The sequence below is a fragment of the Mesobacillus sp. genome, assembly GCF_057785455.1.
Window position 1 is genome coordinate 1 of record NZ_JBYNSB010000019.1, and the last position, 57,671, is coordinate 57,671.

General features: G+C 46.1%; 48 protein-coding genes and 3 pseudogenes (1 of these 51 running past the window's edge). 40 read left to right on the top strand and 11 right to left on the bottom strand.

Translation table 11 applies throughout. The annotated features are described in order from the left end of the window. The 4 genes and pseudogenes from AC3EBE_RS06445 to gnd all read left to right on the top strand — a co-directional run. Positions 1-230: pseudogene (locus tag AC3EBE_RS06445) on the top strand (hypothetical protein); the annotation flags it as partial. A gap of 133 nt (positions 231-363) precedes the next feature. After that, positions 364-1,116, top strand: coding sequence for a type I methionyl aminopeptidase (map, locus tag AC3EBE_RS06450; protein WP_488594197.1), 753 nt, complete (start codon positions 364-366; stop codon positions 1,114-1,116). Between the two features lie 432 nt (positions 1,117-1,548). Further along, positions 1,549-2,409, top strand: coding sequence for a MurR/RpiR family transcriptional regulator (locus AC3EBE_RS06455; protein WP_488594198.1), 861 nt, complete (start codon positions 1,549-1,551; stop codon positions 2,407-2,409). 92 nt (positions 2,410-2,501) lie between these two features. Further along, positions 2,502-3,404 (top strand): phosphogluconate dehydrogenase (NAD(+)-dependent, decarboxylating), encoded by a 903-nt coding sequence (gene gnd, locus AC3EBE_RS06460; RefSeq protein WP_488594199.1) that lies wholly within the window; start codon positions 2,502-2,504, stop codon positions 3,402-3,404. An 86-nt stretch (positions 3,405-3,490) separates the two neighbouring features. On the opposite strand, the gene AC3EBE_RS06465 is transcribed toward gnd, so the two are convergent. Together AC3EBE_RS06465 and AC3EBE_RS06470 are read right to left on the bottom strand one after the other, a co-directional pair. After that, positions 3,491-3,916 carry a cysteine hydrolase family protein gene (locus tag AC3EBE_RS06465; protein ID WP_488594200.1) on the bottom strand — a complete coding sequence of 142 codons (426 nt, stop codon included), beginning with the start codon at positions 3,914-3,916 and terminating at the stop codon, positions 3,491-3,493. A 12-nt stretch (positions 3,917-3,928) separates the two neighbouring features. Beyond that, positions 3,929-4,060, bottom strand: coding sequence for a hypothetical protein (locus AC3EBE_RS06470; RefSeq protein ID WP_488594201.1), 132 nt, complete (start codon positions 4,058-4,060; stop codon positions 3,929-3,931). A gap of 154 nt (positions 4,061-4,214) precedes the next feature. Here AC3EBE_RS06470 and AC3EBE_RS06475 point away from each other — a divergent pair, with 154 nt between their 5' ends. From AC3EBE_RS06475 to AC3EBE_RS06515, 9 genes are all read left to right on the top strand, one after another. Continuing rightward, a complete protein-coding gene (locus AC3EBE_RS06475) occupies positions 4,215-5,222 on the top strand; it encodes an ABC transporter substrate-binding protein (protein WP_488594202.1) in 1,008 nt (335 codons plus the stop codon). Beyond that, positions 5,219-7,330 (top strand): ATP-binding protein, encoded by a 2,112-nt coding sequence (locus AC3EBE_RS06480; RefSeq protein ID WP_488594203.1) that lies wholly within the window; start codon positions 5,219-5,221, stop codon positions 7,328-7,330. Before AC3EBE_RS06475 ends, AC3EBE_RS06480 begins: the two co-directional genes overlap by 4 nt. After that, positions 7,302-8,639, top strand: coding sequence for a sigma-54-dependent transcriptional regulator (locus tag AC3EBE_RS06485; RefSeq protein WP_488594204.1), 1,338 nt, complete (start codon positions 7,302-7,304; stop codon positions 8,637-8,639). The genes AC3EBE_RS06480 and AC3EBE_RS06485 overlap by 29 nt, the downstream gene beginning before the upstream one ends. A 149-nt stretch (positions 8,640-8,788) precedes the next feature. Further along, positions 8,789-9,550 (top strand): SDR family oxidoreductase, encoded by a 762-nt coding sequence (locus AC3EBE_RS06490; protein WP_488594205.1) that lies wholly within the window; start codon positions 8,789-8,791, stop codon positions 9,548-9,550. A gap of 288 nt (positions 9,551-9,838) precedes the next feature. Then, complete coding sequence (tatA, locus tag AC3EBE_RS06495; protein WP_488594206.1) at positions 9,839-10,039, top strand: twin-arginine translocase TatA/TatE family subunit; 201 nt, start codon at positions 9,839-9,841, stop codon at positions 10,037-10,039. Positions 10,040-10,056: 17 nt separating this feature from the next. Continuing rightward, complete coding sequence (locus AC3EBE_RS06500) at positions 10,057-10,950, top strand: 4Fe-4S dicluster domain-containing protein (RefSeq protein ID WP_488594207.1); 894 nt, start codon at positions 10,057-10,059, stop codon at positions 10,948-10,950. Between the two features lie 12 nt (positions 10,951-10,962). Next, on the top strand, positions 10,963-12,255 hold the full coding sequence (nrfD, locus tag AC3EBE_RS06505) for an NrfD/PsrC family molybdoenzyme membrane anchor subunit (protein ID WP_488594208.1): 1,293 nt from the start codon (positions 10,963-10,965) through the stop codon (positions 12,253-12,255). Beyond that, positions 12,245-15,343, top strand: coding sequence for a molybdopterin-dependent oxidoreductase (locus AC3EBE_RS06510; protein WP_488594209.1), 3,099 nt, complete (start codon positions 12,245-12,247; stop codon positions 15,341-15,343). The genes nrfD and AC3EBE_RS06510 overlap by 11 nt, the downstream gene beginning before the upstream one ends. Before the next feature lie 243 nt (positions 15,344-15,586). Next, entirely contained in the window at positions 15,587-16,168 is a 582-nt protein-coding gene (locus AC3EBE_RS06515; RefSeq protein ID WP_488594210.1) for a molecular chaperone TorD family protein, read from the top strand. Between the two features lie 193 nt (positions 16,169-16,361). Here AC3EBE_RS06515 and AC3EBE_RS06520 read toward each other — a convergent pair whose 3' ends face one another. From AC3EBE_RS06520 to AC3EBE_RS06530, 3 genes are all read right to left on the bottom strand, one after another. Continuing rightward, positions 16,362-16,688, bottom strand: a complete 327-nt coding sequence (locus tag AC3EBE_RS06520) for a hypothetical protein (protein WP_488594211.1) — start codon at positions 16,686-16,688, stop codon at positions 16,362-16,364. A 454-nt stretch (positions 16,689-17,142) separates the two neighbouring features. After that, positions 17,143-17,376, bottom strand: a complete 234-nt coding sequence (locus AC3EBE_RS06525) for a DUF1128 domain-containing protein (RefSeq protein WP_488594246.1) — start codon at positions 17,374-17,376, stop codon at positions 17,143-17,145. Between the two features lie 106 nt (positions 17,377-17,482). Next, the gene (locus AC3EBE_RS06530) at positions 17,483-18,838 is read right to left on the bottom strand and encodes an alanine/glycine:cation symporter family protein (protein ID WP_488594212.1); all 1,356 of its coding nucleotides are present in this window, start codon (positions 18,836-18,838) and stop codon (positions 17,483-17,485) included. Positions 18,839-19,143: 305 nt separating this feature from the next. On the opposite strand from AC3EBE_RS06530, the gene AC3EBE_RS06535 reads away from it, so the two are divergent. After that, positions 19,144-19,506 carry a YtxH domain-containing protein gene (locus tag AC3EBE_RS06535; RefSeq protein ID WP_488594213.1) on the top strand — a complete coding sequence of 121 codons (363 nt, stop codon included), beginning with the start codon at positions 19,144-19,146 and terminating at the stop codon, positions 19,504-19,506. A 38-nt stretch (positions 19,507-19,544) separates the two neighbouring features. Continuing rightward, positions 19,545-20,360, top strand: coding sequence for a YihY/virulence factor BrkB family protein (locus tag AC3EBE_RS06540; RefSeq protein ID WP_488594214.1), 816 nt, complete (start codon positions 19,545-19,547; stop codon positions 20,358-20,360). Between the two features lie 677 nt (positions 20,361-21,037). Here AC3EBE_RS06540 and AC3EBE_RS06545 read toward each other — a convergent pair. Next, positions 21,038-22,957, bottom strand: coding sequence for a heavy metal translocating P-type ATPase (locus AC3EBE_RS06545; RefSeq protein WP_488594215.1), 1,920 nt, complete (start codon positions 22,955-22,957; stop codon positions 21,038-21,040). A gap of 690 nt (positions 22,958-23,647) precedes the next feature. Here AC3EBE_RS06545 and AC3EBE_RS06550 point away from each other — a divergent pair. Further along, positions 23,648-24,580, top strand: coding sequence for a DMT family transporter (locus AC3EBE_RS06550; RefSeq protein WP_488594216.1), 933 nt, complete (start codon positions 23,648-23,650; stop codon positions 24,578-24,580). Between the two features lie 79 nt (positions 24,581-24,659). Here the strand turns inward: AC3EBE_RS06550 and AC3EBE_RS06555 are convergent, their stop codons facing one another. Continuing rightward, the gene (locus AC3EBE_RS06555; protein ID WP_488594217.1) at positions 24,660-25,841 is read right to left on the bottom strand and encodes an MFS transporter; all 1,182 of its coding nucleotides are present in this window, start codon (positions 25,839-25,841) and stop codon (positions 24,660-24,662) included. 180 nt (positions 25,842-26,021) lie between these two features. Between AC3EBE_RS06555 and AC3EBE_RS06560 the strand changes: the two genes are divergently transcribed. The 6 genes from AC3EBE_RS06560 to ggt all read left to right on the top strand — a co-directional run bounded on the left by AC3EBE_RS06560 (position 26,022) and on the right by ggt (position 32,732). Then, on the top strand, positions 26,022-26,408 hold the full coding sequence (locus tag AC3EBE_RS06560; protein WP_488594218.1) for an OsmC family protein: 387 nt from the start codon (positions 26,022-26,024) through the stop codon (positions 26,406-26,408). A gap of 324 nt (positions 26,409-26,732) precedes the next feature. Further along, a complete protein-coding gene (gene cax, locus AC3EBE_RS06565) occupies positions 26,733-27,794 on the top strand; it encodes a calcium/proton exchanger (RefSeq protein WP_488594219.1) in 1,062 nt (353 codons plus the stop codon). 89 nt (positions 27,795-27,883) lie between these two features. Then, entirely contained in the window at positions 27,884-28,501 is a 618-nt protein-coding gene (locus AC3EBE_RS06570) for a YczE/YyaS/YitT family protein (protein WP_488594220.1), read from the top strand. Positions 28,502-28,590: 89 nt separating this feature from the next. Continuing rightward, complete coding sequence (locus AC3EBE_RS06575; protein WP_488594221.1) at positions 28,591-29,424, top strand: YfkD family protein; 834 nt, start codon at positions 28,591-28,593, stop codon at positions 29,422-29,424. 614 nt (positions 29,425-30,038) lie between these two features. After that, positions 30,039-30,854 carry a YtxH domain-containing protein gene (locus AC3EBE_RS06580; RefSeq protein WP_488594222.1) on the top strand — a complete coding sequence of 272 codons (816 nt, stop codon included), beginning with the start codon at positions 30,039-30,041 and terminating at the stop codon, positions 30,852-30,854. A 192-nt stretch (positions 30,855-31,046) separates the two neighbouring features. After that, positions 31,047-32,732 (top strand): gamma-glutamyltransferase, encoded by a 1,686-nt coding sequence (gene ggt, locus AC3EBE_RS06585; protein ID WP_488594223.1) that lies wholly within the window; start codon positions 31,047-31,049, stop codon positions 32,730-32,732. A 39-nt stretch (positions 32,733-32,771) separates the two neighbouring features. Here ggt and AC3EBE_RS06590 read toward each other — a convergent pair whose 3' ends face one another. Beyond that, on the bottom strand, positions 32,772-33,275 hold the full coding sequence (locus AC3EBE_RS06590; protein WP_488594224.1) for a DUF421 domain-containing protein: 504 nt from the start codon (positions 33,273-33,275) through the stop codon (positions 32,772-32,774). A 166-nt stretch (positions 33,276-33,441) separates the two neighbouring features. Between AC3EBE_RS06590 and AC3EBE_RS06595 the strand changes: the two genes are divergently transcribed. From AC3EBE_RS06595 to AC3EBE_RS06665, 15 genes and pseudogenes are all read left to right on the top strand, one after another. Continuing rightward, positions 33,442-33,627, top strand: coding sequence for an SE1561 family protein (locus AC3EBE_RS06595; RefSeq protein WP_488594225.1), 186 nt, complete (start codon positions 33,442-33,444; stop codon positions 33,625-33,627). 205 nt (positions 33,628-33,832) lie between these two features. Then, complete coding sequence (locus AC3EBE_RS06600) at positions 33,833-35,389, top strand: fumarate hydratase (protein ID WP_488594226.1); 1,557 nt, start codon at positions 33,833-33,835, stop codon at positions 35,387-35,389. Between the two features lie 255 nt (positions 35,390-35,644). Then, on the top strand, positions 35,645-36,448 hold the full coding sequence (gene pdaA, locus AC3EBE_RS06605; protein ID WP_488594227.1) for a delta-lactam-biosynthetic de-N-acetylase: 804 nt from the start codon (positions 35,645-35,647) through the stop codon (positions 36,446-36,448). 194 nt (positions 36,449-36,642) lie between these two features. Next, positions 36,643-37,503 carry a DNA-3-methyladenine glycosylase family protein gene (locus AC3EBE_RS06610; protein ID WP_488594228.1) on the top strand — a complete coding sequence of 287 codons (861 nt, stop codon included), beginning with the start codon at positions 36,643-36,645 and terminating at the stop codon, positions 37,501-37,503. A gap of 15 nt (positions 37,504-37,518) precedes the next feature. Then, on the top strand, positions 37,519-39,108 hold the full coding sequence (gene rlmD / locus AC3EBE_RS06615; protein WP_488594229.1) for a 23S rRNA (uracil(1939)-C(5))-methyltransferase RlmD: 1,590 nt from the start codon (positions 37,519-37,521) through the stop codon (positions 39,106-39,108). A gap of 361 nt (positions 39,109-39,469) precedes the next feature. Next, positions 39,470-39,925, top strand: a pseudogene (locus AC3EBE_RS06620) (protoglobin family protein); the annotation flags it as partial. Positions 39,926-40,072: 147 nt separating this feature from the next. Further along, a complete protein-coding gene (locus AC3EBE_RS06625) occupies positions 40,073-40,687 on the top strand; it encodes a methyl-accepting chemotaxis protein (RefSeq protein WP_488594247.1) in 615 nt (204 codons plus the stop codon). A gap of 94 nt (positions 40,688-40,781) precedes the next feature. Continuing rightward, a complete protein-coding gene (locus tag AC3EBE_RS06630) occupies positions 40,782-41,285 on the top strand; it encodes a ferritin (protein ID WP_488594230.1) in 504 nt (167 codons plus the stop codon). A 635-nt stretch (positions 41,286-41,920) separates the two neighbouring features. Further along, positions 41,921-42,298: a hypothetical protein gene (locus tag AC3EBE_RS06635; RefSeq protein WP_488594231.1), complete on the top strand. Its 378-nt coding sequence runs from the start codon at positions 41,921-41,923 to the stop codon at positions 42,296-42,298. Between the two features lie 189 nt (positions 42,299-42,487). Continuing rightward, the gene (locus AC3EBE_RS06640) at positions 42,488-44,548 is read left to right on the top strand and encodes a catalase (protein WP_488594248.1); all 2,061 of its coding nucleotides are present in this window, start codon (positions 42,488-42,490) and stop codon (positions 44,546-44,548) included. Between the two features lie 205 nt (positions 44,549-44,753). Continuing rightward, the gene (locus AC3EBE_RS06645) at positions 44,754-45,386 is read left to right on the top strand and encodes an NAD(P)H-binding protein (RefSeq protein WP_488594232.1); all 633 of its coding nucleotides are present in this window, start codon (positions 44,754-44,756) and stop codon (positions 45,384-45,386) included. Between the two features lie 21 nt (positions 45,387-45,407). Further along, entirely contained in the window at positions 45,408-47,015 is a 1,608-nt protein-coding gene (locus tag AC3EBE_RS06650; RefSeq protein WP_488594233.1) for an FMN-binding glutamate synthase family protein, read from the top strand. A 127-nt stretch (positions 47,016-47,142) separates the two neighbouring features. Beyond that, positions 47,143-47,808, top strand: a complete 666-nt coding sequence (locus tag AC3EBE_RS06655; protein WP_488594234.1) for an oxidoreductase — start codon at positions 47,143-47,145, stop codon at positions 47,806-47,808. 6 nt (positions 47,809-47,814) lie between these two features. Next, a complete protein-coding gene (locus AC3EBE_RS06660) occupies positions 47,815-48,918 on the top strand; it encodes an MBL fold metallo-hydrolase (RefSeq protein WP_488594235.1) in 1,104 nt (367 codons plus the stop codon). A 15-nt stretch (positions 48,919-48,933) separates the two neighbouring features. Then, positions 48,934-49,257, top strand: coding sequence for a YnfA family protein (locus AC3EBE_RS06665; protein ID WP_488594236.1), 324 nt, complete (start codon positions 48,934-48,936; stop codon positions 49,255-49,257). Positions 49,258-49,305: 48 nt separating this feature from the next. Here AC3EBE_RS06665 and AC3EBE_RS06670 read toward each other — a convergent pair whose 3' ends face one another. After that, positions 49,306-49,659 (bottom strand): winged helix-turn-helix transcriptional regulator, encoded by a 354-nt coding sequence (locus tag AC3EBE_RS06670; RefSeq protein ID WP_488594237.1) that lies wholly within the window; start codon positions 49,657-49,659, stop codon positions 49,306-49,308. A gap of 261 nt (positions 49,660-49,920) precedes the next feature. Between AC3EBE_RS06670 and AC3EBE_RS06675 the strand changes: the two are divergent. The 3 genes and pseudogenes from AC3EBE_RS06675 to AC3EBE_RS06685 all read left to right on the top strand — a co-directional run bounded on the left by AC3EBE_RS06675 (position 49,921) and on the right by AC3EBE_RS06685 (position 54,483). After that, positions 49,921-51,113: pseudogene (locus AC3EBE_RS06675) on the top strand (MFS transporter). A gap of 418 nt (positions 51,114-51,531) precedes the next feature. Continuing rightward, on the top strand, positions 51,532-52,233 hold the full coding sequence (locus AC3EBE_RS06680) for a hypothetical protein (protein ID WP_488594238.1): 702 nt from the start codon (positions 51,532-51,534) through the stop codon (positions 52,231-52,233). A 228-nt stretch (positions 52,234-52,461) separates the two neighbouring features. Then, the gene (locus AC3EBE_RS06685; RefSeq protein WP_488594239.1) at positions 52,462-54,483 is read left to right on the top strand and encodes a phospholipase D-like domain-containing protein; all 2,022 of its coding nucleotides are present in this window, start codon (positions 52,462-52,464) and stop codon (positions 54,481-54,483) included. A gap of 81 nt (positions 54,484-54,564) precedes the next feature. Here AC3EBE_RS06685 and AC3EBE_RS06690 read toward each other — a convergent pair whose 3' ends face one another. Then, positions 54,565-55,089 carry a hypothetical protein gene (locus tag AC3EBE_RS06690; protein WP_488594240.1) on the bottom strand — a complete coding sequence of 175 codons (525 nt, stop codon included), beginning with the start codon at positions 55,087-55,089 and terminating at the stop codon, positions 54,565-54,567. 132 nt (positions 55,090-55,221) lie between these two features. Then, a protein-coding gene (locus AC3EBE_RS06695) for an efflux RND transporter permease subunit (RefSeq protein ID WP_488594241.1) crosses the window boundary here: on the bottom strand, positions 55,222-57,671 show its 3' portion. It continues 610 nt past the right edge of the window; 2,450 of the gene's 3,060 nt are visible here — the last part of the coding sequence; the start codon falls outside the window, past its right edge — the gene reads right to left on this strand; the stop codon is at positions 55,222-55,224.

Sequence of the window (57,671 nt, forward strand, 5' to 3'; positions counted from 1 at the left end):
CGCAGGAGCAAAGCGACGAGGAGGCTCACCGCACGCCCCAAGAAAAATTCGCTCTTGAAAAAGCCGGCAATTGGGCTTTTTCAAAATTTTTCAGAGGAAAGCGAAGCGCCTGGAACGGAAATCAACAGCCTTTTATTGCAAAGCCTTCTTTAAAAAACCATTTTGAAGAGATTTTAAAAGCATATAGGAAAGACCCTTTTGCGAAGGCAGAAGGGTTTTTTTCTGGATAAAAGCATTCCTAATAAAACAAGCACAACAAAGAAAAAACCTCACCCGAGATAAAAAAAGAACATTTTGCGAAACATCCCATATAAGATAATATAGAATAAGGTATCAGTCTGTATGGAACAGGGAGTTGACGGAATGATTGTTTTAAAATCAGCACGGGAAATCGAAAATATGAAGGCGGCCGGCAAGTTGCTTGCTTCCGTTCATAAAGAGCTTCGTTCATTGATCCAGCCGGGCGTGACAACCATGGAAATTGACCAGTTTGTTGATGATTATCTGAAAAAGCATGGTGCCACTCCGGAGCAGAAGGGGTATCGTGATTATAAATACGCTACTTGCGCCAGTATCAACGATGAGGTTTGCCATGGCTTCCCACGGAAAGAAGGGCTGCAAAATGGCGATATCGTCACAATCGATATGGTCGTGAACCTTAACGGTGCGCTTGCGGATTCGGCCTGGAGCTATGCAGTCGGTGAGGTGAGCGATGAGGCTCAAAAGCTGCTTGATGTGACGAAGGAAGCGCTGTACCGGGGAATTGCTGCTTCTGTGCCAGGCAATCGCGTTGGTGATATCGGCCATGCGATCCAATCTTATGTGGAAGAAGAAGGTTTTTCTGTCGTCCGCGAATTCATCGGGCATGGAATTGGCTCTGTCATCCACGAAAAGCCGGATATTCCGCACTATGGCTTGCCAGGAAAAGGGCCCCGCCTGAAAGAAGGAATGGTGTTCACGATCGAGCCAATGGTTAATGTCGGTGAATGGAAGACGAAGATGGACAATAACGGCTGGACAGCAAGGACAGTGGACGGAAAGCTTTCTGCCCAATATGAACACACCATCGCAATTACCAAGGAAGGTCCAATCATTTTGACACAGCAAGAAGATTAAGCAGAGCCAACTCCGGTTTGGCTCTATTTTTTAGCTCATGTGAAAAAAAATTTCATCCAAGATAGATAGTCCGGAAAATTATTTGTTAAAATAAGGATGTTTTCGCAAAGATTGTTGCCTTCACCAATGTTGAATTGAGATCCTGTTTCTCTTCGTTCCAGGCGCGAAGACTCCTTCGGGATGAAGCGGGACAGGTGAGACCTAGGTAGAAATGGCCTGAGAAGAAGGGCCATTTTACCCCGCAGAAGCGAAGCGACGAGGAGGCTCACCGCCCGCCCCGAGGAAAGCGAAGCGCCTGGAACGGAAATCAACAGCCTGTTATTGCAAATCCTCCTTTAAAACCATATAGAAGGAGATTTCAAAAATATATAGAATAGCAACAAAGTTTTAGAAAAGAGCCTAAAATAAAGACGACAAAAAGGAGGCGGACGCATGGCTAATGAAATGAATACGCAGAATGTCATTGTAAAAATAAAAGCAATCTACTCATCATTGTCCTCCAGGGAAAAAGCGGTCGCAGATTACGTCCTGAAAAATCCTCAGGAAATCATTCATCTTTCGATCACCGAGTTCTCTGAAAACAGCTCCGTCGCCGAAGCGACTATCTTCCGGTTTTGCAAACGGCTGGGTTTCCGGGGCTATCAAGCTTTTAAAATTGCCCTCGCCAGTGAAGTTGTCGAGCCAATCAAGAATATCCACGAAGAAATCAAGGAAGAGGATCAAGTCCTGACACTTGCCGAAAAAGTTTTCACCGGCCATATCGAGGCGATCAAGGATACATTGAACCTGCTGGACGCAAAGGTTTTGGAGGAAATCGTCGACATCCTGAGCAAGGCCAATAGGATTGATTTTTACGGCTCGGGCGGTTCATCAGCCATCGCGCTTGACGCCTACCACAAGTTTTTGCGGACAGGCATCAACTGTCATGCCCACAGCGACGGCCATCAGCAAATCATTTCTGCAGCATTGCTTGGTCCGGGACAGGCAGCCATCGGGATTTCTCACAGCGGCAGCAACAAAGATGTCATAGAAGCACTCAGGATTGCAAAAGCTAATGGAGCAGCAACCATCGCGATTACCAATCACTATAAATCGCCTCTCACCAGGGAAGCGGACCATGTTTTATATACGACATCAAGAGAAACTTATTTCCGTTCGGAGGCGCTGGCCTCCAGGCTTGTGCAGCTGAGCCTGATTGATGTCCTGCATGTTGCTGTCTCTGTAAGGAAGCAGGAGGAGACTCTTGGCAATCTGCAAAAAATCAGGGAAGCGATTTCGTTTAAGAGATATTAGAGATGTTTCGTGAAAATAATTTTCATTTTTTAATGTACATATGAAAAATAATTTGATACCATCAGGATATAACGAAAAAGGAGTGCATCTACGTGAAACTAGGAATGGTTGGCCTTGGAAAAATGGGCTTTAATCTTGTACTGAACTTAATGGAAAACGGCCATGAGGTTGTGGCGAATGATATCAACCAGGAAGCAATGAAGAATATCGAAGCAAAAGGCGCGCAAATTGCCGCTGACTATAAAGCAATGACAGAAATGCTGCCAAAGCCACGCGTGATTTGGCTGATGATCCCTGCTGGCGAACTGATCGACCAGGTAATCGAGAACTTCATTCCTCATTTAGAAGAGGGAGACATCCTGATCGATGGCGGAAACTCAAACTACAAGGATACACTGCGCCGTGCAGAAAAGCTGTCTGCTTCAGGCATCCAGTTCATGGATGTCGGAACAAGTGGAGGGATGGAAGGTGCTCGTAACGGTGCATGTACAATGATTGGCGGCGACGCGGAAGTGTTCGCTCATGTTGAGCAAATCTTCAAGGACATCTCGATTGAAAATGGCTACCTGTACACTGGCAAGGTGGGAAGCGGCCACTTCCTGAAGATGGTCCACAACGGCATCGAGTACGGCATGATGCAGGCAATCGCTGAAGGCTTTGAAATTCTTGAGAAAAGCCCATTCGATTATGACTACAAAGAAGTATCACGCGTTTGGAACCATGGATCCGTTATCCGCAGCTGGCTGATGGAACTGATGGAAAATGCATTCTCCAAAGAGCCTAAGCTTGAAAGCATCAAAGGTGTGATGCATTCATCAGGCGAAGGAAAATGGACAGTCGAAACAGCACTTGACCTGCAAACTGCAGCACCAGTCATTGCATTGTCCCTGATGATGCGCTACCGCTCACTGGAAGACGACACATTCACAGGCAAGGTCGTTGCCGCACTAAGAAACGAATTCGGCGGACATGCTGTGGAGCGTAAAGATAACTAAGGCTCTGGCCCCCTGCTCACATTTCGGGGATCTCAGTTTTTCGATAAAAAGAGGTTCGGGAATTCCGAACCTCTTTTTTATATAATTTATTTTCGAATATTTGGTTGTTTATCACCTAATCCAATAAGGTCTTTTGATTTTATAAGATTAGCACCCAACAAAGAGAGATTTCTAATCGCTTTATCCCTTTTCTGGTCATTTGCACCCGCAACTGCGTCCTCTATCACATAAACTGTAAGGCCTCTTTTTATAGCTCCTTTTGCCGTTGCAGTTACACAGCCTTCAGCAAACAATCCTGCAATAATAATATTATTTATATGGTTTTCCTGAATATAGTCCGCTAAGGATGGATTTGAGAATGCATCGCCTTTATTTTTAGCAAAGTAAGTATTGCCCACGACCATAAGCTGTCCAGTTAATTGTGCACCAGCACTTCCTTTTAAAGCAGCATTTTTCCGAAACCAATTTGATATAAATTGGTGCCTCTCAAATTCATTTCCAATGTAGACCACATGCATATGTCCCTAATTAATATTGCTAAGAATCTTATTGATTGTTTCAATCATGGGTTTCACTTGATTTTTTGCGGCAGGGAACCTCGCTTCAAGGTCTGTAAAATCCTTCTGGACATCTAATACAAATATTGCAGATTCCATACACTTTCACCTCACCTGAGATAATATTCGATTAAAGTGCGCCTTTCTCCTTTTTGGGAATGAATACGTTCATAAAATTATCCTTTTTTGCAAGCTGTCTACATTGCTTTTTCCGTTATAGTGGAGATGAAGAGAAGATTGGGGTGCGGCTTGCATGAAAACGAAATGGTATTTCTTTTTCCTTACGACGATTGCTGTTTCGGCGGCGCTGTATGCCTGGATTGGTGTACAGGAGGAAGATCCTGCCGAAATTGGAATCCTGATGATTGGCGATAATCGATTTGAAAAGTTCGCGGGCTTACAGGCCGGTCTCGAGGAATTGGGTTTCGGCAAAAATGAACTTCATTATACAGTGCTGAATGCGAAGGATGATGAGTCGAGACTAGACAAGGAAATTGAGAAGCTGCTTGCTTCCGGCCCTGACTTAATCGTTACGCTGGGCGGAATAGAAACCGTCGCCTTAAAAGATAAAATGGAACAGCAAAAGAAAGAAATTCCGGTTGTTTTCGCAGGACTGGCTGCGCCGAAGGAACTCGGACTGATCCAGGATTACAAGTCTCCGGGCGGCCTTTTTACAGGGATCAACAATTACCATGCCAGCATTTCCGGCAAACGCCTTGAGATGCTGACCTCGCTGGTTCCAGCAATTGTAAAGGTCCATGTCATCTATGACAGCAAAATAGAGGTCAGCAAACTGAGCCTGAAGGAAACGAGGGCGGCGGCTAATACATTAGGAGTTCCGATCGTCCCCTGTGATGCAAGCTCTAAAGAATGCATGGATTCGCTGTGGAAAAATATCAGGAAGAATGAAGGCATCCTGGTGCTGCCAAGCTTCAGGATTGAATCTCTGACCAACCAGATTGTAATGCTTACGGAAGAAAAAAAGGTCCCGTCGATGGGACTGTATGATTTTGAAGCGGAAAAAGGGCTGCTGGCAAGCTATGGTGCTAGCTTCCATGAGCAGGGGTACCAGGCGTCACGCTTCGTCAGCCTCATTCTTCAGGGCAACAAGCCGGGCGATTTGCCAGTGGAGCTTCCGGATGGCATTCGATTCGTCATCAACCAGCAGACAAAGGATTCACTTGGGGTCCGTTATAATCAAGGGCTGCTTTCGATAGCTGAGCTGATTTATCCTGAAGTGCAGGGTGGGAGCAAGCGATGAAATCCCTGATGAACTTTTTGCATTCACAAACGATCAGGAATAAGGTGCTTGTGTTTGGCGTGGCGATGTCGACCATTCCGCTTCTGCTCATCAGCATTTATTATTTTTCCTTTGTAAAATCGGACCTTGAAAACAGGATACTCGAAAAACAAAATTTAATGCTCGAAAACCTGTCGCGGGAAATTGAATTCGATTTCCATCAGACATTCCAGCAGATCCAGGCTCTAGTGTCCATGAAGCAGGGTGATTCAAAAAACAGCGCGATGTATGAGCTCCTGCAGCAAAGCGAATCAATTGAAGAAGTCATCATAGCAGATGATAAGGGCTTTGTGGAGCAAAGAGTGTCCCGCTATGAACTGAATCTGCCGGGCGGGCACGAGCGGTGGTTCCCCGACAAAATGTGGTTCCGCCTCCAGACAGATGAGAAGGTTTATGGAGAGGTGGAGTTCAACCAGTACGGTCAGCCAATCATGAAGCTGGCGGTTCCTTTTTATGAAAATGATTCAAAAAAAGCGGTTGGCGTCGTGATCCAGCTGCAAAAGATGATTGGCAAAATTTCGTCGATGCGCCAGGATCATTCCTCATACATCTATTTAGTGGATGAAAGGGACCGGGTCATTGCCCATCAGGATTATAGCAAGCTGTGGCATAAACAGGGTGCTGCCGGCGAAGGCGATAATATTGGCGTCACGGCCACTCTGAAGGATTTGGATTGGGTGCTCGTGATGGAGCAGCCGAAAATGACGGCGTTTGCTCCGATTTACAAGATGCTGCAAAACGGAATCGGAGCGGTTGCCCTGCTGATTCTCACCGTAAGTTTGATCAGCGTCTGGGCGGGGCTTTATTTTACCAGGCCGATCGAAATGATTGACCGGGAAATGAACCGTCTTAAGCAGGGCCGCAATATCCGCCCGCTCCATATGAAAAGGAGTGATGAACTTGGCAAGCTGGCCGATTCGTTCAATGATATGAGCAAAGAGCTGCTGGAGAAATCACGGCAGCTTGAGCAGGAAAAAGAACGGCTGAGCGTCGTCGTGAACGGAATTGGTGCCGGACTTGCGCTTGTCACAAAGGAGTATCGCATTACCTGGATGAATCCAATCTTGAAAGGCTGGCTCAAGGATGAGCGCTTGACGCTTCCGTGCTATGCCGTAATTGGCGGCGAGAGCACTCCATGCCTGAACTGTCCCATTACCTGTCCCGATCTGGATAAAATCGCGGACGAAGTGATGAAGTTCAAGGATGGCCCAAGCGGGGAGCGGATTTTCAGGCATAGGGTCTTTCCGCTCAACCATGCAATCGAGGAAGAGGGAGAATTCCTCGTTGTCCTTGAGGATATCACCGAACAGAAGCAGCTTGAGGAGACAATGATCCAGACGGATAAGCTGAGCGCGCTTGGCATCATGGCCTCAAGCTTTGCACATGAAGTCAATAACCCGCTTGCGACCATCAATGTGTACGCCGAGGATTTGATCGACCGGATCCAGGCAGCTGACGAGGAACTGGATGAATCCGAAATGTCCTATTATTTGAAAAAGATTAAAGAAAATACAGAGCGCTGTAAACGGATTACGAGTAATCTGCTTAATTTTTCACGGAAGAACGATTGGACAGATGACCATATCAATGTAAAAGAAATCATTGAAAACAGCATCAGCCTTGTTGAACACCAGCTGAAGAAGCAGCGGGTCCAGATAGAGCTTGCCATCGAGGATTCCTTGCCAATCATTAAGGGTGACGGCCTGAAGCTGATGCAGGTGCTGGTGAACCTGATTAATAATGCCGTTGATGCGATGGAGAGCAATGGCAGGCTGCTGGTTTTGGCAAACAGAAATGAGGCTAGCCTGTCAATCAAAGTTACGGACAATGGCCACGGCATTCCGCAAGAAGCGATGGATAAGCTGTTTGATCCGTTTTTCACGACAAAGCCGATTGGCAAAGGAACGGGTCTTGGGCTGTCTGTCTGCTATGGCATTATTCAGCAGTTCGGCGGGACGATCCAGATTGACAGCAAGCCGGGGGCAGGCACAACAGTCGAAATCCAGCTGCCGGCACAGAAATTCATGGAGGTGAAGGACGATGTCAGCAACAAGGCTGCTAGTCGTTGATGATGAACAGGATTTGCTTGAGCTTTTGGTCAGGCGCCTGAAGCGGAAAGGCTTCCAGGTAGACAGTGCCGGGAACGCCGAAGATGCCCTTGAGCTTGTGGGGAAAAATGACTATGACATCGGTGTATATGATATCAGGCTGCCAGGCATGGATGGAATCCAGCTGTTAAAAGAAACAAAGAAAACCCAGCCCGACACGGAAATTCTGATTTTAACAGGGCATGGCACAATCGATACCGCAATCGAAGCGATGAAGGTCGGCGCCTTCGATTACATCACCAAGCCTTACAATCTTTCAGAGCTGGAGCTGACTATCGCGAAAGCCGCAGAGAATAAGAGTCTGAAAGAAAAGAATGACAGCATGAAGAAAATCATCGCCAAGCACAATGAGTTCAACATTATTGGAGAAAGTGGCAATTTTAAAGAAGTGCTGGAGATGACAAGGAGGATTGCCGACAGCGATGTTCCTGTACTGATACAAGGTGAGAGCGGGACAGGGAAGGAGCTGTTCGCGAAGGCTCTCCATTACTGGAGCAGCCGTTCCGAAGAACCATTCGTCCCGGTGAATTCAGGTGCACTGCCCGAGCAGCTTCTGGAAAGCGAGTTATTCGGGCACGTACGCGGTGCTTTTACAGGTGCCAGCCAGGATAAAAAGGGACTGGTGGAAGCAGCTAAAGGAGGCACACTGTTTCTGGATGAATTGGGCGAAATGCCTTTGGCTCTTCAGGTAAAATTGCTCCGCTTCCTGGAAACAGGCGAATTCCGGCGGGTCGGCGATGTTCGCGAGCGCCATGTTAAAGTCCGTGTGGTGGCCGCAACGAATCGTGATATGGAGAAAGAGGTTTCCGAAGGCCGCTTCCGTGAAGATCTGTATTACCGGCTGAATGTCGTCAAGCTGACAATCCCGCCATTGCGTGAGCGGAAGGCGGATTTGCCAGTGCTGATTGAGCATTTTATTGGGAAAACAAAGGCACCGACGAAACAGCTGTCTCCTGAAGCACTGGCTGCGTTCGAACAATACGATTTCCCCGGCAATGTAAGGGAGCTGAGCCACCTGATCGAACGCGGTGTGCTGTTATCGAAAGGAAGCTTGATCGAAGCAGAGGACCTGCTTTTGCCAAATGCCAGAGCTGGAGCAGCAGCTCAGCCCAGTGCTGCCACGCTTTGCTCGCTGGAAGAAGTCGAGAAAGTGCACATCGAAAACGCATTAAAGCAGATGAACTGGAACAAAACTAAGGCTGCTGATGTGCTTGGAATCAGTGTCCGCAATCTGTACCGGAAGATTGATCAATTTGGGCTGAGGGAATAGTCATGGGGAAGCATTTATTTGCTTCCTTTTTTATTTTGGATAATTATAGAATCGGTTCAGTATAAATTCTGTTATTATTTGGATATTGAGCCGTGAATAATCATAGTGATTTTGGAATATTTAATACAGTGCAGAAAGGAGCGATCGATGTGAATGTATTGATAACAGGATCAACGGGTCAGCTTGGAACGGCTTTGATCGATAGATTGAGAGAAACCGATTATCATGTCAAATTAACGTCAAGAAGGAAACCTGAAGCTGAGGCGCAATACGAATGGGTCTACAGCGATTTGTTGTCTGGAGAAGGTCTGGAAGATGCGGTAAAAGGTGCAGATGTAGTTATTCATGCTGCGACAAGCCCGGTGAAAAACTCAAAGCTGATTGATGTTGATGGATTGAAACGGTTTCTGGATAAGCTGGAAAATATCAAGCATTTCATCTATCCATCAATTGTCGGCATAAATGAAATACCATTTAAATATTACCGGCATAAAGTCGAGGCAGAAGAATTGCTGCAGCAAAGCAATGTTCCTTATTCGATTGTACGGGCGACTCAGTTCCACAGCTTTGTTGATGATTTATTTTTATCTAAGAGTCTATTAAAAAGATACTTTGTTCCTGGAAACATGAAATTCCAAACCGTAGATACGGCTGATTTTGCGGACCATTTAATTGGCTTGATTGATAAAGGTCCCCAGGGAAGGGGGGAGGACTTTGGCGGGCCTGAAATTATGACTCTGAGAGAAATGGCTGAACTGAAGATCAAAGATGTTCATGAAGCAAAGAAAGTGGTCAGTTTTTCGATACCGGGTAAGTTTCACAAGGCACTTGTGGATGGCAAAAATACAAATGCGGTGAGAAGAACAGGGAAAGTGACATTTGAAGAATACCTTAGAACAAAAAATAAGTAAGTGTACATAAACGGTATTCAGTTGCAACTTCAATTTAATCATGCCAAAATGTCATGTGCCAAAATTGCATGCCTAAGACAAAATGTCACAAAATAAAGCGGCTGTTAGCGAGCATCAATCTCGTTACAGCCGCTTTTTCTTGTTCACAAAAGTGTCAATAATCCCCTCATCCTTACTCCAGCAAGGTATTCCAAGCTATTACCTCGATTGAAGATTCCCATGCCAAAAAAGTTGGCACGCCACTTGCAACATAAATAAGCGAATAAAAAATAAAAAGGATGTGGCATTATGCTATCCAATATTGGCGTACCTGGACTGATTTTAATCCTCACACTTGCTCTGATCATCTTCGGACCGAAAAAGCTTCCGGAAATCGGCAGGGCATTTGGCCAAACATTGAAGGAATTCAAAAAGTCGACGAGAGAGCTGACAAGCGATATTACGGACGATATCACAGAAGACCTGAAGGAAATCAAGAAGGAATTATAACGCACAAAAAGAGGTGAATGATGATGGGTCTATTTTCAAATGAAACCAAAGTGGATTATGACAAAATCGTCGATAAGATGCTCCCAGATGCAAAAAAGGAATTGGATGAATCGCAGTATGATACCCAGCTGGGCCTGAATATGGCGCGCGACGCCAGGAAGGTCATCAGCGGAAAACTCAAAATCGAGGACTTCCATAAAGTGTATTCCTCTTCACTCACACAGGAATTCGGTAACTACTACGCTTCCGCAAATGGGCCGGATATCAGGAAAGGGGACGGGCCGAAGTGGGCGATGGTCATCGACCTGAAAAAATGTGTCGGCTGTGATACTTGTACAGTCAGCTGCAAGGCTGAAAATCGCACACCGCCTGGTATCTCTTACAATGTCGTTATGGAATCCCTCGAAGGCGAGTTCCCGAATATCAAGGCGGTCAACCTGCCGAGGCCGTGCATGCAATGTGACAAGCCGGCATGCGCCCAGGTTTGCCCGACAAGAGCAACCTACAAGATGGAGAACGGAATTGTCGCTATCGACAACGACCGCTGCATCGGCTGCCGTTACTGCATTGTTGCCTGTCCGTACGGCGCACGCTCATTTGATTTCGGTGAAAGCTATGAACAGGAAATGACCGGATATAACGATGTAACAAGCCCAGAGTACGGCGTTGAACGCGGCAACCGGGAAAAAGGCAAGACACCGATTGGCACGGTCCGTAAATGCAGCTTCTGCTTCCACCGCCTGCAGCGGGGCGAAGAGCCAGCATGCGTGGAAACCTGCATCGGCGACGCCCGCTTCTTCGGCGACATCAGCGATCCAAACAGTGTGGTATCCAAACTGGCCGCAAGCCCAAGAGCATTCCGCCTGAAGGAAGAGCTTGGCACACATCCGAACGTCATTTATTTACGATAGGGGGGACTGGAAATGTCCAATCTTGCTGTTGATTTAAAACAGAAAAGCACAGCTAAAACAAAGATAAACGTAAACGTGTCAAAAGCTTTTAAAATCTGGATTTCTGCGCTGACCATAGCATTCCTGATCGGCGGATACTTTATTATTGAACGCTTTTTCACAGGCCTGGCAGCTACGAATCTATCAAGCATCACGCCATGGGGTGCCTGGATCGCCTTCTATATTTTCTTTGTCGGCTTGAGCGCGGGATCATTCCTGCTTTCAACCTTAATCTATGTCTTTGGAATGGAAGAATACGAGAGAGTCGGGAAGGCAGCGCTGTTCACAGCCATCGTCTGTATGATCGTTGCGCTGACATTCGTGCTGATGGACCTTGGCCGGCCAGAAAGGCTGCTGAACGCAGTCATTTACTGGAACGTCACTTCGCCGCTCGCCTGGGAAGTCCACTTTTACCTAGTCTACATCGGACTGCTGACAGCTGAACTGTATATCGCGATGAGGGAGGACCTTGTCCGCGCGGCAAAGACGAATACATTAAAAGGATTCATCGCACGATTCATCACGTTCAAGAACGCAACCATCAATGCTGCTACCAAGAAGCGTGACCATATGTGGATGAAAATCCTCGGCACAATCGGGATCCCGCTGGCAATCCTCGGTGTACACGGCGGTACCGGAACGATTTTTGCAGTGGTAAAAGCACGCCCAGCATGGAATACAGCGCTGTTCCCAATCATCTTCGTCGTGTCGGCAATGGTATCGGGAACCGCCTTGCTTTTAGCGATGTACATCATTAAGAAAAAAGTGCAGAAACAGCCAATCAACCAAGAAATGGTCGTTTCGTTGGCTAAATTGATGGTCGGCTTCCTGATCATCGACCTTGGTCTACAATTCTATGAATATTTGATTGGCTGGTACGGCCTTGAGGCAGAACACCTTGATTCACTGGCAACGATGATGGCGAGCGAAAAGGCATGGTCGTTCTGGATTGTGCAAATGTTCCTTGGAGCAGTCGTGCCGATCACGATTGTTTTCTGGAAAAAAACGAGCCAAAACATCAACGCGCTTTTGGCAGCTGCTGTCCTGATCGTCATCGGAATCATCGGCGTCCGCTTCAACATTGTTGTGCCTCCGCTTGTGGTGCCAGTGTTCCACGAGCTGCCGTGGGGAAATTATGCACCGACAATCAAGGAATGGATGGTCAGTGTCGGTGTCGTCGCGATGGGACTATTAATCTATTCATTTGGCGAGCTGCTGCTGCCAATCGAAGAAACTTCTGACGAGGTGAGCCATAATGGAAAATAAACCAATGAAACGGCGCGGCTTTTTAAAAGCGCTTGGAACGCTTGGTGCAGTCGCATTTGTAGGGCCGGCATTCGTTGGCCCGATCAAGCAGGTAATGGGGAATGTCTGGGTTGATACACCACACGGAACAGGCACAGATTATCAGGATTATACAGCAGAAAACGTCATCTTCACATCATGCCAGCAATGCAACGCAACTTGTACAATCAAGACTTACATTACAGCTGGAGCTGCGGCTGGGGCATATTCATCCATCGTCCGCAAAATCGCGGGGAACCAGTACAGCCCAATCAATATGGTGCAAATCGGCCATATCAATTATGATACGCCGGTTGCCCAGGCGGTTAAAGGGACTGGAGATGTCGCTAAAATGGGACGCGGCCTCCGCGGGGGACGCACCTGCCTGAAAGGGCAGGCCGGCATCCAGACCAACTATGATGCTTTCAGGATCCAGAAGCCATTGAAGCGTGTCGGAGAGCGCGGCAGCGGTGTCTGGAAAACGGTCAGCTGGGATGAAGCGTACAAGGAAATCCTCGAAGGCAGCAAGGACCTCGGCACTCCTGGGTTAAAAGAAATGTGGAAGTACGTTCCCGAAGAAGGTGTCATGGCCGACTGGGATAAGCTGAAGGCTGGCGAAATGACGAAAGCTGCGTTCGAGAGAAAATATAAGGATGTCCTTATCGATACAAACCATCCTGATCTAGGTCCAAAAGCGAACCAGATTGCCGTCATGGCAGGACACCGGCGTGAATTCATCGAGCGTCTTGCGGTCGGCAGCCTTGGTACGGCAAACTTTTACGACCATGGAGGCTATTGCGGAATCACCAGCGTAATGGGCAATGCCCGTTCGCATGAAGCCGAAAAGCCTAAGAAGCGGATGATTCCGGATTACGACAACGCCGAAATGGTCATCGTCTGGGGAACAAACCCGATGGTGGCGAACCGCGGGCCGACCACATTCGCGCCGCAAATCACCAACGCAATCGAGCGCGGCATGAAAATGGTCGTCATTGATCCGCGCTTCAGCAAAACTGCAGAGAAGGCGCATGTCTGGGTTCCGGTAAAACCAGGCGGGGACGGAGCGCTTGCTTTGGCGATGTGCCGCTGGATCATTGAAAACAACCGTTATGATGATATTTACCTTCGCAACCCGAACCAGGAGGCCGCGAATGAAGACGGCGAAACTACCTGGAGTGATGCATCCTTCCTTATCAACATGGGAGAGAAGAAGCGTCCATTCGTCAAGGCTCAGGATCTCGGAATTGGCGGCGAGGAATTCGTTGTCATTGAAAATGGCAGACCAGTGCCGCATACGAAAGCAAGGAGCGGCGATCTTGATGTCGATACAACCATCAATGGAATAAAAGTGAAATCCGTATTCAGGATTTTCAAAGAAAAAGTAATGGAAAAATCAATCGAGGAATACGCCAGGCAGGCAGATGTTCCGGCTGAACAAATCATCCAGATTGCCCGTGAGTTCACATCACATGGCAAAAAGGTCGGCATCCATGCCTACCGTGGACCGGCTATGCATACAAATGGCTATTACAGCGTCCGCGCCATCAACATGCTGAACCATCTTGTCGGAAACCATGACTGGAAGGGCGGCGACACTGTACTCGGTGCGAAGTTCAAAGCAACTGAAGGACGCTATGACCTTGCTTCGGTTCCAAATGCCAACAAGGCATGGGGCATCCCGGTAACAAGGCATAAGGTTCCTTATGAAAAAACATCCCTGTTCGAGAAGGATGGCTATCCAGCGAAGCGTCCGTGGTACCCACTAGGAAACAAGCTCATCCAGGACGTCCTTCCAAGCTCGGCTGAGGGTTATCCATATAAAATCAGGGCGCTACTGATCAACCGGACTTCGCCTGTCATGGCTGGCCCGAGATCGGATATGCAGGCAAAGTTCATCCGGGACCCTAAGGTCGTTGAATTGGTGGTTTCATCTGACACAATGATAGGAGAGACCTCCAGGTACGCTGACTTCATTTTACCGGACCTTGCCTATCTTGAAAGCTGGAATGCGGAGGATATCTTCCCGATCCTGAAGCATAAGTTTGCGGGCGTTATCCAGCCGGTGACAAGAGTGGTGCCTGATGCGCGCCCAACGGAACAGGTGTACATCGATCTATTGAAAGGAATGGGCCTTCCAGGTGTAGGCGATAAGGCTTTTGCAGATGGTACAGCATTAAACACACCGGAAGATTACTATGTAAAACGGATTGCCAATATCGCCTATGACGGCAAGAAACCAGTCAAGGATGCGAATGCAGAAGAACTTGCGATTTTTGAAAAAGCAAGGCAGAAGGCGCTGGGCAAATATTTCGACATCCAGAAGCTGAAAAATGCCGTCAAACCGGAAGAATGGAAAAAGGTCGTATATGTATTGAACCGCGGCGGCCGCTTTGAGGCTGCAGGCGACGAATATGTCGGCAACAAGCTTAAGTATCAGTGGGCAAAACAGGTTTATTTTTACGATGATAAAGCAGCAGGCTTTAAGAGTGCATACACCGGCAAGTTCTTTGAAGGCGTTCCGGTTGCAGAAGAAATCAAGACTTACGACGGTGAAGTTTACCAGCCAAACAAGCCGCTCCAGTTCATCAACTGGAAATCACGGAACATGGCTACACACCGTACCGAAGGCAATGCATGGCTCCGTGAAATCAAGCCTGAAAACTATCTGTGGATCAACCCGGTTGATGCCAGGAAGAAGGGCATCAAAACGGATGATGAAATTGTGATTTCATCCAATAATGCCAAGGTGAAGGGCCGGGCGCTGGTAACCCCGGGCATCAAACCTGGCGTCGTCGGCGCGAACTTCAGCTTCGGTCATGAGGCCTATGGTTCGAAGGCAGTCAAAATTGACGGCAAAATCATCGAGCCTGCCGGAAAATACGGCCATACAGGCTATGAATTCAATAAACCGCTCCATGAGGAATCAGGCTACGCAAAACCGCGCGGACGCGGATTCTCTGTCAACGCCCTGTCAGACCGCGATGGCAGCTACTTTGAAGGCTATCTCGCAGACTTGCTGATTGGCGGTCCGGCACAGCAGGACGTCTATGTGGATGTGGAAAAAGCATAAAGCATCGGGGCCAGCTCCGAAGAATTTTTTAAAAATAAGGCTGTGCTATATACCAATGTTGAATTATAATCCTGTTTCTCTTCGTTCCAGGCGCGCAGACTCCTTCGGGATGAGCGGGCAGGTGAGACCCCGCAGGAGCAAAGCGACGAGGAGGCTCACCGCACGCCCCGAGGAAAGCGAAGCGCCTGGAACAAAAATCAACAGCTTTGTATAACAGAGCCAACAATAAAGGTGGAGACTAAGATGGAAGAACGATATGGAAAACTCGCAATCGCGAATATCATGACAAGCATCTGGCTGGGGGAATGGGACCGGTATGAAGAATTCATGGACGAAATCCCTGAGGGAATGCGGGAGGAGCTTCCATTTCATTCATCGTATCAGCGGGAAGAAGTGGAGCTCTGGCATGACAACCACTTTTTCATACCGGGAGACCATTTTGTCTCCCCATATTTCTCCTCATACACGAAAAATGATGAAGATGAGGAAACGCGCCGGCATGATCTGCTATGCCTTATCGGTTTATATGAGAAAACCGCTTTTTATTTTCCGCTTGAACAAGATCGGCTGCCTGACCATTTAGGCAGCATGACTGCCTTTATCAGTTCTGTTTTACAAGCGGAAATCAAAGCGGAGCTTGAAGGCGAAAATGACTATCTCCAGCAGCTTGAAGAAATTGAGGCTGAAATGCTCAGTAAATATTTCAGACCGGTCATCGAACCGATGCTCGCGAACGCCGCAGATAAAATCAAGCATCCATTCTTTAAAGAATTCCTCCTCTTCTTTGCGGAGATCATGGGTGAGGGCTGGGCTGAAGCGGCCTGATAAAAAAGAGACGGTCCCTGTCACGGGCAGCCGTCTCTTTTTCATGACTATTTACTTTGCTTGAAAAAATCGATAAACGCATGATAAAACTCCACACCCTGGTACAGCATAAAGCTAGTTGCAGTCAGGGAAAAGAACCCAATCATCAGGAATCGAAACCACATATTCATTCCTCCTCGATTTTAGATTTAACTTAAAATCTCAGAGGCTTGATCACGTAATTGGATTGATAAAACACCGCTATGAGGAAATGGCTGATTGCCTTGTAGTTCTTCGAAAGACTATAGCTGCCGGAACAAAGCTGCAAAAAGAGGGATATCGCGAGTACAGAGATAATAGTGAAGAACTTCTTATCAAGAAGATCCGGTGCCGCAGCGTCTTCTGGTGCCTGATCCAAAAGGATGACCGCTTTAGCCTTCACATCGAATGCTTTCAGGCTGTCAGCTGGCACAAATCCGTGGATAAGGAAAAAAGTAAAGAGCAGCAGCAGACTAAGGGCGGAAGCTTTTTGCTTGAACATCGTCCTTCACCCCCTTAAAGTAATAAACCTATCTTATAACAATATATGCATAGTGGAAACATAAAAGTTTTGACAAATTTCTTCTGGATGAAAAAACAAGCACCTTTTAGGTACCTATATTTAATCCAAAAAAGATTCGAAAATTGTGGTTGTATCTTGTTTGTTTATATAAGTTGAATAGAAATGGGGCTGTTATTTCCATTCCAGGCGCTTCGCTTTCCGCGGGGCTGGCGCTGAGCCTCCTCGTCCCTTTGCTCCTGCGGGGTCTCATCTGTCCAGCTGCGCCCGCAGGACTTTGAATAGGCTTCCTCGAACCTGCCCACGCACGATGGAAATGCGATAGCATTTTCGGAGGAGTCTGCGCGCCTTCCATTCCAATCAACTGGGCTTTAAAAATAGGGTTAAATTCTGTATATATAAAAACAGGCACCTATATATCAGGCGCCTGTTTTTATTATTGCTTTCTCAAATTGCCTAGTTCTTCAGCGATTGCCTGCATTTCATTTGGGCTGAAGTTGTTTTTTCTCATGATCATTTCGTAAATTTCTTTCAGTTCTTCGTACATTTCTCCGTCGAAATGTGAAGATTTAATTGCACCGATGTTCATGACGTTGAGCTTTTCTTTGATTTTTTCAATCATGAAATCAACGTTTTCGGGTGTGTTTTTCGTTAAGTCCACTCCGTTCATCCTTTCAAGGGTTGTATCATCATCTTTCCATGTTCCCTTCAAAAAGTCAATTGAAAATCCGGCGTCTGCTGGCACGCCGGATTGAATATGGGAGCAGAAAACCTAATTATGCACTCAGTGTTTTTGCTTCCTTTTTCTCTTCCTTGATCGCATTCAGGATATTCCTTGTTTCAACCACGACTACACCGGATAGGCCGAGCAGTCCGATCAAGTTAGGGAAGGCCATCAGTCCGTTCATGATATCGGCAACGCCCCATACAATCTGGAGCTGGGAAATCGCTCCGATGAAAACAGCGATGACAAAGGCAATGCGATAGTAGATGATGACTTTTTTGCTGAACAGGTACGAAAAGCATTTTTCACCGTAATACGACCAGCCGATAATGGTCGAAGAAGCGAAAAACAGCAATCCGATTGCAACGATAACCGAGCCTGAAGACCCGAGGAATTTTTCAAAGGTTGCCGAGGTCAGGTCTGCTGCCGTGACATCTCCTGTATATAATCCGCCCATGACAATCGTGATGCCTGTAATCGAGCAAATGACGAGCGTATCAATGAACACCTGAGTCATTGATACTAATGCCTGTCGTCCAGGAAGGTCTGTTTTTGCAGCTGCGGCAGCGATTGGTGCCGAACCAAGCCCTGCTTCATTGGAAAAAACGCCTCGCGCAACACCCATCCGGATGACCGTACCCAGAGCACCGCCGGCAACAGCTTCACCTGTAAAAGCATCTGTGAAAATCAATGATACGGCTGCAGGCACTAGATCAAAGTTCATTACCATTACAACAAGCCCTGCAATTAGGTAAAACAATGCCATGACCGGAACAAATAATGCCGTTACTTTACCAATGCTCTTAATACCACCGAGGATGGCGAGAGCGGTGAAAATAGTCAATACGAGTCCTGTAACCCATGGCGGGACAGAAAAAGTAGAATTAACAACACTTGCGACAGAGTTCGATTGAACCAGATTGCCAATCCCAAAGGCAGCGATCGCTCCGAATAGCGCGAAGAGAACACCCAGCCATTTTTGCCCCAGGCCTCTTTCGAGATAATACATCGGACCGCCTGACATTTCGCCGTCAGCATCTTCCACACGATATTTGACTGCCAGAACAGCCTCAGCATATTTAGTGGCCATTCCGAAAAATGCCGTCACCCACATCCAGAACACTGCACCGGGTCCGCCGGTAAACACAGCGGTAGCAACACCGGCGATATTACCGGTTCCGACAGTGGCGGCCAGAGCCGTCATTAAAGCCTGGAAATGAGAAATATCTCCTTCGGACCGCTTGTCCTGATTCTTTGAGAACGCAAGCTTCAGTGAGTAAGGAAGCAGCCTCATTTGGAGAAATCCGATCCTTAGCGTTAAATAAATTCCTGTACCAACCAGCAGTACGAGCAGCGGGGGTCCCCATACCCAGCCGCTGATTTTGCCAATCCATTCTTCAAATGTCATGTTGGTCCCCCTCAAAATAAAAATGATGTCGAAAAAGTTCTCTAACAAGAATATTCTGATAATTGGTCCGAGTCAAGCGATATCTATATCAGGTTTTTTCCAGGTCGCCAGAAAAACTCAGATTTCGCCAATATAAGGTGTGACTTTGCCAGGCTGCACTTTTTTGATTTAAGTGGAAAAAAGCATGGTTTTTTTCATCAAAGTCAGCCCAATACTTGCATGAACCACTGCTAATCGTGGAAAATGTTAGATAAGAATTGGCTAAGGGAATGCAAACCCTAAAGCTTACATAGGAGGAAAAATCAATGAGCAGAAAACGTTTTTGGATGGGCATGGTTCTTGGTGCTTTAGCAGGTGGAGCAGCAAGTCTGCTGGATAAGTCGACCCGCCAGACAGTCAAAGAGGATTTCAGCAAAGTTTCGAGTGGTGTTGCCTATGTCGTTAAAAATCCAAATGAATTTTTGGATGATATTAAGGAAACAGCGAATAAAGTCCGCTCAACAGTGGAACAAGTAACAGAGGATGTTGCTTTTATCACAGAAAAGGTCGAGGAAATCAGGGATGTCCCCCCTCAGGTGACCGAACTTGTAAAAGGGACGAAGGAAACACTTAAAAAGATTGCTGCATCTGACCATAAGCAGCATCATATAGATGAGAATGAATTATAAACAAGCCTGGCAAGGATAGCAGAAGTTGAGGTGAATCCATGGTAGATTTATCATTTTTCAGGCATATGTGGCACAGGATACAGGAGGATGATGTACCGGCACTTGCAGCCCAGCTTGCCTATTTTCTGCTGCTTTCATTATTTCCGTTATTGATTTTCCTCGTGACGCTTGTCCCGTATTTGCCAATTACGGAAATGGATATCCTTGCGTTTTTTGATGATTATGCCCCTGGGGATACGATGGACCTGATCAGGAGCAGCCTCAGGGACATTATGGAAAAGGACGGCAAGCTGCTGTCATTCGGTTTGATTGCGACCATCTGGACAGCCTCCAATGGCATTAATGCAATCGTAAGAGCTTTCAACCGTGCTTACAGAGTGAAGGAAACCCGATCCTTCATCGTCAGCAGATTGATGGCGGTCCTTCTGACGCTGGCGATGATTTTTGTATTCCTTGTTGCTTTGATCCTGCCGGTGTTTGGAAAAGAAATTGGCAGCTGGCTGTTTGCGAATTTCGGCCTGCGAGAAGAATTCATTTATGTCTGGAACACCATTCGCTGGCTGATCAGTATCCTGATTATTTTTATCGTTTTTCTGGGCCTGTACTGGATTGCTCCCAATAAAAGGCTGAGCTGCATAAGCGGCCTGCCTGGGTCCGTCTTTGCGACTGCCGGCTGGGTGCTTGTGTCACTCGGCTTTTCATACTATGTCAGCAATATCGCCTCCTACACGGCCACGTACGGCAGTATCGGTGCGATCATCGTCCTGATGCTCTGGCTGTATCTCTCCGCTTATATCATCATCATTGGCGGAGAGATTAACGCGTATTACAGCGAAAAGAAAGAAGGCTGCTGATACCAGGATGATATCCTTAAATTTCCGCGGTAAACGTTTCGCTTTTTGCGGAAGATAAAAGCGAGGCATGGACCTCATTTTTATCAGGGGGGATTTTAGGATGACAAAGAAAACGAAAAAAGATGGCGGCACAAAACAAAAAGGCAATAAGAGCAACCCTAAGCAAAAAACATCAGGGTCAGCTAACGGTTCAAACGGCTATCACTAAATAACGAAGCGCCCATTTGGAGGGCGCTTTTACTTATTTAGGGAGAAGGGGATTGATTTTGAATTTAGATCCTGTTGATTGTAGTGGAAGGCGCGCAGACTCCTTCGGGATGCAGCGGGACAGGTGAGACCCCGCAGGAGCGCAGCGACGAGGAGGCTCACCGCACGCCCCGAGGAAAGCGAAGCGCCTGGAACGAAAATCAACAGCCTTTTATTACAATCCTTTTTTTAAAAACATATGGTTACCTTTTAGATAATGGGACTTTTCTTTCTAAAGTATAAAGATAGCAACAAAATATTAGAAAAGACCCTTTATAAGAAGGCAACAATCCTTGCGAAAAAAGCCATTATAAATATTGCAAGTTGAATAAAAGCTTCTCAACGCAAATAAAGAGCTCCACAAAAAAGAAAAAACCACAAAGCAAACACCACAAAAAAATCCCGCTGAAAAATCATCAGCGGGATTAAGCTTATTTCAATAATCTCAAGCTATTCAAAATAACCAGAATCGTACTGCCTTCATGCCCAATTACGCCATATGGCAGGTCAAGAACCTGAAGGAAATTGGAGGCGATCAATACCATGATCACCAATATTGAGAAGACGACATTTTGTTTCACAATTCTGTTCATGCGCCTTGAAAGATTGATGGCTTCTGCAATCTTCGGAAGGTCATTTTTCATCAGGACGACGTCCGCTGTTTCCAGTGCGACATCGGAGCCTTCACCCATAGCAATCCCGACGTTGGCGGTTGCAAGCGCCGGGGCATCATTGATGCCATCGCCAACCATCGCGACTGTCCCAAACCGTTCCTTCAGCTTCTTCAATTCCTCAACCTTCGTTTCCGGCAGGCACTCCGCGATATGCTCATTTACATGGCTTTCTGCAGCAATCGCTTTTGCAGTATTCTTGCTGTCACCGGTTAGCATGATGGTGAAAACATCCTCAGCCTTCAATAGATCGATTGCCCGTTTTGTTTCTTCACGTACAATATCCTTCAAGGCCATCAGACCGGCAAGCTCTCCGTTTCGTTCGATGAAGATAATGGTCTTGCCCTCACCTGCAAGCTTTAAAGCTGCACCATCTGCAAATCCTTCAGCAGCGGACCTGCCGACAAAATCAGCTTTCCCGATTTTCCAGTCTTCGTTTTCAAAATGGGCTTTAACGCCCCAGCCTGACACATCTTCAATGCTTTCCGGATTTAATAGCTCCTGGCCGAGAGATTCCTTTGCATATTTTACAACGGCGTTCGCCAGTGGGTGATTGGAATGGCTCTCAATGGACGCTGCCTTCAGTAGGACTTCATTGCGATCAAGGCCCTGGGCAACGATTATATCGGTCACTTCAGGCTTGCCTTTTGTCAGCGTGCCGGTTTTATCGAAGGCGATCGCTTTTAAGTGGCTCAGGTTTTCAAGATGGACGCCGCCTTTAAAAAGAATCCCGTGTCTGGCGCCGTTGGAAATCGCCGATAAAGTAGCCGGCATGATTGAAGCCACAAGCGCACATGGTGACGCAACAACTAATAGGATCATCGCCCTGTAAAAGGTTTCTGTCCAGCTCCATCCCAGCAAAAAATGTGGAAGGAACATCATCAGCACGACAACAGCAAGCACGACTTTTACGTAAGTCCCTTCAAATTTCTCAATGAAAAGCTGGGAAGGGGACTTCTCGCTTTGTGCGTTCTGCACCAGCTGGATGATTTTCTGGAAGAGCGTCTCATTATTTGGCTTGGTAATCTTGATCGTAAGTGAACCGGTCAGATTCACCGTGCCTGCAAAGACATCGTCACCAGAATCCTTGTTCACCGGAATGGATTCACCGGTGATGGCTGCCTGGTCTATCGTGGTCTGTCCTTTTACAATCTGGCCATCAGATGGAATTCTTTCACCAGGTTTCACCAGGATCATGTCGCCAATCTCTAGCTCGGATACATGTACTCTCTTCTCGATTCCATCTGTTATTTTCAATGCCTCTTCGGGCTGGAGTTCCATCAGAGAGGAGATTTCCTTGTGGCTTTTGTTCATCGTGTAGGTTTCAAGCGCGCCGCTCATCGCAAAAATAAAGATCAGGATTGCGCCCTCCGTCCAGTAGCCAATGATCGCCGAGCCGATTGCAGCAAAAATCATCAGCATTTCCACATTCAGTTCCCGTTCTTCAATGGTTGCCTCAATGCCTTCCTTAGCCTTGGCAAATCCGCCAATCACATAGGCAAGGATAAAGGCAGTGACAGATGCAGTCTCTGAATCCCCTTTGCTGAGTATCCAGCCCAATGCAATCAAAATCCCGCTGACCACTGCAGCAATCAGCTCAGCATGCGGTTTCACTTTTTCAATTAACCCAACCTCAGGCACATGCTTCTGCTTCATCAAAGCGTTCGCTCCTTGAGCCATATGAATCTCCTCCTTTTATTAACCAATATCTATAGCACTGTGTTTCTAAACACTGTTTTTACAAAACTTTTTTTAAAAAGGCTGTGTTAAAGCTGAATGTTGATTTTTAACCCTGTTGCTCTTCGTTTCAGGCGCGAAGACTCCTTCGGGATGAAGCGGGACAGGTGAGACCCCGGAAGAAATGGTCCAAAAAGAAGGGACCATTTTTCCCCGCAGGAGCAAAGCGGCGAGGAGGCTCACCGCACGCCCCAAGAAAAATTCGCTCTTGAAAAAGCCGGCAATTGGGCTTTTTCAAAATTTTTCAGAGGAAAGCAAAGCGCCTGGAACGAAAATCAACAGCCTCGTTTAACAGAGCCTTTTAAACATTTTAAAATATCATTGTTGCAAAAGCAGGATAGGAGAGCCTATCTAAATGATACTAATAATCACAATCATTACCCCTAAAAAACACGAAAGCTGCCATCGGAATGATGACAGCGTAAAGCCAGAGCAAATGATAATATATAGTTTTCACTATTATGTTACCATACAATATATGATTTGATAAAGGCTGATGCTCTTGGAAAGTGGTTATTTTTGACTGGAAGGTTCATTCAATAAAAGCTGTACATTAGCAGAAGCATATTTTTCAAAAGCAAATTCATTAAAAGGCCATAATAAAAATAATCTATGGCTTAAGGAGAAATATCGATGACAACGAAAGATTTTTTTACCCATCCGCTGGGAATCGCGGTATCGGCTGCCGGAGCAACTCTGTTATGGGGGAGTGCGTTTCCGTTTATAAAATTGAGCTATAAGAGTCTTGATATCAGGCCCGAGGAAATCGGGGAACAAATGCTGTTTGCCGGCTACCGCTTCCTATTGGCTGGAATCCTGATTCTGATCTTATTTTTATTTCTGAAAAGGGATATGAAATTCAAGTCTGAAACAACATTGCCGTTAATGAAGATTGGATTTTTCCAGACGTTTATGCAGTATGTCCTGTTCTACATCGGTCTTAGCTACTCGACTGGGATACAGGGCTCGATCATCGCGGGGACGACTTCTTTTTTCCAAATCCTGCTTGCGCATTTCCTCTATCCGGATGACAGGATGAACCGTTTGAAGGTCGCAGGGCTGATGATAGGTTTTACCGGGGTTATTTTCGCCAACTGGCCGAGCGGGGAATATGAGGTGGACTTTGGCATCGGGGAAATCCTGCTGATGCTTGCGATGCTTGCCGGAGCGTATGGAAACATCCTTGCCAAAGAAGGCAGCTCGAAAATGGAGGTCATTTATTTGACTTCATACCAGATGATTCTCGGGTCGCTTGGGCTGGTTGCGATTGGAGCTTTCAGTGTCGGTCTTGTTCCTTTCGACTTTGACCTCAAATCCACACTGATGCTGGTTTACCTGGCATTTCTTTCAGCGGCAGGCTTCATTCTGTGGAACAATGTCATGAAATACAACCAGGTTGGAAAGGTATCGCTTTATCTATTTTTGGTGCCGGTGTTCGGAGTTATTTTATCATCCATGCTGCTTGGCGAACCGCTTCATTACTTTGTCATTGCCGGATTGATTTTTGTAGTCGCAGGTATCGTGCTTGTGAACAGGCCGGCCCGGAAAAACGCCTCTGCAAAATAGGTGCTGTATTTCCATAAACTGAGTTAAAACAAACAGCCTCCCGGCAATAGGGAGGCTGTTCTGCTATTCGTATCCAAATTTATGCTGATTTCGCTTCCTGATGCTGAGCCTTTCCAGGGCGAACAGCAGCGAGCGCGAGGAAAATGAGCAGCAGCATCGTACTGATCACATAGAAAAAGCTGATCCCCTTCATCAGCTCGATGGCCACACCGCCAATGAATGGGCCGCTGATGCTGCCGAAGCTGAAAAAGATGCCGCACATCAGATTCCCGGCAGGCAGCAGCTGTTTCGGAAGCAAATCGGCCATATAGCTGATGCCGAGGGAAAAAGTAGAGCCGACCAAAGTCCCGGCAAGAAAGAAACAAACCAGCAGGCCGGTTGTTGAATTCTCTAAAAATCCTGCTGCGGTAAAAGTAAGGAAACCAGTTGAAGTGATAAACAGAAGCACTGATCTCCTCCCAAGCTTGTCACTCAAGATTCCCAACGGCAGCTGGGAGAGGATGCCGCCTGCTGCAAAGGCCGGCAGCAAGAGCGCTACTGCTTCCACTCCTATGCCGGATCGCATCGCATATACTGGGAAGTTGCCGTTCAGGCTGGCTTCGAGGAAACCATAACCGAATGGCGGCAGGAAGGCGACCCACGCATATTTGAAAACCTTCCCGAATCGTTTCATCGTACCGAAAAATGAAGTGCTCTCGTAATCCTGCTCTGGCCGCTCATTTTTTAACAGCCAGACAGTCAGCCAGGCAGCAAGGCTGACTGCTGAGGAAATGATGAACGGCAAGGAGGTGTTGATCTCCACGAAGCCAGTCATCAAAGGACCTGCCGCAAAACCAAGCCCGAAAAACAGGCCATAGAGGGAAATGTTTCTGCCGAGCCTTTCTTTTGGAGAAAAGGATGTAATCCAGGTCTGTGTCGCAAAATGGAGCATATGATCCCCAATCCCGATCGCCAGCCTTAAAACGAACCAGAACCAAAACGATTTCCACACAGGGAAGAGTGCCAGTGATACAGCTACTGCCAGGCCTCCGGCCAAAATGATCGGCTTATAGCCGAAGCGGCGCAATGGTGCTTCCATCAACGGCGAAGCAATTAAAATACCTATATACAAACCTGTAGCGTGCAGGCCATTCATCGAGGATGAAACCCCGTCATGTTCAAAGATGATCGCAATCAATGGAAGCAGCATTCCCTGCGAAAACCCGGATATCGCTACAATGCTTACCAAAATCCAGAAACGAACTTTCATGCTGATTTTCATTGGAAAACTCCTGACATTTATTTAGTACTACTAAATGTTAAATGTATTAAATTTTATACGCAATGTTTTTTTAGTTCAATTCAGGGAAAAAATAGTGTAATCTCTTTTATGAGTCTTAACGGTAAAATTTTCTAAAATGCTTTTGCCAGGACAGCAATAAACAGATTAAGGGTGATAGAAATGGAATTCAAGATGAAACCGGATGTTGGCTTTTATACGGAGGTTGGGTTTGGCAGGCTCGATGTCGCAGGGGATGATCAGTATGGGTTCAGGCCATACCAGCTGCTCGTTTCTTCAGTTGCAGTATGCAGCGGAGGAGTTCTTCGCAAGGTGCTGGAAAAGATGAGGATGGAAATCAAGGATATACATATTCAAGCCGATGCCCAACGTGTTGAGGAAGAAGCAAACCGTGTCAGCAAAATTATCGTGCATTTCCGGATTGAAGGAAACAATCTGGATGAAAAGAAAATTGAAAAAGCAATGGTGCTGACAAGAAAGAACTGCTCCATGGTGCAGTCCGTCATCGGCAGCATTGAAGTCGAAGAGACATTTGAGATCGTGGGTTAAGGTTTTTAGAAGAAGGCTCTGTTAAAGCTGAATGTTGATTTTTAAAACCTGTTGCTCTTCGTTTCAGGCGCGAAGACTCCTTCGGGATGGAGCGGGACAGGTGAGACCCCGGAAGAAATGGTCCGAAAAGAAGGGACCATTTTTCCCCGCAGGAGCGAAGCGACGAGGAGGCTCACCGCACGCCCCAGGAAAAATTTGCTCTTAAAAAGCCGGCAATTGGGCTTTTTCATAATTTTTCAGAGGAAAGCGAAGCGCCTGGAACGAAAATCAACAGCCTTATTTAACAAAGCCTAGAAGAAAAAGAAGAATAGTGAGGATGGCAGAATGACAAATAAAATTTTCATGATTTTAACTTTTGTCGGTGTTCCTGTGTCTGTAATTGGGACACTGATGCATTGGCCAAGTATGATTTTGTTCGTGATCTATTGCTTGACCATTATCGCTTTGGCGAGCTTTATGGGAAGATCGACCGAAAGTCTCGCTATTGTTACAGGCCCGAGGATCGGCGGCTTGCTGAATGCGACGTTTGGTAATGCAGTAGAACTGATTATCTCCATTTTTGCCTTGAAAGCTGGCCTTGTTGGCGTGGTGCTTGCTTCCCTGACAGGTTCCGTGCTTGGAAACCTGCTTCTTGTCGCAGGTTTATCATTCTTTGTCGGCGGACTGAAGTTTAAACGTCAGCATTTCAATGTGTATGATGCAAGACACAATTCAGCGCTGCTGATGTTCGCTGTAATCGTCGCTTTCGTGATTCCGGAAGTTTTCGCGATGGATATGAATGAGAGCAAAACACTAAGCCTAAGTGTCGGAATCTCAATTATTTTGATCGCATTGTATCTGGCAGCTCTGTTCTTCAAGCTTGTCACGCACCGCGGTGTATACCAGCATAAGGTTGAAGGCGCCGCAGAGCAGCATCATGAAGAACCGGAATGGGGCAAGGGGAAAGCAATCCTGATCCTTCTGGCTGCAACAGTCGCTGTTGCCTATGTTGCTGAAAATCTTGTCCACACCTTTGAAGCCGTTGGTGAATCTCTAGGCTGGTCAGAATTATTCATCGGGGTAATCATCGTTGCGATTGTCGGTAACGCAGCCGAACATGCTTCGGCAATTATCATGGCATACAAGAATAAGATGGATATCGCTGTCGAAATTGCCGTTGGCTCTACCTTGCAGGTTGCCATGTTCGTGGCTCCGCTGCTTGTGCTCGTTTCCCTAATGTTTGAAACGAAGATGCCGCTAGTGTTCTCAATGCCGGAAATGATTTCAATGGCAGTCGCTGTACTGTTGTCTATCAGCATCGCCAATGACGGTGAAACAAACTGGTTTGAAGGGCTTACACTTTTAGGTGCCTATGTTATAATGGGAATTGGATTTTATCTGCTTTAATATAATAGAAATAATGAACTCTGTTCCGGGAGGACAGGGTTCTTTTTTCGGTTTCAAACTGAATTGTTGTTTAAGAAGGAGATTATCTAATGGCAATATTCTATCGTATTTTATTTTTCCTCATTGGGCTGGCGATCCTTTCTTTTGGCGTATCCATGACCATAAAGGCAGGTTTGGGGACTGGAGCTTGGGATGCGCTGAATGTAGGGCTGTCAGGTACGGTCGGTTTTACACCTGGTACATGGGTAGTGATCGTCGGCATCATATTGATTTTTGTCAATGCTGCTCTATTGAAAAGACGCCCGGATTTCGCAGCGGTCATCACGCTTCTCATCACAGGAATTCTCATTGATTTTTGGATTCTGCGCGCCTTTGGGGACCTGGTGGTTTCTGGATACGTGAAGCAATTTATGGTGTTCGTCCTTGGAATGGTGACGCTGAGCCTAGGACTGGCCATCTATCTGCAGCCGAAATTCCCGCTGATTCCGATCGATAACTTCATGATGGCATTAAGGGAAAGGTTCGGGCTCAATCTGATGGCAGCGAAAACACTGGGGGAAGTAATCGCCTTGTCTGCCGCGTTCATTTTTAAAGGGCCGATTGGCATCGGAACTTTGATCGTCACCTTCGCGATTGGGCCGCTGATCCAATTCTTCTACCCATTTTTTGAAAAATTGCTGAACAAACTCGTCATCTCGAGTAAATAGCAATTTTTTTATAACTTTGGATAAAGTAATGCCACTCCGAAAACACTATAAGCAAACTTAAGTTTCTTGTAGTGAAAGGAGTTCACACCATGAAAAAAACAGCAGCTATCCTTGCTTTAACGATGGTTTTCATGATGTCTGTTTTAGTGCCCGGGTTTGCTGAGGAAGGCAAAGGCCAGAAAGCTCCCCAGCCGAAGCAGGCAGAAAAGGCGAAGTATACGATTCCTGGTTCCGTCCAGAACATCACAAAGGATAACACTTATCCAAATCCGACGGAAGACTTGCCGTTCCTGCAGCCAAGCGAGCTGACGAAGAGCCTGATCCAATCCTCCAAGGTGAAGATTGAAAATCCAGACCTGATCCGGATGCTGAATGAAACGACGATCAACAGCACGCCGTTTGCCATAGGCTATCGGGCGATTGTCTATCTTGGCGACTGGCCATTGAACTATGAGTCGACGGAAACGTCCCCAAACTGGGAGTTCCAGAAGATCAACACAAATTATTTTGACAATCGCGGCGGCAATGCCATTTATCAAATCCATTATGTCCAGGAGCAGCAAAAGGTCGTAAAAGGCGGATTGACTGCAAAAATCAAGAATGCTGAGGATGTCCAGAAAATGATGCTGTTGAAAGCAGCGCAGAAAACCGGCCTTCCGCTGGCATTCGAAACAATTGTCGGCGCTGGCACAAAAAAGGATCACATATACAACATCCAGCCAAAGAGGCTGGGATATCTGTACGCTTACGCACCGGCGATCAATGAAAAGGGAAAAGTCACTTACGGCGAAGTTTATTTGATGCTTAAGGGCAATAAGAGATTCATCGTCGTCAAAAACGTCGTCACCCAGGGCATCGGAGCGTGGATTCCGGTCCAGGACCATGTTAGCTTCGGATTTGTTTCAAGCGAAAGACCACGATAAAATGAAAGCCAGACTCCACTGATGATGGAGTCTGGCTTTTTTTTTAGACAAAATGTTCGAGTTGGCCTCAGACTCTTTTTTATTTAGGATTTGATATTTCATCAGTAAAAAATATAGACGGGCAAATTCCGTTTATTTTCGAAAACACCATCACTTCAAGCGAAATAAAGGAAGCTTTTCCGCTTAAAAGAATAAATTTTTTCATTTTATGGATTTATAGGGGTGTTAACAGTAATTTCTCCGCTTATTTCAGCCTGTTGATTTCTATTTATAAGCGATAGGAGGAATTTCTCCGCTTATTTGGGTTTCAAGAGCACCACGGAATATCTGTGCTTATCGTCCCCTTATGACAACCATATTTTCTACAATAGACAAAAGGCAGTGAGAGCAAGCTCATTGCCTTTGTCGACTAGCTGAGCCAGACTTCTACAATAGGCAGTCTGGCTTTTTACATATATAAAAAGAAGCTGGAACATGAGAACCGTCCCCATGTACCATCTGGTAATTTTTTCTTCTTGACAAAAGGTAGATATATCCTGTTTAGCTCTTGTCCATCCCGGGAATTAGATAGGCATAACAAATAAAAAAACATTTATACCAAGGAGGAAGAGACTATGGCACAGAACATTCTACCAAATAATGATGACAACACAATGGACAACAATTCAACTTTTACTTCAACTAAAGAAAATGCAACATATGATACGACCACAGGAACGACAACATATGCTAGCACAGCAGGAAATGATTCCTACACTGGAACTTCCAATGACTCATACTCTGGCAGTACTTCCATGGGCGGCTACTCTAGCAGCTTCTCATCCGACACTTCAAGTGGTTCAAACAGCAAGCTGATGAAGGGCGTGCTGATCGGCGCTGCAATTGGCGGCGTGGTGGCAATGCTCGATTCCAACACACGCTCTAAATTGAAGGATACAGCCATGAATGTGAAGGATACATCCATGAACGTTGTCAGTGAGGTGAAAAATAATCCCACTGATGTCAAGGAATCGATGATGAGCAGCTTTAAGGAAGCATCCAGCATCCTTAAGGAAGCAATCAGCGATGCCCAGAATCTTTACCAGCGTCTGAACGAGGATGTGTTCAGCAAAATGGGTGATGTGAAGTCATTATCCAATGAAGCGATGAACACTTTTTCAAAGGCTACAGGTGATTTGAAGGAAGTCGGCGCAAAAGTAAAAGAGGCCGGCACGACTGCGATGGATAACTCTGTAGTCAACTCGGCAACGGGTGCGACGGAAACTTCTTCATCCAGCAGTTCTTCATCAACTGGTTCCAGCTCGAGCAATCCAGCAGGAGCGTACGCAACCGGCATGGACAGCCAGCCTGCTGACACACCAGGATTAGGCAGCACGTCCAATACGTTTGCTGTATCTCCTGATCAGCAGAACAACGATAACAACCGCTAATTCCTTTTAGAAAAAGCCAGTCCTGCATGTGCAGGACTGGCTTTTTTAGTGGCACACCAAGCTGCATTCAAGGTGGATTAAAATCGTTCGACAATGTGCTAATCCCAGTATTTTGTCTGTTTTTTGGGGAAGTTAAGGGGTAGTTAATATATACAAGCTGAAAATAATAGAGGATTATGGGAGGAATTGACGATGGGGAAGGAATTTAAAACGCGCAATAAAAGATGCGATTTTGAAAGAGAGACGGCAAAGAGTAAAATAGCCATGGCTGCATCGGCACACCCGGTCGCAACCGACGCTGGTGAAAAAATCTTAAAGGCTGGAGGTAATGCCATTGATGCGGCGATTGCTATCCAGTTTGGCCTGAATGTCGGAGAACCGATGATGACCGGAATTGGAGGCAGTGGCTTTTTCATGGTATACCATGCAGAAAGCAAAACGATCAAAATCTTTGATGGGCATACAAGGGCGCCAAAAGCAGCCCATCCTGAGCTTTTTTTAGATGAAAAGGGAGAAGTCATTCCTTTTAGGGAAAGATCCACTCACGCAATTGGTGTAGGTGTTCCGGGGATCCTTAAGGCAATGGAAGCTGCGAGGAAGGAATATGGAACAAAGCCGCTAGCTGAGTTAATAGAACCTGCTGCCCAGGCAGCAGAAAAAGGCGTCGAGGTAAATTGGGTGATGCAGGAAATCCTCAAAACATTTGATTACCGTCTCGGCGATCATGCGAAGGAACTGTTCATGCCAGGGGGCAAATCCCTTAAAGAAGGGGATGTTTACCAGAAGGAACACTTGGCTAAAACCTTCCGTATCCTTCAAAAAGAGGGGATTAAGGCTTTTTATGAAGGTGAAATAGGAGAAGCACTGATTTCTACTTTGAGAAAGCTTGGCGGAATCATGGAAATGTCCGATTTAAAGGACTATGAAATTACCATTGATGAACCGGTATGGGGTACCTACAGAGGGCATAAGATTGCGTCATCCAATATGCCAAGTGCAGGCGGGACGACGATGCTCCAAATCCTGAAGCTTCTCGAAGGTTTTGACCTGAGTCAGTATGATGCGAAATCTTGGGAGAAATACTATCTCTTTACAGAAGCAATGAGGATTGCTTTTTCAGATAAGATCGCATTCTCTGGTGATCCCGAATTTGGAGATATCCCCCTTGATGGAATGCTGAATGAAGAGTACCTTGCTAAACGAAGGGAACTGATCAATTTTGAGCGCAGGAATGATGCTGTCGATTTTGGTAATCCGTGGGTATTTACTGGCGGCAAGGAAATAAATGTAGTGAGACAGCTGTTCGAGCCTGAAAGGGAGCGAAGCGAAACCACTCATTTTACCGTCGTCGATCAATGGGGCAATATCGTAGCATGTACATCAACGGTTGAACACCCATTTGGCTCAGGTATCATGGTCGAAGGATACGGCTTTGTCCTGAACAACGAATTGACGGATTTTGATGCGATGCCAGGCGGACTGAATGAAATACAGCCAGGAAAGCGTCCAGTCAGCTGTAAAACACCGACAATCGTGTTCAAGGATGACAAACCTGTCCTGACACTTGGTTCCCCAGGAGGTCCTACGATCGTTGGCTCGGTATTCCAAACGATTGTGAATGTCCTCGATTTCGGTATGGACCTTAAGGAAGCAATAGAAGAACCGCGGATTTTCAACAGTACAGGTCCGCTGATTGGCTGGGAATCAGGCATCAGCATGGAGAGCAAGGGAAGGATGGAAGCAATGGGCTTCGAGTTCGCTGATGGACCATTCCCAATAGGCAATGTGCAGGCAATTCAAATTGATCATGAAAAAGGTCTGCTATACGGAGCAGCAGATTCCAGCCGGGAAGGAAAGGCGACCGGACTGGAAGAATAGTATGAAAAAAGCAGGAGGTTGAATCATGATCCTCCTGCTTTATTTATTAACATTTGAAAGTGTATCTTTATTCTCTTTTCCTTTTTTGATCACAGAAATGCTGCCATCAGTTTCGAGCACAACTGCTTCTACCTTTTCCATCGAAGGGATCCCGCTTGAACGGGCAGCCTGGAGGATTTCAGCCTCAAGAATTCTTTCTTTCTTTATTTTTTCATGCAAATATTTCCCTTGATAAAATAACAGCTGGGGTTCCGATTTTACCAGAGTTTTTACTGTATCAGACCTTGATGAAAGCCAGGCGGCCACATATTGCAAGCTGATCAAGGTAACGAACGCTGCAGCACCTTCGGCAAGGGAAACTTTTTTATTGAGTAAAATTGTAGCGAGGACGGAACCAAGAGCTACGGTCACTACTAAATCGAAAGCGTTCATCTTTGATAACGTCCTTTTGCCAGATACCCTGAGCAATATAATCAGGGCGGCATAAGCTAACACCCCCACGATAAAAATACGGCTGATTTCCTGCCATGAATCAAAAAACATCCGATCACCTCTATAGGTTTTTTTCCTAAAAATGAAGGTCCAAACATGTTGAATGGATGATGTTCCGGGGAATACTAAAATAAATACCAGGAACCTCATTTGTTTAATATTGCAGATTACCGAATTTTTCGATAGGATGTTAACGATGGTGAAAGGAGAGAGCAGTTTGGGAAATCCAATTAATGATAAAAATACACAGGTTGTGTTTTTAAAGCAGCGTTTAGATATGTTTTCTGAGTTATTGGATGCGATCGATCCGGAAGAAACAGATCTTGAGGATATCGACCGCATGATCCAGATCGTTGAAGAAATGGATGCAAAATGCCGCGAATTCAAAAATCGCGATTTGTAAAGGGACCTTTGATGAGGTCTCTTTTTTTCGTTTAAAAGAATTTTTTTAAAAGCAATAGTAATGAGAGGATTTTTTTCCTTGTAACCGATTCCACTTTCCATCTTTAATTCAAAAGATGATAGGAGTATAATGAAATGGGAATTTGTTATAAAGTTTTAACATATAGAAGATTGACGAACATGGGAGCAGAGAGAGGGGTAGACAAATGAATATCGAAAAGTTTCAGGAAAGCATGTACCAGCTGATCGTTGAAACATCCACTAACCTTCCGAAGGATGTACGCAGGGCTATAAAGGCTGCGGCTGAGCGTGAAAGCGCCGGTACGCGTTCGGCGATGAGCCTTGCCACCATTACGAACAATATTAAAATGGCAGACGATAATGTGTCGCCAATTTGCCAGGATACTGGCCTGCCAACCTTTAAAATCAAAACGCCTGTTGGCGCAAACCAGCTTGAAATGAAAAAGGCCATTTATAATGCGATTGCACTCGCAACGAAGAATGGCAAGCTTCGCCCGAATTCAGTGGATTCCTTGACTGGAGATAACAGCGGCGATAACCTTGGCGGCGGGACTCCTGTCATCAAGTTTGATCAATGGGAAAAAGATTATATCGATGCCCGCCTGATCCTTAAGGGCGGCGGCTGTGAAAATAAAAATATTCAGTACAGCCTTCCGGCAGAGCTAGAAGGACTTGGACGTGCAGGACGCGACCTTGACGGCATCCGCAAGTGCATCATGCATTCTGTCTACCAGGCACAGGGACAAGGCTGCAGCGCAGGCTTCATCGGCGTTGGAATCGGCGGCGACCGCTCTTCAGGTTACGACCTTGCAAAAGAGCAGCTGTTCCGCTCTGTTGAAGATGTGAACCCTCATCCTGAATTGCGCGACCTTGAAGAATATGTCCTCGAAAATGCCAATAAGCTTGGAATCGGAACCATGGGCTTTGGCGGCGAAACGACTCTTTTAGGCTGCAAAATCGGTGTCATGAACCGCATCCCTGCGAGCTTCTATGTGTCGGTTGCCTACAACTGCTGGGCATACCGCCGCATGGGTGTTGCCGTCCATCCTGAAACTGGTGAAATCCAGGAATGGATGTACCAGGAAGGCGAAAAGATCGATTTCGCACAGCCTGCAGCTGCACAGGAAATCGCTGCTGCTGCGGAAGCTCCGGCTGAACAGGAAGTCATCACATTGACAGCACCTATTACAGAAGAGCAAATCCGCCAGCTGAAGGTCGGTGATGTCGTCAGAATCGATGGCATGATGTATACAGGACGCGATGCGATCCATAAATACCTTTCCGATCATGATTCACCTGTCGACCTCAATGGCCAGATCATTTACCATTGCGGTCCTGTTATGCTTAAGGATGAAGAAGGCAATTGGCATGTAAAGGCTGCAGGCCCGACAACAAGTATTCGTGAGGAGCCTTACCAGGGCGATATCATGAAGAAGTTTGGAATTCGCGCTGTAATCGGAAAAGGCGGCATGGGTGCGAAGACCCTGGCTGCCCTCCAGGAGCACGGTGGAGTGTACCTGAATGCAATCGGCGGGGCTGCACAGTATTACGCTGACTGCATCAAGTCAGTAGAAGGTGTTGACCTGATGAATTTCGGTATTCCAGAAGCAATGTGGCACCTGAACGTAGAAGGCTTCACAGCCGTTGTCACAATGGATTCACACGGCAACAGCCTGCATCAGGATGTAGAAAAATCGTCACTGGAAAAATTAGCCCAGTTTGCTGACCGGGTCTATAAATAAACATGGAGGAGGCTTGCTTAAACGGCAAGCCTCTTTTTCCTTTTTCTAATGACTTGAAAATGTGGGGGCCATTAAATTTGCCGGGTTCCAGTGAATCAAGAAATTCATTTTCGCTCCATTTCCCCTGACATTCTCCTAGTGATTCATATCTGTCCATACTATTTGCATTCAATCCCTAAATATACCTGAACGGAAATCGAGAATTTTTTTGACCTCCTGACAAACAATATAAAAAAACATCATGGGAGGAACATCATGAAACAGTTATCAAAAATTGTACTAGCTGCCAGCCTTTTGATTCTAACGGCTCTCCCGGCGGCAGTGCATGCTGAACACTCGAACAGCCCAATCCATTGGGGTTTTAAGAAAGGGCGCAATGGCAGGCAGGCAGATGCCGGAAGGATGCTTGAAGTCATCATTGAAGAACAAGGCGCGGTATACAAAGGAGATAAGAATAAAAAGGATATCTATCTGACCTTCGATAACGGCTATGAGAATGGCTACACCGAAAAAATCCTTGATGTATTGAAAAAAGAAAAGGTCCCGGCGGCATTCTTTGTAACAGGACACTACCTCGAAAGTGCCCCTGAACTCGTGGAACGCATGGCATTTGAAGGCCATATTGTCGGCAATCATTCATGGCATCATCCAGATATGACCCAAATCAGCGATGAAAAAATCAGAAAAGAACTGGAAATGGTCCGTGCAGAAACTGAAAATATCACTGGCAAAAAAGGAATGGCCTATCTGCGCCCGCCAAGAGGAATTTTCAGCGAAAGGACGATGGCGGTCGCAAAGGAAGCAGGCTACACCCATGTATTTTGGTCGCTCGCATTTGTCGACTGGAACACCGACCAGCAGAAGGGCTGGCAGTATTCCTATGATAAGATCATGAGCCAGATCCATCCAGGCGCCATCCTGCTGCTGCACACCGTTTCGAAGGACAATGCAGACGCCCTCGAGAAAGTCATCCAGGATTTGAAGAAACAAGGCTATACCTTTAAAAGCCTTGACGACTTAATGGTCAGCCAGCATTTGAAAGACCCGATGCTGTATTGAATATAACCCGGCTAATTTTGCCGGGTTTTTTTACTGGAATAAAACGAGCGTGTTTTGTAGTTCGCTATGAAATAGATTTTTTTTCGCTTTATGCCAGTCTGGACTTCATAAACAAAGATCAAAAACCTCCATTTTTCGTAAAATCGTCGTGAAAATGCTATAATACGGGGAAAATAGTTAAGGACGGTTTCAATATGTGGGAAGAAACGGTATCGATCACAGGTCCGTACAATTTTGATCTTGCTTTAAGCAGGCTGTCGCTTGATCCGCTTCACAATGTGGACATTGCGAACCGGATGGTAAGGATTCCGCTGCTTGTTGATAATAAGAAAGCTGTCGCAGAAGTCATCGGCACCGGCACGCTGGAACAGCCGGGATTTTTGATTCGCGCCACCGCTGACAAAGATAAAACGCTTCAGCGCCTGACTGAAATTTTTCAATGGAATACGAAGCTGATTCATATTCATGAGCACTTCCAGAAGACGGAACTGAAAGAGCTGTTCAATCAGCACTATGGCACTCCGATCGTGCTTGAATTTGATCCGTTTTCAAGCCTGATTAAAAGCATTATCCATCAGCAGCTGAATCTTAAGTTTGCTTTTACCCTGACCGAACGGTTTGTTAAGACATTTGGAGAAGAGCTGGATGGAGTCTGGTTTTATCCTTCTCCAGAAAAAGCAGCCAGCTTGACAGTGGAGCAGCTGCGCGAATTGCAGTTCAGCGGCAGGAAAGCTGAATATGTCATTGGAATCGCTGAATTAGCTGCGTCAGGCAAGCTTGATTTTGAAAAATTAAAAGCACAATCCGATGCGGAAATCGCAAAGGAATTAATAAAGATACGCGGAGTCGGGCCGTGGACAATCGAGAATTTCCTCATGTTCGCGCTCGGACGGCCAAACATGTTCCCGATGGGTGATATCGGTATCCAAAATGCTCTCAAGAAATATTTCAACCTCGAGCAAAAGCCAACCCTTCCTGAAATGGAAAAATATAAAGAGCCATGGAATCCTTATTTAAGCTATGCTTCGCTCTATTTATGGAGAAGCATTGAATAATTGGAGTGAAGTTTTATGAAAAAAGAGTATCAGAAGAAAGATAGCAGTAAAAAGGAATTTGCCAAAAAAGACGGCAGCAAGCGAGATTTTACAAGAAAAGATGGTGTTAAAAAGGATTTTGCAAAAAAAGATAGTGAAAGACAAGGATTTGCAAGCAAAGATGGAGAAAAAAGGGATTTTGCAAAAAAAGATTTTACAAAAAAGCATGCAGCAAAACGAGATTTAGCCAATAAAGAGGATGTAGTCAAAATCGAGCTGAAGCAGACGTTCCCGCTGACGATCAAGCGTATTGGCATCAACGGGGAGGGTGTAGGCTATTTCAAGCGTCAGGTCGTGTTTGTACCCGGTGCGCTGCCAGGCGAGGAAGTGGTCGTAGAGGCTACCAAGGTCCATCCAAAGTTCGCTGAAGCAAAAATCAAGAAAATCCGCAAGCAATCGGAGCATAGAGTACGGCCGCTTTGCCCGGTTTATGATCAGTGCGGCGGCTGCCAGCTGCAGCATCTTCACTATGGCCAGCAGCTCAATGAGAAGCGCGATATCGTCATTCAGGCGCTGGAGCGCCATACCAGACTAAAGATTGATGAGCTGGAGATCAGGCCGACAATTGGAATGGAAAATCCCTGGGGCTACCGGAACAAAAGCCAGTTCCAGGTTGGTGAGAAGGAAGGCAAGGTTCTTGCTGGCTTGTATGGGCTGAACTCCCACAATCTTATCAACATCGAGCAGTGTGCCGTCCAGCATCCAGCGACCACCAAGGCGACCGAGGTGGTAAAAGGAATCCTCCAGGATTTGAGGATCCCAATCTATAATGAGAAAAAGCATCAGGGGCTGGTTCGGACGATTGTCGCCAGGACTGGTGTCCAGACTGGTGAGCTGCAGATCGTCCTTATCACGACAAAGAAGGAGCTCCCGAAAAAGGAACTCATTATCCAGGAAATCAAGAAGGCTCTGCCAGAGGTCAATTCGATTGTCCAGAACGTCAATGGCGAGAAGACTTCTGTCATTTTCGGCAATGAAACAGCCACCCTGGAAGGAAGCGACTTTATCCAGGAAACACTGGGAGACCTGCAGTTCGAGCTATCGGCACGGACCTTTTTCCAGCTCAACCCTGAGCAGACAGTGAAGTTATATAATGAAGCAAAAGCAGCAGCCAGGCTGACTGGAGAAGAAAAGCTTGTCGATGCTTATTGCGGAGTCGGTACCATCGGTTTGTGGATGGCAGACCAGGCCGGAGAAGTCCGGGGAATGGACGTTATTCCCGAATCGATTGAAGATGCGAAGAAAAACGCAGCAAAACATAGTGTCCAGCACGCCAGGTTCTTTGTCGGCAAGGCCGAGGAGCTTCTGCCTAAATGGCTGAAGGAAGGCTGGCGCCCCGATGTCATCGTTGTCGATCCGCCGCGGACAGGCTGTGACCAGGAATTTTTAAAAACGGTGCTTAAGATCAAGCCGAAAACATTCGTCTATGTATCCTGCAACCCATCCACACTCGCGAAAGATATCCAGGCGCTGAGCCATCAATACAAAGTCGAGCACATCCAGCCAGTAGACATGTTCCCGCATACTTCACAAATTGAGAGTGTTACGAGGCTGGTGCTTAAATAGGGTTTTTCCACAGCTTTTCAACAATGTGGGAATATTGTATATTTTTTCAGAGTTGTACACATGTGAATAAGTTTGTCAAAAAGGAGAAAGTAAATTTTTCTCCTTTTTTGCTTGCCCAGATTTTTCTGTCACAAAATGTTCAATTGTTAAACGTTTACAAATTACCCATCCTTGTATAATTTATTTAAATATTGAAAAGATATTTTATTGCTCAATTCCAGAATGTTAAGGAATTTTTTTTTGCAGCAATATACACATAGCCATAATGGAAATAGGGGGATAATGGGTGATTTTTAAAAAGCCAAAGCAACTAAGAGAAAACTTCAACTTGGAAAATGCCCAAGGCACAATCGCGGTGGAAATGGGCAGTGAGATTGAAAAACAAATTAAGATGATCGATCTTTCGGAAACTGATCTTAAAAGGATCAATTCTATCCAGCCATTCGTGCTCGAGAACATCGATCAGATTGTCGACCAGTTTTATAAAAACCTTGAAATTGAGCCTTCACTGCTGGGCATAATTAATGGCCACAGTTCGATCGATCGTTTAAAAACCACGCTCCGGCGGCATATTACCGAAATGTTTGATGGAGTGGTGGATGCCTCATACATAGAAAAGAGAATTAAAATTGCCCATATCCATGTAAAAATCGGATTGCAGACAAAATGGTATATGAGTGCCTTTCAGGATTTGCTTTTATCCCTGATGGATATTATCCAGGATAAAATCGCACAAAAAGAAGAGTGTATTTTAACAATCAGAGCTGTCACGAAAATATTGAATCTCGAGCAGCAATTAGTTCTGGAAGCTTATGACGCAGAGACCGAAAGGCTGAGGAACGAGGTGGAACGCCAAAAGCAATCAGTCCGCGAAAATATTGCGAGTGCATCCCAAAACCTGGCTGCTGTCTCAGAGGAAACAAATGCTTCCTACCATGAGCTGATTTCACAGTCACGTAAAATCGTGTCGCTGGCAAATAGCGGAAAGGAGCTTTCGCTGCTTGCCCAGGAGCGCGCAGAGAAAGGGAAGGAACAGCTCCAAAAGCAATCGCTCAATATGACGAATATCCACGGTTCCGTTGAGGATATCTCGACGGATGTCAATATATTGCTGAACATTACAAAGCAAATGCAGGATATCGTTGGCATTGTGACTGGGATTGCCGACCAAACGAATCTTCTCTCGCTGAATGCTGCAATCGAAGCTGCAAGGGCAGGAGAAGCTGGACGCGGGTTCGCGATTGTTGCGGACGAGGTGAGAAAATTGTCCGAACAGACAAAGGTGTCAGTCACAAATGTTTCTTCCCTGATCCAGAACACCAATACCCAAGTCGAAGGGCTGACAAAATCGCTAGATAAAATCAAGATTGAAGCGAAAGATGGACATGATAATATGCAGGAAACCGAAATCCACTTCGAACAGATTTTAAAAACGATGGAAGAGACGCTGGAACAAAACGAGCTGATTGGCCAGGAATTGGTCTGCCTAGATGATGTTGTCGGAGAATTGGGAAAAGCGTTTGAAGAAGTCGCTTTCTCAGCTGATCAGCTCACATTGATCACCGAGGATATGAACTAGCAAATTGCTGGTTATTTGAAGAGGAAATAGGTAAAATGCAGGAATGAAGAGTAAAAGTTCCAGACAAGAAATTCAGGTTATGTGGAGGTAATGTATGTTAAGCGAAAAGCTGATTAAAAGCCTAAATGAACAAATGAATTATGAGTTTTATTCGGCGCATGCCTATCTGGCAATGGCAGCTTATTGTTCGGCTGAAAACCTTGATGGCTTCGCAAACTTCTTTTTGGTACAAGCTGAAGAGGAGCGGTTCCATGCAATGAAGTTCTACAATTTCATCAATGATATGGGTGAGCGCGCAACGGTTGAAGGCTTCCATGCCCCTTCAAATGAATTCTCATCAGTCCTTGATGTGTTTGAAAAAGGGCTTGAGCACGAGAAGGAGGTCACTCGCCGCATTTATCAGCTGGCTGATATTGCCCTTGATGAGCGCGAGCATGCAACGATGACCTTCCTGAAGTGGTTCATTGAAGAGCAGGTCGAAGAAGAAGCGATGTTTGACGGCCTGATTCAGAAACTCAGAAGAATCGACCAGGACAGCAACGCCTTCTTCATGCTTGAGAGCGAGCTGGCACAGCGTACGTTCACTGCCCCGGAATAATTTGGAAAGCAGGTCCCCGTCATCTGGGATCTGCTTTTTTATTGTGCTGATAAGGGTCTGCCAAAAGGAAAACTGAGGTATATTGATATTTTCAATTGAAATGAAATGAGAGCACCCTCAAGACAATTCAAACCGATAATTATCTTCCGAATTGTTCTGAGAGCCCGCCACAAGACAATTCGAATCGATTTTTTCCTTCCGAATTGTTCTGAGAGCGCCGCTCAAGACAATTCAAACCGATCTGGGCCTTCCGAATTGTTCTGAGAGGCCGCCTCAAGACAATTCAATCCGATTTTTACCTTCTGTATGGTTCTGAGAGCCCCTCTCAAGACAATTCGAATCGTTTTTTGCCTTTCGAATGGTTCTGAAACACCTGCTCAAGACAAATCAAACCAATTTTTGCCTTCCCAATTGTTCTAACATACCCCCTTAAGACAAATCAAACAGACATAAGCCCTCCGAATTGTTCTGAACCCCAACAGAAGACAAAAACCTTCTAATTTGTAAAAGCAGCCAGATACCTCAGCCACACTGGTGGCTGGGAATTACAACCAAATACGTGGTATTCCTTTAGCAGCCATCCTGAAAGGGTAGTAAAAGATTAACAGAGTTTTTCTAAAGGAGGAATTTTACCTATGAAAAAATTTCTGATTTCGATTGCCGCTGTTGGGATGCTGGCTGGATGCAGCGGTCAGGGTGAGGAGTCAGGACCGCCTGACACAGAAGAAGTGAAAAATGAGCAAGACCCAGTGACTACGGACTATCTGCAGCAGCGTTTTACCAAGGGATTGGATGTTGAAGCCTATGCTGTTGAAATCCAGACTTGGGTTGATAAGGGCCAGGCTGAAATTGTCGGTACGGTAAGGCCAGCTGACCAGAAGCATGTACAGGCAGATATCATCCAGGTATCGAATGGCTTTCTGGCAGTGGCAAATGACGGGAAGGAAATTACTTTTGTAAAACCGTTCGCTTCACCAGAGGATGCAGAGAAGTATATACACGAAAATATGTAAGCAAACCAGGCCCGCTTAACACCGTTTAGCGGGCTTGTCCTTGTGGTATATCTCCATAGAGGGGCATGGGTTAGGTGTGTTTATTGTGGAATCTGCATGAGAAATCTTCTATGGAGCAATTACATACATATGATTGAAGAACATGCTCCCACATCATAAGCGGGAGGAATACGAGTGAAGAAAGACGATATGAATCAGCCTGTGAACGAGAATTCAAAAGACGATCAGCTGGAGCAATTCAGATCCGGACACGATGGCGAAGCGATGACGACTAACCAGGGATTGCGTGTGTCTGAAGACGAGCATTCCTTAAAAGCGGGAGTCCGCGGTCCGACTTTAATGGAGGATTTTCATTTTCGTGAAAAAATGACGCATTTTGACCACGAGCGCATCCCAGAACGCATTGTCCATGCGCGAGGATTTGCTGCTCACGGATACTTCCAGGTTTACGAGCCGATGGCAGAGTTTACGAAAGCAGGTTTTTTACAGGATCCGGGTAAAAAGACGCCGGTTTTTGTGCGCTTTTCAACTGTTGCCGGGTCACGCGGATCTGGAGACACAGTCCGTGATGTCCGCGGTTTCTCGACGAAATTTTATACAGAGGAAGGCAATTATGATCTGGTCGGCAATAATATTCCGGTCTTTTTCATCCAGGATGCGATCAAGTTCCCAGACTTGATCCATGCGGTCAAGCCGGAGCCTCATAATGAAATACCGCAGGCGCAATCGGCGCATGACACGTTCTGGGATTTTATTGCAAATAATACTGAATCTGCGCATATGATCATGTGGCATATTTCTGACAGGGCGATTCCAAGGAGCTTCCGGATGATGGAAGGATTTGGCGTCCATACCTTCAGGTTTGTCAATGAGCAGGGCAAGGCGCGTTTTGTGAAATTCCATTGGAAACCGGTACTTGGTGTCCATTCCCTTGTTTGGGATGAAGCGCAAAAGCTGGCTGGGAAGGATCCGGATTTCCACCGCCGCGACCTTTTTGAAGCAATCGAGATGGGCAATTTCCCAGAGTACGAACTCGGAGTTCAGATGATTGATGAAACAGATGAGTTCAAGTTTGACTTCGATGTTCTTGACCCTACAAAAATATGGCCCGAAGAGATCGTACCGGTGAAGATTATTGGAAAAATGACCTTGAACCAGAATGTGACGAATTATTTTGCCGAAACAGAACAGGTGGCATTCCATCCTGGCCATGTTGTGCCTGGGATTGATTTTTCAAATGATCCGCTGCTGCAGGGACGTTTGTTCTCCTATACAGATACGCAGCTTTCACGTTTAGGCGGGCCTAATTTCCACGAGATTCCGATCAACAGGCCGGTGTGCCCGTTCCATAATAATCAGCGAGATGGCATGCATCGCATGACGATTGATCGCGGGCAGGTCGCTTACCATAAAAACTCGCTTCAGGGCAATGATCCAAAGCCTGCGCCTGCAAGCGAAGGCGGTTATGAGCACTACCAGGAAAAAGTGGAAGGCAGGAAGGTTCGTGAACGCAGCGACAGCTTCAAGGACCACTATTCACAGGCGATTCTTTTCTGGAACAGCATGTCTGATGTAGAGAAACAGCATATGATTGAAGCGTTCAGCTTCGAGCTTGGAAAAGTGAAGAGCAAGGATGTCCAGCAGCAAGTGGTTGAAATGCTTGGCAATATTGATACGCTCCTCGCAGGGCAGGTTGCCGATAATCTTGGTGTTAATAAACCATCTACGAAACCAATGGATGTTACTCTATCTTCACCAGCATTGAGCCAATTGAATACGTCAAAACTGCCGAATACCCGCAAGGTTGGCGTTCTTGCTGATAACGGCTTCAATGGCGCTGAGCTGTCCAGTTTGCTGGAAATGCTGAAGAAAAGCGGCATCACAGCAGAAATCATCAGCAAAAAGCTGGGCATGATCAAGGGTGATGATGGTACGGAGCTCGAAGTCATGCAGACCTTCCTGACAAGCAGTTCAGTTTTGTATGACGCTTTATATATCGCAGGCGGCCAGCAAAGTGTCGATGGTCTGAAGGAGAAAAAGGAAGCTGTATACTTTGTTGATGAAGCGTTCAGCCACTTTAAAGCAGTGGGAGCAGGGAAAGAGGCTGCAGAAATCCTGGCAGCTGCCGGAATCGGTGTTGAAGGTGCACCTGGCGTAGTCGTATTTGAAAGCGACAAGGAAGTCACTAGCGACAGCCAGAAATTCATAAAAGCCATCGCTGAACACCGCCATTGGAACCGAATGGTATAAGCAGCGGAACAGAACTGCAAGCAAAAGCAAATATCATTCTGAATACCAAAAAAAGCCAAAGAGAGAGAAACAGAGCCATCTGTTTCTCTCTTTTCAAAATTTAACACTTTAAAGCGCCGGGGGTCAGACCCCCAGCACTGCAACGCGTCAGCGCACCGGGGGTGTGACCCCCGGCGCGGTGATGTGCTAAAGGGAGGTTTTGTTTATGAAGGTGATTGTGTTTGGGGCGCATAGTGCTGTTGGTGAGTTTGTTGTGAGCAAGCTTCGGGAGAATCGGCATGTCTCCTGTGCGGTGGTGGGGAATGCCAACCAGATGGAGCTGCTGGAGAAGCGGGGGGCAGATCAGGTGGCTGTATACGAAGAGCATTCCCTCCGGAGCCTGTTCCAGGGCTATGATGTGGCGATTTTCCTGACGGGCATCAGCCCGAAAGCGCAGACAGGCCGAACGGTGATGGTCGACCATCAATCTGTCATAGAGACCGTGAAGGAAGCTGAGAGGCAGGGAGTGAGGCGGTTTGTGATGATGAGCCCGATCAGCGCCAACGAGGCGGTTGGGGATGAAAGCCGCGAAATCGCGGCGAAGGAAATGCCGGATGAGTTTCTAAGGCAGTCGGGGCTGACATATACTGTTGTGCAGCCAGGTAAGCTGAACGATAAGCCGGGTGATGGCAAAATCTCTGCGGCAATTACTCTTGCATCTGGCAATCTTGAAATCTCAAAGGAAGACTTGGCAGAGGTGCTGGTCAAATCACTGGAATCCGAGAATACCTTCAATAAAACATTTGAAGTCAGTGAAGGAGGCACAATGATTGAAAAAGCACTGACTTCGCTGCAATAACCTATCGAAAGGAGGATTTCGATGAGTTTAACAGATTATCTTGTGATCGCATTGTTTGTCTTCATTGCGTTCATCATCATTGTTCCGATCCTGCTATTTATCTACTCATATATCAAAGACGACAGGCAGAAGCAGCACTCGATCCTGAGGAATTTCCCGGTGATCGGGAAGGTCCGCTATTTTACCGAACATATCGGTCCGGAAATGAGGCAGTATTTATTCAATGCCGACAACGAAGGCAAGCCATTTTCGCGCAAGGAATATCAGGATGTCGTCAAAGCCGGGAAGTACAAGGAGAGGCTGATCGGCTTCGGTTCGCTTCGGGATTTCGACGCGGAAGGCTTTTATATCCGGAACACGCTCTTTCCAAAGCTGACCGATGAAATGAAGGTCGACAACGCGGATAAAATAAAAACAAGAGTGTACAAGATTGATAATGAATCTCTTTTTTCCCGCAAAGAGCATAGCGAGGAAAAATTGGTAGATCCCTATTATTTGCGAGATGAAGATGCGGTCGTGCTCGGAGAAAAGACCTGCCGCCACCCATTCAGGGTAAAAGGACAGGTGGGCCAATCGGCAATGAGCTATGGCGCCCTTGGCGAGAGAGCGATCCAGGCGTTGTCAAAAGGTCTCGGCCATGCAGGCGGAACATGGATGAATACAGGCGAGGGCGGCCTTTCAGACCACCATTTATCCGGAAATCCGGACATCATCATGCAGATTGGTCCCGACCTATTCGGTGTCCGTAAGCCAAGCGGCGAATTTTCCTGGGAAGAATTCAAGCGCAAAAGCGAGCTGCCCCAGATAAAAGCATTTGAACTCAAGCTTGCGCAGGGAGCCAAGACACGCGGCGGGCATGTCGAAGGAGAAAAGGTCACCGAGGAAATCGCCAAAATCCGTCTCGTAGAGGTCGGGAAGACAATCAACAGCCCTAACCGTTTCTATGAATTCAGCGATGTCCCTTCCCTTTTTGATTTTATCGAACAGCTCCGCGATGTTGGCGGCAAGCCAGTCGGTATGAAAATTGTCGTCGGGGACCTCGATGCAATTGAAAACATGATTTCCTATATGAAGGAAAGCGGCAAGGGCCCTGATTTTATCACGGTTGACGGCGGAGAAGGCGGGACTGGCGCAACCTATCAGGAGCTGGCTGATACAGTGGGGCTGCCGATCCATTCAGCGCTGCCGATTGTCGATGAAATGCTCAAGCATTACGGAATCAGGGACATGGTTAAGCTGATCGCCTCAGGCAAGCTTATCACTCCTGATAAAATTGCGATTGCACTCGCCATGGGTGCAGACCTCGTCAATATCGCCCGCGGGCTGATGATCAGTGTCGGCTGCATCATGGCTCAGGTCTGCCACACGAATAAATGCCCCGCAGGTGTTGCGACAACCGATAAAAAGCTTCAGGACGGGTTGATTGTCGATGAAAAATTTTACAGGGTCTGCAATTACATCATTTCACTCAGAGAAGGGCTTTATAATCTCGCAGCCGCGGCAGGCATCGATAACCCGACTCAATTTGAGCGCAAGCATATCGTCCATAAAGACCGATTGGGCAGAATATCGCCGGTCGAAGATATCGTGCATGCTGCGCGCAGAGCCCAGCTGCAGAAGGAAGGTTAAAAAACGTGCCTGGTTCCTATTAGGAATCAGGCATTTATTTTGTCTCTGCAAAGTATCGGTGAAATTTTACCTGATTCACACTATTGTGGAATAATAGAATCAAGTTAGCTTACAGGGGGTTATCGATTTGGCGGGAAAAACAGCCTTGATTGCCGGTGCCACAGGCCTGGTTGGGAATGAATTGCTTCAGTTCCTTTTAACTGGAGACGAATATGAGAAGGTTATTGCGATCGTAAGAAGGCCGCTTGATAAAAAGCATCCAAAGCTGGAAGAAAAGATTGTTAACTTTGACAGGCTTGGTGAAGAAAATCCAGCGATTTTTGCGGTTGATGATGTTTTTTGCTGTCTGGGGACGACGATAAAAAAAGCGAAAACAAAAGAAGCGATGTGGAAAATCGATGTTGAGTATCCATTGGAGATTGCCAGGCTGGCAAGTTCAATGGGAGCAAAGAAATACTTGCTGATCAGCTCGATGAATGCCGATCATAATTCACCAATTTTTTATTCGAAAATGAAGGGGAAATTAGAGGAGGAAATCAAACGCGTTCCTTTTGAAACACTGGCCATCTTCAGGCCATCGCTGCTTCTTGGCGATCGCCAGGAATTCAGGCTCGGCGAGAGAATCGCAGCAGCGGTATACACTAAGGTGCCGTTCCTTTTCTCTGGGCCGCTAAAAAAATATAAAGCGATCGAGGGCAAAACCGTTGCTTCCGCAATGTATAGGACGGCACAGCTGAACAAACCAGGGGCTTCAACTTATGAATCAGAAACAATCCAGGAATTGGGGAGTTAAAATAAAATGATTAAGCTTTTTTTCACGATTGCAATCCTGTTCGTGCTTATCTATGCTGTTCTCAATTACTATCCTCCCTTTGGCGGCCGGTCCACAAAGGAGAAACGGGCGGAATACAGCAAATCACCACAGTACCGGAATGGGAAATTCCATAATCAAATCCATACCGCATGGGATACAAGCTTAAGCTCAATGATGTCGATGATGAAAGATTTTGCAAAAGGAAACCCCGAAAGAAGGCCGAAATCGCCAATTACAATGGCGGAGTTTAAGGCCGGCCAGATCAAGGGCAGCAGCAATGCTAAAATCACCTGGTTTGGGCACTCGGCATTTCTTTTGGAAATCGAAGGGAAGTCCATTTTATTCGATCCGATGTTCGGGAAAGCGCCGACACCTTTCCCTTTCCGGAACCAGCGCTACAGCGGCAAGCTTCCCTTCACAATCGAGGATCTGCCCGTGATCGATGCGGTATTCCTTACGCATGATCATTATGATCATCTGGATTACGGCACAATCATGAAGCTCAAGGGGAAAGTGAATCAGTTCTTTGTGCCCCGTGGTGTCGGCAGCCATCTGGAGCGCTGGGGCATATCACCAGACAGCATCAGCGAGCATGATTGGTGGCAGGAATTTGAGTTTGAAGGGCTGCAATTTGCCTGCACGCCTGCGCGGCATTTTTCAGGCAGAGGGCTGACAGACAGAAACTCAACCCTATGGTGTTCCTGGGTCATCATTGGCCAGGAAACGAGAATCTTCTTTAGCGGCGATGGCGGCTATGGTCCTCATTTTAAGGAAATTGGCAAGAAGTTCGGGCCTTTTGACCTGACCTTGATGGAGTGCGGTCAGTACGATGCGCGCTGGGCCGCCATCCATATGCTGCCGGAAGAAACCGTCCAGGCCCATGTTGATGTAAAAGGAAAAGTCCTGATTCCTGTGCATTGGGGTGCCTTTACCCTGTCGCTGCATGCCTGGCATGATCCTGTTGAAAGGGCAGTAAGGGCAGCACAAAAGGCGGGAGTCAGCATCGCAACACCGCGCATTGGTGAAACAGTATCATTAGGCGAAGGGGAATATCCCGCCACGCCTTGGTGGAAACATGCTGAGCAGTGATCGGAGGAAGCATCGATGTATGCAATTCTTTTATTTATCATAGCTGGACTCGCAGAAATCGGCGGAGGCTACCTTGTCTGGCTGTGGCTTCGGGAAGGTAAGCCATATTGGTACGGTTTGCTTGGCAGTGGAATCCTGGTTCTTTATGGCATCATTCCTACCCTGCAAAACTTCCCTTCTTTTGGAAGAGTTTATGCTGCCTATGGGGGCGTATTCATCATCCTGTCTGTCCTCTGGGGCTGGGGAGTGGATAAAAAAGCACCCGACATGTATGACTGGGCTGGTGCGGCGATTTGTATCATCGGAGTTTCGATTATGCTTTGGGCACCAAGGAATTAGCCTGGGAAAAATCAAAAAAAGCCATGTGAGCAATTACATGGCTTTTCGCTATTCTATCGCCTTTGGCTGGATCAATACATTTTCTTTATCATAATTCTTTTCAATATGCTGCTCACCCCAGGCACAAAGGGAATCCAGGATTCCTTTCAGCGACCAGCCATATTCCGTCAAGGAGTACTCCACTTTTGGCGGAACCTGGTTGTATACCTCACGCAAAATCACATTATCCTCTTCAAGCTCACGCAATTGCTGTGTGAGCATTTTTTGAGTGATTCCAGGCATCAGCTTTTTCAGCTCATTCGTGCGTTTTTTCCCCTCGATCAAATGGCAAAGGATGACGACCTTCCATTTGCCCCCGATTACTTCGAGTGCAGCTTCTACGGGGATATTGTATTTTTTCATGGCGGCGCATGCCTCCTTATTTCTTATGATGAAAAATTAAAAATAACCTTTTGTTAGGCCTATTATACAGCTGGGTGACCCAAAGGTGTATAGGGTACTTTTTAGTGCCTATATACCCTGCAGGTGCCTGCGGTACTTTAAAGTGCGTACTTCTCAATGGTCTGAGTATGCTTCATAATGACATTCATGCTGGCATGGTGAAAGGCGCCTTCACCGCCATCAGGAAAAAATTACAATTCATCATTGGGAGGATTGCTTCAAATGAATTCATATATACAACAAAGAAAAAGTAAAGGCGGAAATTTATCACTTTTAGCCCTGGCAATCAGCGCATTTGGGATTGGGACGACAGAATTTGTGCCGGTTGGATTGCTTTCCACGATTGCGGATGATTTAAATATTTCAATCACGCTCGCCGGATTACTGATTTCCGGCTATGCGATGGGCGTGGCCTTTGGCGCGCCGATACTAACAGCATTAACCAATAAAATGAGCCGTAAAACACTTTTGATGGCATTAATGGTTGTTTTTATCGCGGGCAATTCAATTGCCGCAGTATCGACAAGCTTCAGTTTGCTTTTAATAGCCAGAGTCATCACCGCTTTTTCACATGGTGTATTCTTTTCCATCGGTTCAACAATCGCGGCTGACCTTGTACCTGAGGATAAAAGGGCGAGTGCGATCGCCTTCATGTTCACAGGATTGACAGTCGCGACAGTAACGGGTGTGCCGCTTGGAACATTCATCGGCCAGATGTTCGGCTGGAGAGCGACTTTTGCCGGAGTGGCCCTGTTAGGTATAGTCGGAATTATCGCAAGTGCTCTTCTTATTCCGAAAAATATCAAGGATGCTCCGCCATCAAAGCTGAGCGACCAATTAAAGATTCTGGGCAACGGTCCATTATTGTTAGCCTTCGCGATTACAGCATTGGGTTATGGAGGAACATTCGTTGCCTTCACGTATTTAACGCCGATTCTTCAGGATATAACAGGCTTCACGCCGAAAGTCGTCAGCATCATTCTATTGGTCTACGGAATTGCTGTAGCGATCGGAAACTCAATCGGGGGGAAAGCGGCTAATAAAAATCCATTGAAGGCTTTGCTGTGGATGTTCATTGTCCAGGCAATCATACTAATGGTTCTTACTTTTACCGCTCCATTTAAAATTGTCGGAGTGCTGACGATCTTCCTGCTCGGAATGTTCGCATTCATGAATGTACCAGGTTTGCAGGTGCTTGTCGTAAAACTGGCCGAACGCTACGTCCCGGCAGCTGTCAATGTAGCATCAGCGCTGAATATTGCGGCCTTTAACCTTGGTATCGCAATCGGAGCATTTGTCGGCGCATCATCGTCGATACAATCGGGCTCATCCACACGCCATGGATTGGCGGCGTGATGGTAATCGGCGCTGTTCTATTAACCATGTGGAGCATGAGGATTGAAAACAGGAGATAATACTATTGACGATGGCTGCCCTAATGCTGGGCAGTCATCTTTTTTGTGGTGCTCGGCGAAAGTGGAATGTTATCTGCGAATATATCAGCGAAAAAGGGAAATAGTCGGTGAAATATTCCTGGATTTCAGCGTAAAAAAAGGATATAGCCGGCGAAAAATTAGGTAGTACCAACGAAAAAAGGATAATAGCCAGCGAAATATTCATAGATTTCCCCGAGTAAAAATATATATCGACGAAAACGTGCGGGATATCGACGAAAAAAAGAATAATATCGACGAAAATGGACCGGATATCGACGAAAAAATAAATATATCGACGAACTGGAAAAAATCAAAGTTTTTTCCCAACTTTGCTGCTATATCCGGGAGGAGTATCTTCCATTAAACTGGAATATAGTAGCGAGGGAGATGATCATGGATGCCGAAACTAAGTCAACTAGCAATCTTGCTGATTGTTATTTTAACAACCACAGCATGTACTCCATTTTCTGACGGCTGTCCAGATGCGGAAATCAAATGGTTGGATGTGGTCAAGTTAAATGATCTAGAATACCAGCATGATTTTGTAGAAGAACCTGAAGGATTTACAGCTGAAAAAGGGAAGAAAATAGGGGAAGTCTCCTATAAAATGGCTGACAATGCCTGCAGCAACTACAAAATGGAAAATGGGGACGCTGCTTTTTTAAGCAAAGGAACGGATCTATTTGAAGTGAAGGGTTACCCGTCTTCCCTCATGATCACTGATGGCAACAGAGTTTATATCGTTGACGAAAATAATGCGGCAAAAAAAGTTGAAGAGCTTTATCCTGTTGAAGGAAAGGTCAAAAATGTACTGTTCAGGAGTACAAATGATGACTCAATCATCCATACCTTTTCTGAAGAGTCAAAGAGTGAATTTTTAAAAGAATGGCTGTCTTTGGATGTTTATGGGCCAGAGAAGTTTGCAAAAGTTGATACAACAGAGGAAGAAATGGTTTTTATAGGAATCGAGCTAGAGAACGGAGTGATATTCCGGGTTACTTATTGGTCAGATCAAAACTTCTTTTCGGACGGTACAAAGGGCTCCGACGCGCTTCAGAAATTAGTCAAAGAAGAGCTTTCAAAAGTAAAAGATATGTAAACAAAAAACGATTCTCAGAAAATGAGAGTCGTTTTTTTACGTATTCAGCGAATCAAATTGGTATCCCGTTGCCAGCTTGCTGGGTAATTTGTTTCTGTTGGGAAAATTCCATCAGCTTTAAACCGAGACAATGTATTCATTTTTCGCAAAATTTACATTTTCATCATATTTCGACAACTTTTTTACATTATGATTATTTTGGATTTATATTTGAGGAGGTAGTCAAAGTTGAAGAAATTGATTTCTGTTTTACCAGCATTCATTCTTATGTTTTCAACTCTTTACCCGTCATTCATGACCAGTGCCCCGACAGTCGATGCGGCTGAGAATCCCAATGTGGTGATCAGTGAAGTTGCCTGGATGGGGACGAACAAAAGCTACAGCGATGAGTGGATTGAGCTTTACAACAATTCCGGCACTGATGTCGCCCTCAACGGCTGGCAGCTTAATGCGGCAGACGGTGCCCCTGCAATTACACTCACAGGTACCATCCCGGCTAACGGATATTTTTTACTCGAAAAGACTGATGATCAATCTGTATCCAATATTCCCGCGGACCAGATTTACAGCGGCTCGCTTGGTAACACGGCGGAGCATTTAAAGCTGACTGACGCCAGCGGCGCGGTAATTGATGAAGTCGATACATGGTATGCCGGTGACAATACCACAAAAGCAACGATGGAACGGATTGATCCGAATGTTTCCGGAATGGACTCAACGAACTGGGCGACCGCGAATGCAAGCTATGCGGACGGGCTTGGGACGCCGAAGGCATTCAACTCAACTGGAACAGATGGCAGCGGTTCGGTTGAAGATCCTGGCGGCGGGACCGAAACACCTCCCCCAGCAAATAATGTCTGTGATGACCGGACACAGCGAATCAATAACGTGTCTGAAGCCGAAGGCGCGATGAATGTTTATTTTAACAAATGTGCCTTTCCTCAATATGCTTCAGCCGGAAATGAAGCGAACTACAATGTGAATTTTGAAGATATATTAATCAAGCGGCTGAACTCAGCGACAAAGAGCATTGATTTTGCGACATATGAAATCAATCTGCCGCGTGTGGTGGATACGCTGATCCAAAAAGCGGCTCAGGGTGTAGACGTCCGGGTCATTGCCGATTCCAAGGATGCCGCAGACCCGCATTATGCAGAACGCTTTGAAACGATGCGCCTTCATCTGGAAAAAATGAAACGCGGCCAGGATATGAAATTAGGAACAGCAGATGACATAGTCATATTCTCAGACTCTCCAATGTTTGCGGTTGAAGACAGCACGAAAAGGACAAGTCTAGGCCTGCCGGCAAGTGCTTCAGATATCCAGCAGGTGACTGTTACGGTCGGAACAACTGCTGAAACCGGAAGGCTATTTGTCGATGCAGAAGCAAAAGCAGCAGGAAGCTATTACGGACCTGGAAACCAGATGCACAATAAATTCGCGATCATTGATGACCGCTGGGTATTCACTGGTACATGGAATTTTACCGTGACTGGCTTGTATGGATCTGACGAAAATATGCAGCAGGGCATCCTTGATGGCAACCAGAATCAAATCGTCGAGATTAACTGGCCGCAGCTTGCGGGGATTTACGAAACAGAATTCAATGAGATGTGGGGAAGCAGCGCGCTGAACCCTGACCCAGTGGTATCAAACTTCAGCAGCCGAAAAACTGACAACACTACACATATGATTGATATTAATGGCAAGAAGGTTGAGATTTATTTTTCAGCGGGAGATAACGCAGTTGGCAAAATGGCAGATCTGATCCGCAACGATGCTCAATTTAATACATACTTCTCGATTTTTGCCTGGAGCGATCAGGCAATTGCCGATGAGCTGAAAAATAAATGGGAGGGGTCCTACAATGACATGGAAGGAACGCTTACTGGCTTTGATGTAAAAGGCTTGTTCGACTCCGATTTCTGGAATCAGTGGTGGTCGGCGAGTGTCGATATGACAGGCAGGACCGCTTCACAGACAAGCGTGAACAATCCAAATACGCGCTGGAACAATCCTGCTCCTGTGTACGCTGATGCGGAGGTGCGCAAGCTGCACAGCAAGACGATGCTGATCGACGCTGATACTAACAGCGACCCGACAGTCATCGTCGGTTCAACCAACTGGAGCAACAACGGCAACAGCGTCAACGACGAAAATATGCTGATCATCCATGATTCAGCCATCACCAATCAGTTTGTGCAGGAGTTCAATGCTCGATATGTACAGGCTGGAGGAACCATTCAATAATGATAAAAAGTGCCTGGAAATCCAGGCACTTTTTTCATCCAATCTAGCAGTGGGAATATTGCCGCGCACTGGACCAAATTATTAATTCAGCGGAATCTTCGTCTCTGTTTTGCTCTCAACTATCACCATATTTTCAATAGCACTGGACATCTCTTTATCAATTTCGACTGCAAATGTCCTCGGTGTTGCATCAGCGGTACAGGCACCATCTGGAATCGATAACTGAACTGCAATCGTTTTGTTATCTGTGCTTACTTTAATTTCGTCTACCTCAAAAGGGCAGGTCCCGGACTCCTGAACGCCAATGAAAATGATATCCTTCTTGTTAAAATCCACATCAGGCTTCTTGCTTTTAAATTCAAATAGGTCCCATGTTTCTGCAAATTCAGAGGAGTTTACTACTTTTCTTACTAAATATTGATAAGAAGGCGATGTGTCCCTTTTGTAGGCCAAGTCGTTAAAATCGGCAGGCAAAGTTTTTTCGCTGGCGATCAGGTTGAATTTTATGTGAGTTTCATCAACAGTTTCCTCTTTGTTGCAGCTGAATAAAAATAATAGCGATAACAATAAAACAAAAGGCATTATGAATTTAAAGTTTTTCATCACCTTTTCGCCCCCCCTTCTAAATGAATTAGACGGCAAAGGAAGATTAAAGTTTCTGATTTTCGAAGGAAACCATTTTCATTTAGCAAAAAAAAAAGCAAAGCGACATTAGCCGCTTTGCCTTTCGTACACTTCTTAGGTCAATGCCTCTGGTACAGGAGTTGCTGCGCCATTGTTTTTCTTCGCTCTTTTCCTTAACCAGCTGCGTTTCACGCTGCTTCTTGTGAAGATGCGGTAGACGGCTGGGATGAGCAGAAGGGTGATGAGGGTGGCAAAGCTTAATCCGGCGATGATCGCTGTGGCCATTGGTGCCTGGTAATTCCCAGAACCGCCTGTAGCCAATGCCAGCGGCAGCATGCCGCCAACTGTTGTCAATGTGGTCATCAGAATTGGGCGAATCCGGTTTTTGCCTGCCTCCAAGAGTGCTTCCTCCACGCTGTAACCTTCCCTGCGAAGCTGGTTCGTCCGGTCAATCAATAAAATCGCGTTATTCAGGACAATACCGATGAGCATGATGATTCCCATTCCTGACATGACGCTCAGTTCACGCTGAGTCAGGAATAATCCGAGGATGACTCCAACGATGGTCATAGGAATCACCGACATGACAATCAGCGGGTGTCCAAAATGATTGAACTGTACCGCCATCACTAAATAAACAAGGAAGATGGAAATGGCTAAAATCAAAATCATTTCCTGGATCAATTCCTGTTGTGCTTCAAGGTCACCAGCAGGAGCGATGCTGTAGCCAGCCGGAACATCATAGCGGTCCATCAGCTTCTGGACTTCGCGGTTGACCGCACCAAGGTCTTTGCCTTCAATATCAGCTGAGATCGAAACATAGCGTTCACCATCTCGATGTGAGATTTGGTTTGGATTTTCTTCGCTTTGCAGCGATATAAAGGTGGAAAGCTTTTTCTCTCCAGCTGGAGTAGGCACCATCAAATCCATCAGCGATGCATTTGAGGCTGTCTTTTCATCCCATTTAACAGTCAATGGAACATTTTCTTCTTCAATGACCAATTCACCTAAAGGCATTTGCAAAAAGGCCTGCTCAATGTACTGCTTGATTTGAAGCTGGGATAATCCTGCTTTTTCAATTTCAGCTTCATTTAATTGCACAACCTGCTCAACAGAGGTACGCTCAATTGAATTTTCGACTGCAATAATTCCATCTATTTTTTCAAGCTCGTTAATAAAGCCTTTGGAAATCGATTGCAGTTTTCCGAAGTCCTCACCGGAAATATTCACCTGGACAGGATAGCCTCCGCCAGATGACATGGCTGACTGGACGCTCTTGATCGGCAGCTTTTCCTCAAGGCTCCGCAATGCTTTAAAAATCTCATCGTTCACGTCTTTTTGATCCAGTGTTATATCGTCGCCCTTGGTCATGTTAATAATCGTGTACATCATATTCCCATTATCCATGACATAATTCGTCTCGACATCTGTCACTGCTTCAAGCGATTTGTTGATTTCTGAAACGATTTCCTCTTTGTCTTCAATCGTTAGGCCGTCCTCGAGATTAATCATAATTTCAGCATAACGGTTCATCATATCCGGCATAATCGTCATCGGGATTTTAGTGACAAGCAGCAGTGAACCGGCGAACATCAGGAAAAATAATCCGATGACTGCAAAGCTGTAACGCTTCTTCTTTATAGTCCAGGAGACCGCATTGCTGTAAGCACGGAGCAGCGGGCCATCTTTCTTTGCTTCTTCCTTCTTCTTCAGCTTAAGGAATTTCTCAGATAATGAAGGAATCAGGGTGAACGCAACAATCACCGAACTGATCAAGGTAATTGCGACTACTGCAGAAAGCATGATCATGAAGCTGCCCATTTCTCCGCCAAGCAAACCAATCGGCACAAATACGACGATTGTGGTCAGCATTGAAGCAATGACAGCTGCTGCAACATCTTTTGTCCCTTCAATAACTGCATCGAAATTAGCTAAGCCGCTTTCTTTTTTGCGATAAATCGACTCGAGGATAACGATCGATGAGTCAACCATCATCCCGATTCCAAGCCCCAGGCCGATCAGGGTTAAAATATTGAAGCTGTAACCGAACATCCACATCGCTGCAAAAGTAAGCAGTACCGATGTTGGAATCGACAAACCTACAATCACCGTAGCACGGATATTTTTCAAGAACAGCAGAAGGACAGCAATGGCAATCGCTCCTCCTATAAGGATATTGCTTGTGACTCCGTCAATTGATTCCTTGACATAATCAGCTTGAGCGACCATTTCATTCAGCTCAAGGCCTTTTACCAGATCCTCATCACGAATCTTCTTGATTTCCTTGCGTACAGCTTCGGCCATTTCAATCTGGGTGGCATCAGACGTACGGCCAATCTGGACAAAGATGAAATCTTTCGTGCCATTCTTCCATACAGCAGAAGTGCTTTCCGATGGTTTTAATGTAACATTTGCAATGTCAGCCAGTTTGATAAAACCTTCCGCGGAAGGGATTTTGAGCTCACGGACATCTTCAACGGATTCAAGCTTCGTATTCCACCTCAGAGACGGTGAATTGTTATCATCACTAAGCTGGCCAATCGTCGCCTCTGTATTGACCTGCT

Excerpts from the sequence above, each read along its gene's own strand:
- AC3EBE_RS06530 (WP_488594212.1), bottom strand. The coding sequence starts at position 18,838 with ATGACATTTGAAGAATGGATTGGCAAAATCAGCGGCTGGGTATGGGGA.
- AC3EBE_RS06535 (WP_488594213.1), top strand. The coding sequence starts at position 19,144 with ATGAGCAGAAAACGTTTTTGGATGGGCATGGTTCTTGGTGCTTTAGCA.
- AC3EBE_RS06670 (WP_488594237.1), bottom strand. The coding sequence starts at position 49,659 with ATGAAAAAATACAATATCCCCGTAGAAGCTGCACTCGAAGTAATCGGG.
- AC3EBE_RS06540 (WP_488594214.1), top strand. The coding sequence starts at position 19,545 with ATGGTAGATTTATCATTTTTCAGGCATATGTGGCACAGGATACAGGAG.
- pdaA (WP_488594227.1), top strand. The coding sequence starts at position 35,645 with ATGAAACAGTTATCAAAAATTGTACTAGCTGCCAGCCTTTTGATTCTA.
- AC3EBE_RS06630 (WP_488594230.1), top strand. The coding sequence starts at position 40,782 with ATGTTAAGCGAAAAGCTGATTAAAAGCCTAAATGAACAAATGAATTAT.
- cax (WP_488594219.1), top strand. The coding sequence starts at position 26,733 with ATGACAAATAAAATTTTCATGATTTTAACTTTTGTCGGTGTTCCTGTG.
- rlmD (WP_488594229.1), top strand. The coding sequence starts at position 37,519 with ATGAAAAAAGAGTATCAGAAGAAAGATAGCAGTAAAAAGGAATTTGCC.
- AC3EBE_RS06635 (WP_488594231.1), top strand. The coding sequence starts at position 41,921 with ATGAAAAAATTTCTGATTTCGATTGCCGCTGTTGGGATGCTGGCTGGA.
- AC3EBE_RS06660 (WP_488594235.1), top strand. The coding sequence starts at position 47,815 with ATGATTAAGCTTTTTTTCACGATTGCAATCCTGTTCGTGCTTATCTAT.
- tatA (WP_488594206.1), top strand. The coding sequence starts at position 9,839 with ATGCTATCCAATATTGGCGTACCTGGACTGATTTTAATCCTCACACTT.
- AC3EBE_RS06665 (WP_488594236.1), top strand. The coding sequence starts at position 48,934 with ATGTATGCAATTCTTTTATTTATCATAGCTGGACTCGCAGAAATCGGC.
- AC3EBE_RS06545 (WP_488594215.1), bottom strand. The coding sequence starts at position 22,957 with ATGGCTCAAGGAGCGAACGCTTTGATGAAGCAGAAGCATGTGCCTGAG.
- map (WP_488594197.1), top strand. The coding sequence starts at position 364 with ATGATTGTTTTAAAATCAGCACGGGAAATCGAAAATATGAAGGCGGCC.
- AC3EBE_RS06480 (WP_488594203.1), top strand. The coding sequence starts at position 5,219 with ATGAAATCCCTGATGAACTTTTTGCATTCACAAACGATCAGGAATAAG.
- AC3EBE_RS06520 (WP_488594211.1), bottom strand. The coding sequence starts at position 16,688 with ATGTTCAAGCAAAAAGCTTCCGCCCTTAGTCTGCTGCTGCTCTTTACT.
- AC3EBE_RS06555 (WP_488594217.1), bottom strand. The coding sequence starts at position 25,841 with ATGAAAATCAGCATGAAAGTTCGTTTCTGGATTTTGGTAAGCATTGTA.
- AC3EBE_RS06475 (WP_488594202.1), top strand. The coding sequence starts at position 4,215 with ATGAAAACGAAATGGTATTTCTTTTTCCTTACGACGATTGCTGTTTCG.
- ggt (WP_488594223.1), top strand. The coding sequence starts at position 31,047 with ATGGGGAAGGAATTTAAAACGCGCAATAAAAGATGCGATTTTGAAAGA.
- AC3EBE_RS06470 (WP_488594201.1), bottom strand. The coding sequence starts at position 4,060 with ATGGAATCTGCAATATTTGTATTAGATGTCCAGAAGGATTTTACAGAC.
- AC3EBE_RS06485 (WP_488594204.1), top strand. The coding sequence starts at position 7,302 with ATGTCAGCAACAAGGCTGCTAGTCGTTGATGATGAACAGGATTTGCTT.
- AC3EBE_RS06610 (WP_488594228.1), top strand. The coding sequence starts at position 36,643 with ATGTGGGAAGAAACGGTATCGATCACAGGTCCGTACAATTTTGATCTT.
- AC3EBE_RS06640 (WP_488594248.1), top strand. The coding sequence starts at position 42,488 with ATGAATCAGCCTGTGAACGAGAATTCAAAAGACGATCAGCTGGAGCAA.
- AC3EBE_RS06580 (WP_488594222.1), top strand. The coding sequence starts at position 30,039 with ATGGCACAGAACATTCTACCAAATAATGATGACAACACAATGGACAAC.
- AC3EBE_RS06650 (WP_488594233.1), top strand. The coding sequence starts at position 45,408 with ATGAGTTTAACAGATTATCTTGTGATCGCATTGTTTGTCTTCATTGCG.
- AC3EBE_RS06575 (WP_488594221.1), top strand. The coding sequence starts at position 28,591 with ATGAAAAAAACAGCAGCTATCCTTGCTTTAACGATGGTTTTCATGATG.
- AC3EBE_RS06570 (WP_488594220.1), top strand. The coding sequence starts at position 27,884 with ATGGCAATATTCTATCGTATTTTATTTTTCCTCATTGGGCTGGCGATC.
- AC3EBE_RS06525 (WP_488594246.1), bottom strand. The coding sequence starts at position 17,376 with ATGAACGGAGTGGACTTAACGAAAAACACACCCGAAAACGTTGATTTC.
- nrfD (WP_488594208.1), top strand. The coding sequence starts at position 10,963 with ATGTCCAATCTTGCTGTTGATTTAAAACAGAAAAGCACAGCTAAAACA.
- AC3EBE_RS06590 (WP_488594224.1), bottom strand. The coding sequence starts at position 33,275 with ATGTTTTTTGATTCATGGCAGGAAATCAGCCGTATTTTTATCGTGGGG.
- AC3EBE_RS06560 (WP_488594218.1), top strand. The coding sequence starts at position 26,022 with ATGGAATTCAAGATGAAACCGGATGTTGGCTTTTATACGGAGGTTGGG.
- AC3EBE_RS06645 (WP_488594232.1), top strand. The coding sequence starts at position 44,754 with ATGAAGGTGATTGTGTTTGGGGCGCATAGTGCTGTTGGTGAGTTTGTT.
- AC3EBE_RS06550 (WP_488594216.1), top strand. The coding sequence starts at position 23,648 with ATGACAACGAAAGATTTTTTTACCCATCCGCTGGGAATCGCGGTATCG.
- AC3EBE_RS06455 (WP_488594198.1), top strand. The coding sequence starts at position 1,549 with ATGGCTAATGAAATGAATACGCAGAATGTCATTGTAAAAATAAAAGCA.
- AC3EBE_RS06680 (WP_488594238.1), top strand. The coding sequence starts at position 51,532 with ATGCCGAAACTAAGTCAACTAGCAATCTTGCTGATTGTTATTTTAACA.
- AC3EBE_RS06500 (WP_488594207.1), top strand. The coding sequence starts at position 10,057 with ATGATGATGGGTCTATTTTCAAATGAAACCAAAGTGGATTATGACAAA.
- AC3EBE_RS06510 (WP_488594209.1), top strand. The coding sequence starts at position 12,245 with ATGGAAAATAAACCAATGAAACGGCGCGGCTTTTTAAAAGCGCTTGGA.
- AC3EBE_RS06515 (WP_488594210.1), top strand. The coding sequence starts at position 15,587 with ATGGAAGAACGATATGGAAAACTCGCAATCGCGAATATCATGACAAGC.
- AC3EBE_RS06600 (WP_488594226.1), top strand. The coding sequence starts at position 33,833 with ATGAATATCGAAAAGTTTCAGGAAAGCATGTACCAGCTGATCGTTGAA.